The organism is Halorarum sp. SLYT50 (assembly GCF_059821265.1).
Genome location: NZ_CM187555.1, coordinates 1,659,317 through 1,716,216, shown reverse-complemented (window position 1 = coordinate 1,716,216; position 56,900 = coordinate 1,659,317). Strand labels below are relative to the sequence as shown.

Below are 56,900 nucleotides of genomic sequence, written 5' to 3'. Positions count from 1 at the left end.
CGGCGGGCCGCCGAGCGGGCCGTTCCTCGAGACCACCGACGAGGACTGGTACCACGCGTACGACCTGCTCGTGATGAGCGTGGTCCGCCTCGTGCGCGAGGCGGCCGACCACCTGCGCGCCGACGGCGGCGGCACCATCGTGAACATCACCTCCCGGAGCGTCAAGGAGGCCATCGACAGCCTCGTGCTCTCGAACTCCGTGCGGATGAGCGTCATCGGTCTCGAGAAGACGCTCTCGAAGGAACTCGCGCCGGAGGTCCGGACGAACGCCGTCCTCCCCGGGGCACACGAGACGTCCCGCATCGAGGAACTCGTCGAGCAGTCGGTCGAGCGCGGCGAGTACGACTCCTACGAGGAGGGGCTGGAGGCCCGCGGCAGCGGCATCCCGCTCGGGCGCATCGGCGACCCCATCGAGTTGGGTAACACCGTCGCGTTCCTCTCCTCGCCCGCATCCGGGTACATCAACGGCGTCGCCATCCCCATCGACGGCGGTTCTGGCTCGTCGAACCTGTAGACCGGCACCTCTCGCGGGCCCTCACGGCGACCCCCACGGACGACCGCGCGGCGGTACGAGGTACGAGGATTGATTACGCCGAGCGTGTTCGTACGCCCATGGAACCGGTCGAGTTCGACGAGGCCACGACGTACGAACCCGACGAGGGCTGGCGCCGGGTCAGCCTCGCGGGCAGCGAGCGGTTCAGCTTCGAGTGGTTCGAGAAGCCGCCGGGCCACTCCTCGCCGATGCACGACCACGGGAACGAGCAGGTGTGCCTCGTCCTCCGGGGAGAGCTCACGGTCCACACCGAGGACGACGCCGTCACCCTCGGCGAGTACGACTCGGTCCTGCTCGAGTCGGACGAACCGCACCGCGTCGAGAACACGGGCGACGAACTCGCCGTCGGACTCGACGCGTTCGCGCCCGGTCGGTCGTTCGACTTCTGGACCGACCGAGGGACGGACGAGTAGATGCGCTACCTCGCCCGGAGCGCCGCGGGCCGACCGCTCGTCGGCGACGAGGAGGGGTTCGTCCCGCTCTCGGCCGCCTATCCCGACGCCGCGAGCGTCCGGGACGTGCTCGCGCGCGCGCCCGGCGGCCTCCGCGACCCGGGCGACGCGCCCGCGGAGCGGACGCCACGCGAGGCGCTGTCGTTCGGCCCGTTCGTCGAGACGCCGGGAAAGCTGTTCGGCATCGGTCTGAACTACGCCGAACACGCCTCCGACCTCTCGGAGGAGGCGCCCGACGAGCCGGCGAGTTTCTTCAAACCCGCGAGCGCCGCGACCGGTCCCGGGGGGCCGATTCGCCTCCCTCCGGAGTCGGAGTCCGAGCGGGTGACCGCCGAGGCCGAACTCGCCGTCGTCGTGGGTCGGACGTGTCGGAACGTGGGCGTCGCGGAGGCCGACGAGGTCATCGCCGGGTTCGCGCCCGTCGTCGACGTGACCGCCGAGGACGTCCTCCAGCGGAACCCCCGCTTTCTCACGCGCGCGAAGAGCTACGACACGTTCCTCGTGCTCGGTCCCCACGTCGCGGTGCCCGGTCCCGGGATGTCGCTCGACGACGTCGAGGTGCGGACGGTCGTGAACGACGCCGTCGAGGCGCGCAACGTCGTCGCCAACATGCACTTCTCGCCGCGGGAACTGGTGGCGTTCCACTCGAACGTGATGACGCTCGAACCGGGCGACGTCATCTCGACCGGGACGCCCGGCGCGCACCCCGTCGAACCCGGCGACAGCGTCCGCGCGGAGGTCGACGAAGTGGGCAGCGTCTCGGCTACCGTCGTCCGCTGAGGGGGCGTCGTCGAGTCCGTGCGGGGAACCGACCGGGGACGGTCGCGCTCACTCGGCGGGTTCGAACGACGGCTCGCCGTCGGCGAACGTCAGCTCCTCCCACCCCTCGACGACGACGCCGTCGGGCGGGTCGCGCGCGAGCGCGGCCGAGACGCGGAACTCGGAGAGGTGGCCGGTGTCGCGTATCCACGCCACCCGGACTGTCTCCGGGTCGTACGTCCCGACGGTCGAGAGCGCCGCCGCGAGCGCCCGCTCGTCGTCCGGGAGCACGACCGGGAGCTTCGCCTTCGAGAGCGACCCGCTGGTGAGCGCGTTCGTGTACACCTGGTCGAGGTCCAGCCCCTCGACGGCCGACGCGGTGGTGACGTCCGCGAGGCCGATTCCCATCCCGTTCCCGTGCGTCGCCTCCGTCAGCCCGCGGACGACGACGCGTCTGATGTTCGGGAACTCGGGGTCCGCGGCGTTCAACACGCTGTAGCGCCCGACGACGTTCGTGTCCATGCCCGCCCCGGAGACGTCCTTGCCGATGCGGTCGACGACGAGCACGTCCAGTTCGTCGTACGGGAGCGTCGGCATGTACTCGTCCGCACACTCCAGCAACGGCGCCTCGGCGTCCGGCAGCGCCGCCGCGGGCACGCCCTCGACGTGGGCGGTGTGGTCGTGGAAGTTCTCGACGAGCGCGAGACCGCCGAGCAGCGGCGTCTCCGCCCGGACCACGTCGAGCGCCGCCTCCAGCACGGGGACGTACCCCTCGACCAGCGCGTGTTCGTGGGCGGCGTTCGCCCCCCGCTGTTTGCCCAGGCCGATGGTCGCCATCTTCGTCAGCCCGCTCTCGAACGGCCCGGTGAAGTTGGTGTGTGCCTTCACCCGGTTTACGACCAGCGCCCCGTCCGCCTCCAGCGCGGCCGTCGCGAACGGCACCGGCGCGCCGACGGTCGACTCGCCGAGGACGGTCGTGTCCATCCGGGCGTCGACGGGACAGCCGAGCGTCTCCTCCGTCAGCCCGATGCCCGCGAGCGTCTCGACCTGACCCGCCGCCGTGGCGCCGCCGTGGCTCCCCATCGCGGGGACGACGAACGGTTCGAAGCCGCGCTCGGCCAGTTCCGCGACCACCGCGCGCGCGACGGGGACGACGTCGTGGATGCCGCGGCTGCCGAGTCCGACGGCGACGCGCGCACCCGCCGAGAGGTCACCGAGCGGGAGCGCGTCGAGTTCCTCGCGCGCCGCGCCCGCGGGGTCGGCCAACTCCGGCGTCTCCGGCTCGTACCGCACCGCGGCGAACCGGGGGAGCACCGGCGTGTCGAGCACCGCGTCGACGGCACGCTCGTCCGGGAATCGCATACAGGGGGTCTATCGAGCGACGGGTAAACCGTGTCGGGCGCGCGGTGGGGCCGCGGTACACAACCATTTACCGTCCCGTCGTGAATCGGCCGTCCATGCAGGTCACGGAGGTAGAGAGCTTCGCGGTGTCAATCCCGCTGGAGGAGCCGGTGTCGTTCGCGACGCGAACCGTCGAAGAGCGCGACCACGCCATCACGTACGTCCGAACGGACGACGGACTCGAGGGGCTGGGCTACACGCTCGGCTACGGCGGGTCGGCGCTCATCGCCGACGCGGTCACCGACGTGCTCGCGCCGATGGTCGAGGGCGAGGACCCGCGCGACACCGAGCGGCTCTGGCGCGAGATGTTCGACGGGACGGTCCAGATCGGTCGCAAGGGGGCGCTGCTGCGCGCCATCGCCACCGTCGACATCGCGCTGTGGGACGTCGCCGCGCAGGCCGCGGACGCGCCGCTGTACAAGTACCTCGGCGCGTACACCGACACGGTGCCCGCGTACGCCAGCGGCGGCTACTACCGCGACGAGAAGGGACTGGAGGGGTTGCGCGAGGAGATGCGGCGGTACGTCGACCGGGGGCACGACGCCGTGAAGATGAAGGTGGGTCGCCTCTCGCCCGCCGAGGAGGAGGAACGCGTCCGCGCGGTCCGCGAGACCGTCGGCGACGAGTGTACGCTGATGGTGGACGCCAACGGCGCGTGGACGAGCAAGCCCGAGGCGCTCGAAACCTGCCGACGGCTGTCGGCGTACGACCCCTACTTCGTCGAGGAGCCGGTGATGCCCGACAGCGTCTCGCTCATGGCCGAGGTGAACGACGCGCTCGACTACGCCGTCGCCGCCGGGGAACTCGAGTTCTCGCGGTACGGCTTCGCCGAACTCCTGCGGGAGGGAGCCGTCGAGGTGGTCCAGCCCGACGCCACGGTCTGTGGCGGCATCACCGAGTGGCTCAAGGTGGCGCACACCGCCGCGAGCTACGACGTGCCCGTCGCGCCCCACTACAACTGGGACCTCCACTCGCACCTCGTCGCGGCCAGCGAGAACGGGACGTGGGTGGAGTACTTCCACCGCGACTCGGACGTGAAGGTGTTCGACGACGTCATCGAGCACCCGCTCACGCCAGAGGACGGCGAAATCACCCTGCCAGACCGGCCGGGCCACGGCATCGAACTCGACCGGGACGCACTCGAAGCGTTCGAGGTGTGAGGGCGGGTCGGAACCGCACGGTTGCTGCACGCTCGTCGGAGCAGTCCGACGGGACGGCTCTCGAGCGGGAGCGACGCCGTCGGCGCGGCGGGACCACCCCGGCGGCGCCGGAGGGTGCTCTAGCCGGTCACCCGGCGTCGCCCCGTCCCCGTCACCGCCTCACCGCTGAGAGTCCCGGAGGATGAGCGGGCCGATGGCGAGCGTCCGCTTCGCCACCGTCGCGATGCGGAGGATGTAGGAGACGAACGTCAGGAACGGGATGAGCGTAATCGTGAACGCGACACCGACCACCCACGTGACGACCGGTAGCCCGAGGAACGTCGCCGGGCCGAACGTCTCCGCGCCGACGAACGCGAGCATCCCCCCGGCGACGACGATACCCGGCACCGCCGCGTAGACGATGTACTGCGAGAGGTCGACCAGCGCCCACTCGAAGTAGAGCGTCTTGATGTGCTCGCGGGCGGGGCCGAACATCGTGAGCGCGGTCCGCAGGTCGTCGAACCCCGAACGCTGGTCCTCGTCGAGCGAATCGGAGAACTCCGCAGTCATCCGCTCGAGTTGGTACACCTTCCACGAGTAGTTGAAGTTGAGCGCCGCGAACAGCACGTCGAACGTGCCGAAACTCGCGCCGTCGAGTTCGTCCTGCACTTCCTGTGCGTTCCCGTGGACGCTGTCGACGAACTCGGTGACCTGTCGCCGTAGCTCCTCGTCGTCGCCCTCCGAGACGATGCGGTCGAGCGCCTCCGACCGGCGCTCCGTCTCCTCCACCAGGGCCTTGAGGAACGCCGACGGGTCGGCCGGCACGACGCCACCGAGCAGGTCCTTGGTGTACGTCCGGAAGTCCATCGCGTCGCTCATCCGCTGGCGCTGGTCACCGAGCGGGCCGTTCTCCTGTGAGAGGACGAGTTGGTTGATGGTGACGACGAGCGTCGCGCCCGTGACGAGCACGCTAATCATCGTCGAGAAGATGGTCTCGATAGTGTCCGTCGACTTGATCTCGGCCTGCAACGACGGGTCGAGGGCGGCGCTGAACAGGATGAACCCGCCGAAGACGAAGCCCGCGAGTGCGGCCGTCAGGAGGGCGCGGTTGAGTCCGAGGAGGAGCCATATCTTGAGACTGCTCTCGTCCGACCGCTCGCGCATCGTGTTGCCCGTCTTGACGTTGTCGGCGCTGTCGTCTTCACTCATCGGTCGCGTCGGGCGCGGCGTCTGCGGGTCGTTTCAAGACGAGGTACTTCGTCCCGCCGCCGACGTAGTCGACGGTGTCGGCGAGCTCCCAGCCCTCCTCTCCCAGTTCGTTGAGGTCCTCCGTCGGGTCGCTCGCCTCTTTCTTCGTCTCCTCGCGCGGCGGCCGAAGACTGCAGTACTCCCACCTAGTCGGGTTGCCAGTGGACACACCGGTAGTGACACCGCCCCCGTCTATAGGGGTGGTGGCACCCGGTGGTAAACGGGTGTTCCGTCTCGAAGTACGCTGCTGGCGCTCGTCAGGGGGCGACAGAAATCGAGAGAAGCCATCGAAGCCAAGGGCCGGATTTGAACCGGCGTAGAACGGCTCTGCAGGCCGTCGCGTCTGACCGGACTCTGCCACCTTGGCGCGTCTGCTAGGAGACGGGTCCACCGCTTAAGCCTAGCGGATGGGCCGTCTGCGCATGAAAAAAGCCCACCAGCACGTGCTGGTGGGCATCGAACTGCGTATGAGTGGTAGGCGGCGAACCGGGTTTCCCAGAGGCTCGCGCACTCCAGTACTCGTCGGAACGCTGGCGGGCTTAACTGCCGTGTTCGGGATGGGTACGGGTGTGACCCCGCCGCTGTGGCCGCCTTAAGGCCGACCATCGGGAACGATCCGATGTACGCCTGCGTCGGTCTATGGACCGTAATGTACGTGCAATCCAGTTAACGCCTGGACCCGTTCACACGGGCCAGTGCATGAGTGTGGCTCGGTCTGTTAGTGCTCGCGGGCTGAACGCCTCGTTGCCTCGGCGCGTACACCCCGAGTCTATCGAACTCGTCTTCTACGAGTGACCTCGGTGGTACCTCTTTTCCAGGTGGGTTTCGAGCTTAGATGCGTTCAGCTCTTACCCCGTGTCGCGTGGCTTCTCGGCATCTGCCCTCTCGGACAACCGATACACCAGTGGCGACCATTCGTAGTTCCTCTCGTACTATACGAACGTTCCCGTCAGGTACCGTAACACCCCCAATAGATAGCAGCCGACCTGTCTCACGACGGTCTAAACCCAGCTCACGACCTCCTTTAATAGGCGAACAACCTCACCCTTGCCCGCTTCTGCACGGGCAGGATGGAGGGAACCGACATCGAGGTAGCAAGCCACAGGGTCGATATGTGCTCTTGCCTGTGACGACTCTGTTATCCCTAAGGTAGCTTTTCTGTCGTAAACCGGCCTCATGGAGAGGCCTGGTCCGTTCGCTAGACCACGCTTTCGCGTCAGCGTCACTCGTTGGGAATGACACTGTCAGACTTCCTTTTGCTCTTGCGCTCTTCCGCGGGTTCCCGACCCGCGTGAGGAAATCTTGGGGCGCGCTCGATATCTTTTCGAGCGCGTACCGCCCCAGTCAAACTGCCCGGCTACCGGTGTCCTCCGCCAGGAGTGAGGGTCGCAGTCACTAACGGGTAGTATTTCACGGATGCCTCGGTGGCCCGCTAGCGCGGGTACCTGTGTAACGGCTCCTACCTATCCTGCACGTTAGCGACCACGTCCCAGCGACAGCCTGCAGTAAAGCTCTATAGGGTCTTCGCTTCCCCTTGGGGGTCTCCAGACTCCGCACTGGAACGTACAGTTCACCGGGCCCAACGTTGGGACAGTGGCGCTCTCGTTGATCCATTCATGCAAGCCGCTACTGAAGCGGCAAGGTACTACGCTACCTTAAGAGGGTCATAGTTACCCCCGCCGTTGACGGGTCCTTCGTCCTCTTGTACGAGGTGTTCAGATACCCGCACTGGGCAGGATTCAGTGACCGTACGAGTCCTTGCGGATTTGCGGTCACCTATGTTGTTACTAGACAGTCGGAGCGCCCGAGTCACTGCGACCTGCCCCGTGGAGGGCAGGCATCCCTTATTGCGAACGTACGGGACTAATTTGCCGAATTCCCTAACGTCGGTTGCTCCCGTTGGCCTTGGCTTGCTCTGCCAGAGTACCTGTGTCGGATCTCGGTACGAATACCACGCTCGTCTTTTCACGGGCTCTGGATTGAGCTGACTTGCGCTGTCTCGACGTTCGCCCGCTTCGTGCCGTTACGGCTTCCACGGGCTTGGACGATTCGACCGGACGAAGGTCCGGCTCAGCCGACTCCAAAGCGTCGACTTTCAGTGCGTGGTAGCACTGGAATATTAACCAGTTACCCTTTCGTCCCGTTCGAATTACGGCGGGACTTAGGATCGGCTAACCCTCGGCTGATTGACAGTGCCGAGGAACCCTTACTCTTCAGGCCTTCGGGGTTCACACCCGAATATCGCTGCTACTGTGACCAGGATTTTCGTTCCCGTTCGGTCCACGCGAGCTCTCGCCCGAGCTTCCACCCAAACGGAACGCCAACCTACGGGATCGCGGTGTCAGCCGCGCCGCCAGGTCTCGGAGGTGGACTTGAGTCCCGATCATTTTGGGCGCCTCAAACCTCGGCCGGTAAGCTGTTACGCTTTTCTTAGAGGGTAGCTGCTTCTAAGCTCACCTCCCGGCTGTCTAGGGCTCGAGACTACCTTCAAATCACACTTAGTCCACACTTTGGGTCCTTAACCAGGCTCTGGGTTGTTCCCCTCATGGTGCCCAAGCTTACCCCGGGACACCGGACTCCCTGCTTCCGTGGCGTCCGTACGTTCGGAGTTCGACAGGGAGGCCGACTCCTCTCGGAGTCGGGTCTCCCAATCGGTGGCTCTACCGCACGGACTACCTCAGCAGAGGTCATGCTTCGACATGTTTCGGTTGGAACCAGCTGTTGCCGAGTTCGATGGGCCTTTCACCCCTACGCGCAGGTCACGGGAGGGTATTGTAGGACACCAACCCTAACGGGCTTCCACGCACCTTTCGGTGCGCTTCACCCTGCCCCCGCGTAGATCACTCGGTTTCGGGTCGTGTCCGTTCGACTCCCCGCGCTTGAACACGGTGGCCCTCGCGCAAAGCGCTGCGGCCGTATCGGTTTCCCTATGCCTTCCTCGATAATCGAGTTAGACTCGCCGAACAGACACACTCCCTGGTTCGTTTTTCAAAACGTACGACGGAACACCGGCTTCCCACGAGTCCTACAGGAGGCTCGCGCCTCGGTCGTTCCACGTGGGACCTTTCGTGCCCCGTCGCTCCATCGCCAACTGATTTCAGGCCCTATTGCACCGCCCTTCTCGGGGTGCTTTTCAGCGTTCGCTCACGCTACTTGTTCGCTATCGGTCTCGAGGAGTGTTTAGCCTTCCCAGTCGATGCCTGGGACATTCACGAGGGATATCCAACCCCCGCTACTCTGGGAACTGGTCCGCAGGTCGTGTCTACGGTACGGGGCTGTCGCCCTGTATCGCGCTCCGTTCCAGGAGACTTCTCGCAGTCACGAACTGCTTGATACCAGCCCGAACACCACATTGCCCGTGAGGGCTTCAGTTTGGGCTGCGTCGCGTTCACTCGCGGTTACTGACGACATCGCGGTTTGCGTTCTTTTCCTGCTCCTACTGAGATGTTTCAATTCGGAGCGTTCCCTATTGCGCAAGGCAATTGCGTTGAGGATTCCTATTAGGAGATCTCCGGTTCTTACCCTCCATGCGGGTCCCCGGAGCTTATCGCAGCTTGGCACGTCCTTCGTCGGCTCTCGAGCCGAGCCATCCACCAGCTGGCACAGTAGCCAATTGACTGATGATCACTGGTCCCGATGAACGGGTCCAGTGGGCGTCTGGATTGCACGTACACACGGTCTCATCACACGTCCACAGCCGTCTACTGCGGTCCGTGTTCGACCCTTCCCAACCACGCTCTCGCGGGATGGTGCATCGGTCTTGCTTCGGGATTCGTCGTTTCGTCGTCTCCCACTTAAGGGGAGCGGTTCGAACCGACGAACCCCGAGGACATGGACCCGCTGGGATTCGAACCCAGGGCATCCTCCTTGCAAAGGAGGCACTCTACCACTGAGCTACGGGCCCACCCCCGTCGGGGGGCGGTAAGCCTCGATGGTTCGAAGGTGCCCGGTCGGCGTCACGAGCCGGACCACAAAGGTGGGCCAGGGCGTCGCCCTGGTCCCGGTCAGTAGGAGGTGATCCAGCCGCAGATTCCCCTACGGCTACCTTGTTACGACTTAAGCCCCCTTGCGAAGCCCAGATTCGACTCCCCAACGGGAGCCTCATCCGGACCTCACTCGGGTGCTTTGACGGGCGGTGTGTGCAAGGAGCAGGGACGTATTCACCGCGCGCTTCTGACACGCGATTACTACCGAATCCAGCTTCATGTGGGCGGGTTTCAGCCCACAATCCGAACTACGACCGAGTTTGTGAGATTACCGTCCCCTCTCGGGGTAGGAACCCATTGTCTCGACCATTGTAGCCCGCGTGTAGCCCAGCTCATTCGGGGCATACTGACCTACCGTTGCCCGTTCCTTCCTCCGCCTTAGCGGCGGCAGTCTCCCTAATGTACCCAGCTACCACAAGGGTACTGCTGGCAATTAGGGACGCGGGTCTCGCTCGTTGCCTGACTTAACAGGACGCCTCACGGTACGAGCTGACGGCGGCCATGCACCTCCTCTCAGTAGGTCGAGTAAGCTCATCACACTGACCTTCATTCCTACTGTCGGAGCTGGTGAGATGTCCGGCGTTGAGTCCAATTAAACCGCAGGCTCCTCCGGTTGTAGTGCTCCCCCGCCAATTCCTTTAAGTTTCATCCTTGCGGACGTACTTCCCAGGCGGTCTGCTTCACGGCTTCCCTACGGCACAGCACTGGCTCGTAGCCAGTGCCACACCTAGCAGACATCGTTTACGGCTGGGACTACCCGGGTATCTAATCCGGTTCGAGACCCCAGCTTTCGTCCCTCACCGTCGGATCAGTCCTCCCGAGGTGCTTTCGCCATCGGCGGTCCGTCCAGGATTACGGGATTTCACTCCTACCCCGGACGTACCCCTCGGGTCTTCCTGTCCCAAGCCGAGCAGTTTCCGCCGGACGCCCACCAGTTGAGCTGGTGGATTTCCCGACGGACTTGCTCGGCCGGCTACGGACGCTTTAGGCCCAATAAAATCGGTCATCACTCGAGCTGCCGGTATTACCGCGGCGGCTGGCACCGGTCTTGCCCAGCTCTTGTTCCTGAACGGCCTTACCGTTCAGAAAAGCGAGGACTGTATGCCCTCGCACTCGGGGTCCCCTTATCGCACTGTCGTGCAGTGTAAAGGTTTCGCGCCTGCTGCGCCCCGTAGGGCCCGGAATCTTGTCTCAGATTCCGTCTCCGGGTTCTTGCTCTCACAACCCGTACCGATTATCGGCACGGTGGGCCGTTACCCCACCGTCTACCTAATCGGCCGCAGCCACATCCTACGGCGCCGGAGCGTTTCTGGTTCTCGGCGTTCCAGCGTGAGAACCGTATCCGGAATTAGCCTCAGTTTCCCGAGGTTATTCCGGTCCGTAGGGTAGTTTGGCCACGTGTTACGGAGCTATTCGCTACGAGTCTAAACTCGTGCAACTAGCATGGCTAAATCGGACCCCGATAGCAATGACCTCCGGCAGGATCAACCGGAATGTCGCTCCACGATGGAGCGGGGTGGCGGGAATCACGTCAAAGACGTGGTTCACCATTGCGTGGTCCGAGCTCGGTGACACCAACCGGGTGTCACCGAACCATCGAGGCTAACATCAGATACCGTCTTGCGGCGGACCGCAGGGGCGGAATCCTCATTTCTTGCGGATATCAACGTACTCCGAGAAGGGACTTAAGCCCTTCGGAGTGCGTCGACGAGGCGAACCCGGCCGGGGTGAACCGGCCGGCGGTTCGCGTTGTGTCGTTCGCATCCAATCCGAATGCCCTGATACACTTAAGGACACCGGAACGCGTCCGACCCCACCCCGACGGGGTGTGTCGGTCGCACGTATCGTTCCAGTTGCCTCGTATACTTAAGGGCAGTGGATTCGATCTGCGACATCGCCCCGAAGGGGCGTGCCGTGCCGCACGGACGCGCCGTGCGACCTTCGCATTTCTTCGAATGGCAGGGTTACGTAAAAGCCCGTCGTTTCGGGTCGGCTCCGTCATGCGGTTTCATGGGGGGCGTACTCATGCACGACCGTGTACTACTGCCCAGTACGCACGGCCCCGGCTGCCCGAACGCTGGGCGGGCGCGACCCGGTCGAGTGCGTGGCGGTCGGGCAAGGGCGCGTGGTGCGAAAGAACGGTGACGACGACCGACGGTTCAGCTCTCGAGGTGTTCGATGCCTTGCTTCGAGACGTTCGCCTCGGTGATCTCGTCCGGCATCCAGTCGGGTTTGTTGTCGGGAGCGGTCTCGCGCCAGGCCCACCCCTCGTAGATGTGGACCTTGTCGCTCCCCTTCTCGCGGAGTCGGAGTTCGACTCGCTCGGCTTCCTCTTCGGATGTGCCCGGTTCGAGGCGGCGCGCCGCCTTCAGGGCGGCCTGCCGGGGAGTGTTTCCCGAGAACACGCTATCCTCTGCTCCGTTGGCGTTGCGCAACGCGAAGTTCCGCTTACCGTCCTCACGTACCATGGTTTTTCCTCCGTGTGAGGCCAACACACACTCTGTTATAATATATCGGGGAAACGAGGGCTATCTGAAGGAAGATTTTATACTATCGTCGTCGCGGCGGGCGGTTTTGGGGGGTCGACCGCGCGGAGACGCGGCTGTTTCGACCAGTATTCGGTCGCGCGCGCCGGGCGACACCGGGTAGCGTAAACAACACTTATGTATCTCGTGCGGCGAATCCCCGGGTAACGAACGCGATGGTCCGGAAAAAGACGCTCAGTCCGAGTGGCGCCAAAGACGAGAACGGCGAGTACCACAACGTCCACGTGAACCTCCACGAGGACGAACTCGCCGTCGCGGGCCTCGAGATCGGCGACGAGGTGTTCGTCCGCGTCCGCGACGGGAAGATCATCATCCAGAAGGCCGACCCGGACGAGGTCGAGCACGACTTCTGACCCCTTCTCACCCCGCGTTTTCATACCCCCGCGAGCCGTGCGTCCGGTCGATGCGGGCCTACGACCTCCTGAAGCCGGCGCTGTTCGCGCTCCCCCCCGAGACCGTTCACGAGGCGACCCAGCGGGCGATGCGTGCCGCACAGGGGACGCCGGTCGAGTCCGCCCTCCGGGACCGGTACGTCGTCGAGGACCCGCGACTCGCCACCGAAGCGTTCGGTCTCCCGCTCGCGAACCCCGTCGGCGTCGCCGCCGGATTCGACAAGAACGCGCGCGTCCCGCGTCTGCTCGCCGCGCTCGGGTTCGGGCACGTCGAGGTCGGCGGCGTCACGGCCGAACGGCAGCCGGGGAACCCCCGGCCGCGGCTGTTCCGCCTCCCCGAGGACCGGGCGCTGGTGAACCGCATGGGGTTCAACAACGACGGCGCGGACGCGGTCGGCGCGCGCATGGCCGCGGAGCCGCTTCCGGACGTTCCGGTCGGCCTCAACGTCGGCAAGTCGAAGTCCACGCCGCTGTCCGAGGCGGCCGACGACTACCGCTACACGTACGAGCGCGTGGGCGCGCACGCTGACTACGTGGTCGTGAACGTCTCCAGCCCGAACACGCCCGGCCTCCGGTCGCTCCAGAACCGCGACTCGCTCGAGGCTATCCTCGGCGCGCTCGGAGACGCCGGTGCGGCCCCGCTGTTGGTGAAGCTCTCCCCCGACCTCCCCGAACGGGCGGTGGAGGAGGCGCTCGCGGTCGTCGACGACCTGGGGCTCGACGGCGTCATCGCGACGAACACGACGACGGAGCGCCCCGCGAGCCTGCGGAGCCACAACCGGGCCGAGCGGGGCGGCCTCTCCGGCGCGCCCATCGAGGCGCACGCGACGTCGCTCGTCCGGTTCATCGCCGAGCGGACGGACGTGCCCGTCGTCGGCGTCGGCGGCGTCTCCGACGCGCGCGGCGCCTACCGGAAGCTCCGCGCGGGCGCGAGCGCGGTCCAACTGTACACCGGACTGATCTACGAGGGTCCGAGCCTCGCGCGCGACATCAACGAGGGACTGCTCGACCTGCTGGAGCGCGACGGGTTCGACTCCGTGACCGACGCGGTCGGCGCGGACCTCCGGTAACCCCGCCGAGGAGCGCGCTGACGACCTGGAGGGCGGAGACGAGCCCCGACGCGACGCCCGCGACGACGAACGGCGGCCGCCGCACGAGCCCGTTCACGTCGTCCCCGCGAGCGAGGAACGTCCCGAACACCGCGGCGAGCGGCGGTCCGCCGAGCGAGAGGGCGCGTCTATCCATCTCGACCGGCTCGGGGGAGCCGAACGAGAGAGCGCGGTCGACCGTCCGTCACTCGCGGTCGTCGTGAACGATGACGACGGCGTCCTCGGTCTCCAGCAGTTCGCCCGCGCCCGAGTACTGCCGCTCGCGTTCGACGTCGAACAGGTCGGGGCCGAGCGTCTCGCCGGCGACGTGGAGTTCCCCGTCGGCTATCTCGTACTCGCCCCGCGCGATACCGGCCTCGATGTCCCCCACCTTCGACCCGAACTCGGGGCCGACCTGCGCGTAGTCGAGGTCGATGCCGGTCACGACCGTCTCGACTTCCGGCTCCTCGTCGAGGACGTCGAGGTCCGCGACGTTCATCACGCCCCTGACGTCGGCCGCGAACGACGCGACGTCCCCCTCGCCGTACACCTCGACCGACGCGAGTTCGGCGTTGAGCGGGAGGCCCCGCTCGCTCTTGTACCGGCGGAGCGCACCGACGACGGCCATCGCAGTCCGGCCGGCCGTGCGGTCGGCCCCGACACCCAGCGGCTCCGGCCAGTCCGTCCGGTGGACCGACCCGCCGTCGGCGACCCCCGCCTCGGCGTAGAGGTCCTGCCAGAGCTCCTCGGTCTCGTGGGCGAGGAACGGGGCGAACAGTTTGAGGAACCGGCGGTGTGCGACCCGGAGCGTGTACTGCGCCGCGGGGTCGCCGTCGTCGGCCTCCCGAACTCTGGTCTTGGCGACTTCGAGGTAGTCGTCACAGAACGTGTGCCAGAAGAAGCTCCGCAGGCCGTCGCGGGCCTTCGAGAACGCCCGCTCCTCGAACCGCTCCGTGGCGCGGGTCACCTCGGCGTCGAGTTCCGCCAGCAGCCAGCGGTCGAGCGCGCGCAGGTCCCCGTGCGCGACGTCGGGGTCCGCCTCCGGCGTGAGCGAGTCGACGAGTTTGGAGGCGTTCCACAGCTTCTGCATCAGCTTCTCGCCCGCGCGCAGCCCCTTCTCCTGGTACGGCAGGTCGTCGCCGACGGCGCTCCCGGTCGCCCAGAAGCGGGCGGCGTCGACGGGGTACTCCGCGAGCACCTCGCCGGGGGTGACGACGTTCCCCTTCGACTTCGACATCTTCTCGCGGTTCTCGTCGAGTACCATCCCGTTGACCATCACGGAGTCGAACGGCGTCTCGCCGGTGTGCTCGTAGCACTTGACGACCGTGTGGAACAGCCAGAAGCTGATGATGTCGTGGCCCTGCGGGCGGACGTCCATCGGGTAGAGTTCCGGCCGCCCGATATCGAACGTCTCGCGCTCCTCGTCCCAGTCCCACCCGCTGTTGATGAGCGGCGTCAGACTGGAGGTGGCCCACGTGTCGAGCACGTCGTCCTCGGGGACGAACTCGTCGCCCCCGCACTCGGGGCAACTGTCGACCGGCGGGTCGTCCGACAGGGGGTCGACCGGCAGGGCCTCGCGCTCGGCGAACACCGGTTCGTCGCAGTCCCCGCAGTACCAGACGGGGAACGGGATGCCGGACGAGCGCTGCCGGGAGATGAGCCAGTCCCACTGGAGCCCCTCGATCCAGTGTTTGTACCGCGTGAACATCTTCTCCGGGTACCAGTCCATCTCCCGGCCGGCCGCGAGGTACTCCTCGGTCCGGTCGAGCAGTTTCACGTACCACTGCTCGGTGACGAGGAACTCGACGGGCGTCCCGCACCGCTCGTGGACGTTCACCGTGTGCGTGATGGCGCGGCGGTCCAGCAGCGCGCCCGCCTCCTCGAGGTCCGCGACGATGGCCTCGCGCGCCTCCGCGGAGTGGAGTCCCTCGTACTCGTCCGCGACGCCGGTCATGTGGCCGGACTCGTCGATGGCGATGCGGAGGTCCAGGTCGTGCGCCTGGTACCACTCGATGTCGGTCTGGTCGCCGAACGTACAGCACATCACGACGCCGGACCCCGTCTCCATGTCGACCCGGTCGTCGGCGATGACGGGGACGCGCTGGCCGAACAGCGGCACCTCGGCCTCCTCGCCGACGAGGTACTGGTTCGCCTCGTCGTCCGGGTGGACGAAGACGGCGACGCACGCCGGGAGCAGTTCGGGGCGGGTCGTCGAGATGGTGAACGTCTCGTCCTCCTCCTCGGCGCTCCCCGCGCCCTCCGACCGGCGGAGGGTGAACGCGATGTCGTGGAAGTGGCTGTCCCGCTCGTCGTCCTCGGTCTCGACCTGCGAGATGGCCGTCTCGCACTCGGGACACCAGATGGCCGGCGCCTTCTCCCGGTACTCGCGACCCTGCTCGTACAGGTCGAGGAAGGAGAGCTGCGAGATGCGCTGGACCCGCGGCTCGATGGTCCGGTACGTCTCGTTCCAGTCGATGGAGACGCCGAGTTCCTGCATCTCCTCGGTGAACTCCGCCTCGTACTCCCGGCAGACCTCGCGGCACTTCTGCTGGAACTCCCGGCGCTCGAAGTCCTGGTGACGGATGCCGAGTTCCTCCTCGGTCAGCCGCTCGGAGGCGATGCCGTTGTCGTCGTAGCCGAACGGGAAGAACACCTCCTCGCCGTGCATGCGGTTGAACCGGGCGACGGTGTCCTGGAGGATGGTACCGTACACGTGACCCCAGTGGAGACTCCCCGATACGGTCGGCGGCGGGGTGTCGATGGAGAAGACAGTGTTCGGGTCCGCCGCCGCGTCCTCGTCGTACGCGTAGGTGTCGGTCTCGACCCACCGCCGCTGCCACTTCGGCTCGACGGTGTCGGGGTCGTAGTCTCCACTGGGCATTCCGGTGGGTAGTTCCCCCGAGCGGCTGTTAAACGACTCGATTGTTCGGGAGCGCCTGCCACGCCGCGCTCGGGCCGTCCGCTCCCGTCGCTTCTCGTCTCCCGCCGCCCGGAGCGTTCGCCCGACCCTGCCAACCGTTATCACCGTACCGGCCGAGCGACGACGCGTATGCACACCGCAGTCGTCGCCGGCGTCGGTCCCGGCCTCGGGGAGTCTATCGCCCGCACGTTCGCGGCCGAGGGCTGTTCGCTCGGCCTGCTCGCGCGCAGCGAGTCGTACATCGACGGCCTCGCGGACGACCTGCCGACGGAGGCGGCGGCCGTCCCGACGGACCTCGCCGACCCGGCCGACATCGAGGCGGCGTTCGAGGCGGTCCGGGAGCGCCTGGGCCCGGTCGACGTGCTCGTGAACCACGCGAGCGCCGCCGGCTGGACGGGCCTGCTCGACACCGACCGCGAGGCGTTCGACCGGGCGTACGAGGTGGGGCCGCGGGCGGGCTTCCTCTGCTCGCGCGAGGCGGTCCGCGACATGCTCGACGGCGACGGGGGTACGGTAATCTTCACCGGCGCGACCACGTCCGTGCGCGGGCGCGAGAACGCCGTCGGCTTCTCGATGGCGAAGTTCGGCACGCGCGGCCTCGCCGAGTCGATGGCGCGCGAACTCGGCCCGGCGGGCGTCCACGTCGCGCACGTCGTCCTCGACGGCGGCATCCGCCCCCCGGGCGAGGAGGTGGAGACCCCCGAGGAGTACCTCGACCCGGACGCCGTCGCCGAGAGCTACTGGCACCTCGTCGAACAGGACCGGAGCGCGTGGACGCTGGAACTGGACCTCCGGCCGCACGTCGAGGAGTTCTGAGCGGTCCGCCGGTCCGGGACGGCGACGTGTGCGAGTGGGAACGCCGCTCCTGCGCCGCCCCACTCGCTCGCGGGAGTGAGCGGGGCGCGCGAACGACGGTCCCGGCCGTATGTTGCACGCAACCCAGTACTGATTAGTGAGTCGACACTACCGGTATCCTCGTTCGGGTTCCGGTGTCAACGCCCGTGTAAGACAGGTTTATGTTCGGCAGACGTCGGGGTTGAGGGAACTAGATGTCAACGTCAGACGCTCACGGCGGCTTCGAGAACATACGCGAAGAGGTCGAGGGGCACCCGATGCTGAACCTCTGGGAGTACGTCCGCCCGTACTGGCGGCGGCTCAGTGCGGGCGTCGTCGCGGCGGTGGTCATGCGGGTCGCGCGACTCGTTCCGGTCTTCGTCATCGCGGCGGCGATCGACCGCGTGATCACCCAGACCGGCAGGCCGGGTATCCTCGCCGACCTCGGACTGTTGACGAGCCGGTCCATCGCCGAGGCGTCGGCCGCCGGTCGCCTCGACCTGCTGTACCGGCTCTGCCTGCTGGCGGCCGGCGCGTACGTTCTCCAGTCGGTCGCGCAGTTCGCCACCCGCTACCTGTTCAAGACGGCCGCACAGGAGATTCAACACGACCTCAGACACGACACGTACGACCACATGCAGCGCCAGTCGCTCGGCTTCTTCAACGACCACCAGACGGGCGCGATGATGTCGGTCATCAACTCCGACATCAACCGGCTGGAGAACTTCTTCAACGGCGAGATCCGGATGATCGTCCGCGCCATCGTCATGTTCGTCGCCGTCGGCGCGTACATGGTCTACCTCGCTCCCGGGCTGGCGCCCATCGCGCTCGCCCCGATGCCGGTGCTGGCGCTCGTGACGGCGAAGTTCATCGTCTGGATCGAACCGAAGTACAAACACATCCGGGAACTCGTCGCACGACTCAACACGCGCCTCTCGAACAACCTCGGCGGCGCGGCGGTCATCAAGTCGTTCGACCGGTACGACATCGAGTCCGAGCGCGTGACCGACCAGAGCGGTGAGTACCGCGACGAGAAGATCGAGGCCATCACCGTCCGGCGCGTCTTCTTCTCCTCGCTCCGGCTGATAATCGGGACGACGTTCGTCCTCATCCTCCTCTTCGGGGGGCAGAGCGCCATCACGGGCGGGCTCTCGGCGGGGTCGTTCGCGGTGTTCTTCATGCTGTTGCGCAGGCTCGACGGCCCGATGACCCGGATCGGCAAGACCGCGAACAAGTACCAGAAGGCCCAGTCGAGCGCCGAACGGGTGTTCGGCATCCTCGGTCACGACCCGACGATCACCTCGCCGGACGACGCCTACGCCCCCGACGAGATAGAGGGGACCGTCGAGTTCGACGACGTGGTGTTCAGCTACGGGGACCACGACGAGGTCATCCTCGACGGCGTGAGCCTCGACGTCCCCGCGGGCGCGACGGTCGGACTGGCGGGAACGAGCGGGTCGGGCAAGTCCACCCTGCTCAAGCTCCTCTCGCGCTTCTACGACGTGGACGAGGGGTCGGTCAGCGTCGACGGCGTCGACGTCCGCGAGTTCGACCTCCAGCGACTCCGCGACGAGGTCAGCGTCGTCGAACAGGACCCGTACATGTTCTCCGGGACCATCTACGAGAACGTCGCGTACGGCGACCGGGCCATCTTCCGGGCGCTGTACGACTCCGAGGACGACACCGTCCCCGAGTGGGCCGACGCGCGCGTTCGCGAGGCCGCCGAGGCCGCGGGGGCCGCGGAGTTCATCGAGGGGCTTCCCGACGGCTTCGACACGCAGGTCGGCGAGCGCGGCGTGAAACTCTCGGGTGGACAGCGCCAGCGCGTCTCTATCGCGCGGGCGTTGCTCAACGACCCCGCGATCATCGTCCTCGACGAGGCGACGTCGGACGTCGACACGGAGACCGAGGAGATAATCCAGCGGAACCTGGAACGACTCGTCGAGGACCGAACCGCCTTCGTCATCGCCCACCGCCTCTCGACGATACGGGACGCCGACCGCATCGTCGTCATGGAGGACGGGGAGATCATCGAGACGGGGACGCACACCGCACTCGTCGGGAACGACGAGGGGACGTACGCGACGCTCTGGAACTCCCAGGCGAGCATGAGTACCCAACCGACGAGCGCGGACGACTAGCCCGCCACGGCCGCTCCCGACGGGTGAGGACGGCCGCCGCTCGCGCGGACGCGGTCGCTCCCGACCACCCGGTGGGCGTGCTCCCGCGTCGAACGACTACGCGCTCGCGTCGCCTGACATGACCCGGAAGGAAAGGTCTATCCGCGAAAGCGCCCCGACTACTACACAGCCACCGACGCGGTCCCCGGGCGCGAGCAGGACCCCCCGCCGGGGACCCGTCAGTCACACCGGGCACCCACTACTCACCAATGAAGGTCGCAGACGCAGTCCCCGAGTTCGCAGACGCCTTCGGCTTCGAGGAGTTCAACCGGATGCAGCGCGAGGCGCTCCCGGCCGTCGTCGAACGCGACGAGAACGTCGTCGCCGCCGCCCCCACCGCGTCCGGGAAGACCGCGCTCGCGGAACTCGCCATCTGCGAGACGCTCCGCGCGGGCGGCACCGCGCTGTTCGTCGCGCCGCTGCGCGCGCTGACGAACGAGAAGGAGGCCGAGTGGGAGCGGTTCGAGGACCTGGGCTACACCGTCTACGTCGTCACGGGCGAACGCGACCTCAACCCCCGCCGGGCCGAGCGGGCGGACATCCTCGTGATGACGCCCGAGAAGGCCGACTCGGCGACGCGGAAACACGAGTCGGCCCGCTACGGCTTCATCACGGACGTCTCCTGTTGCGTCATCGACGAGGTCCACCTGCTCGACTCCGAGCGGCGCGGCGCGGTGCTCGAGGTCACCGTCTCGCGGCTGCGCCGCATCTGTGACCCGCGGGTCGTCGCGCTCTCGGCGACGATGCCGAACGTGGGCGACGTGGCCGAGTGGCTCGACGCGCCGCCCGAGACCACGTTCCAGTTCGGCGACGAGTACCGCCCCGTCGACCTCGAGACCGGCGTCAAGACGTACACGCACGGCGAGAACTCCTTCGCCGACAAGTACCGGCGGCTCTACCGCGCGCTCGACCTGGCGGAACCGCACGTCCGCGACGGCGGGCAGTCGCTCGTGTTCGTCTCCTCCCGGCAGGACACCGTGATGGCCGCGAAGAAGGCGCGCGACGAACTCGCGGAGCGGGACGTCCCCATCGGCGCGCGCGGCGACTACGACTTCCACACCGAGGCCGCGGAGTTGAACAACGAGACGCTCCGCAAGTCCGTCCCGGACGGCGTCGCGTTCCACCACGCGGGACTCTCGAAGCACGACCGGGACAAGGTGGAAGAGTGGTTCAAGCGGGGGAAGGTGCAACTGCTCTTCTCCACCTCGACGCTCGCGTGGGGCGTCAACCTCCCCGCGCGCTGCGTCGTCATCCGCGACACGAAACACCACGACCCGCTGGAGGGCGAGGTGGACGTCTCCCCGCTCGACGTGCTCCAGATGCTCGGACGCGCCGGTCGCCCGGGGTACGACGACGTGGGGTACGGCTGGGTGGTCTGCGACCGTGCGGACGCCGACCGGTACCGCCGCCTGCTCCGGGAGGGCAAGGAGATCGAGTCGCGGCTGGCGGCCGAAATCGAGTCACACCTGAACGCCGAGATAGCGCTCGGCACCATCACCGGACTCGAGGACGTGATGGACTGGCTGGAGACCACCTTCTACTACGTCCGCGCCCGCTCGAAGCCCGAGGAGTACGACTTCGAGGGCGTGCGCGACCGGGTGCGCGCGACGCTCGACTCGCTCGTCTCGCGCGGGTTCGTCACCACGGACGCGGACCTCGCCGTCGCGGGCACGCCGCTCGGACGGCTCACCTCGAAGTACTACCTCAGGCTCGACACCGCCGAGCGGTTCCGGCGGCTGGCGGACCGCGAGACGGTCGACGAGGACGCGGTATTGCGCGCCGTCGCGGACGCGGCCGAGTTCGACTCCGTCTCCGCGCGCGCGTCCGAGGCGGACGCGGTCGACCGCGTGCTCTCGGGAACTTCGACGGACCTCGAAGGGGGCAACAGGAAGGTGTTCGCCATCCTCCGGGCCGCCGTCGGCGGGACGACGCCGTCGGACCTCCGCTCGGACGCGTGGGTCATCAGGCAGAACGCGCTCCGACTACTGGGCGCGCTCCGGGAATTCCTCGGCGAGTTCGCCGGGGGGCGGGCCGCGAACCTCGCGGCGCGGACCCGCGCCCGCGTCGAACACGGCGTGCCCGCAGACGCCGTCGGGCTGACCGCCATCGAGGGCGTCGGGTCGGGCCGCGCGGAGAGTCTCGCCGCGGGCGGCGTGACCGCCCCCGGCGACGTCGTCGCGGCCGGCACCTCCGAACTCGTCCGCGCGGGCCTCTCGGAGGGCGTCGCCGAACGCGTCGTGCGTCAGGCGCGCGGTCTCCCGCGCACGACGGTCGAGTGGGGGACGTTCCCGGACAGCATCGGGACCGCAGAGAACGACGTGCGCGAGGTGACGGTGCGCAACCGCGGCGGCGGCGCGCGCGCCGGCGTCCGCGTGACGGCGAACGGCGTCGAGATGCACGCGAAGACGCTGTACCTGAGCGGCGAGACGACGGTCCCCGTCGGCGTGTTCGGCCCGCCCGGGGAGAGCGAGGTGGAGTACGCCGTCGAGGTGGTCTACCCGGAACTCCCGCTGCTCCCGGAGCGCGACTCGCGCATCGTCCGGGTGGCCTGACGCACCGCCGCGAACAGGTCCTCGGGCGACTCGGCCACCTCGTCGGCCGCCGAGAGGTCCGTGTCGGCGTTGTGGTCGTCGCGGTAGGCGACCACGTACGCGCCGGCGGCGCTGCCCGCGCGTACGCCGTTCTCGGAGTCCTCGACGACGACGGCGCTCGCCGGGTCGCCCCCCAGGTCGGCGATGGCCGCCTCGTAGACGCCCGGGTCGGGCTTGCCCGGCCCGTCGAACTCCTCGGCCGAGCGGACGAGGTCGAACGAGAGGTCGAACCGGTCGAGTACCGTCTCGATCCACTCGCGCGGCGAGGAGGAGACGAGCGCGACCGGCACCCCCTCCTCGCGGAGGCCGGCGACGAAGTCGCGCGCGCCCGGGAGCAACTGGACCTCCTCGCCGTAGATGGTCTCGGCCGTCTCGTCGTAGACGTCGACGAACTCCGCCTCGCTCACGGTCACGTCGTACTCCGCGTCGAGGTACGCGTGTATCTCCCGGTAGTTCATCCCCGTCACCTCGTCGAGGTCCGGGTGCTCGCCGTCGAGCACCGCGGGGAAGATGCGCTCGCGCTCGGCCGGGTGCCAGTAGTCCTCGGAGTCCACCAGCACGCCGTCCATGTCGAAACAGACCACCGGTCGGGCGTCGGTCGCGGCGTCGGAGTCGAAATCGGAGTCGGAGTCGGGCACACCGGCCCTGCACGGCCACGCCGCATAACTCCGGAGGGTCGAGTGCGCTCGCGCGGCCGGTCCGAAACCCTGCCGAAGGGCGCTACTCACTGGTACTATCAGTTCAGGACGGTCGGCGGCGTACGTACGGTCGAGATGTCGGCACGTGTCACCGAGCAGTCGGCGAGCGGCGAGACGCGAATGAAGGCGGTCGTGGCCGCGAGGTACGGGTCACCCGACGTCCTGCGTGTCGAGGAGGTGGCGAAACCGACGCCCGCGGACGACGAGGTGCTGGTCCGCGTCCGCGCGACGACGGTCGGGCCGCCGGACTCGGCCTTCCGGGAGGGGAAGCCGTTCCTCGTGCGGTTCTTCGGCGGTCTCAGGCGACCCGAATCCGTCCTCGGAGACGTGTTCGCCGGAGACGTCGCGGCGGTCGGCGCGGCCGTCACGCGGTTCGCCGCGGGCGACGCGGTGTTCGGGACGACCGCCCCCGAGAGCGGCGCACACGCCGAGTACGTCTGCGTCCCCGAGACCGGGGCGCTGGCACCGAAACCCCCCGCCGCGACGTACGAGGAGGCCGCCGCCGTCTGCGAGGGGGGGCTCACCGCGATGGGATTCCTCCGGGACGTCGCGGCCGTCCGGCCCGGTCAGTCGGTCCTCGTCAACGGCGCGTCGGGTGCGGTCGGGACGCTCGCCGTCCAACTCGCCAAGCGGTTCGGGGCGGAGGTCACTGGCGTCTGCGGCCCCGCGAACGTGGACCTGGTGAGGTCGCTCGGCGCGGACAGTGTCGTCGACTACACGACCACCGACTTCACCGAGACCGGACGGACGTACGACGTGATATTCGACGTGGTGGCCAAGAGTTCCTACGCCCGGTGCAGGGACTCGCTCGCGCCGGGCGGGGTCTACCTGACGACCGCCCCGTCGGCCGGAGTCCTCCTCCGGATGGGGTGGACGAAGCTGTTCGGGGGCAAACGGGCGGTCTTCGCGGCCACCGGACTGCGGTCGCCGAGCCAGAAGCGGGACCACCTCGCGTTCCTCGGTGACCTCGTCGAAGCGGGAGAACTGCGCGCGGTCATCGGCAGGCGCTACCCGCTCGACGCCATCGCGGAGGCGCACCGCTACGTCGACACCGGCCACAAGCGCGGCAGCGCCGTCGTCACGGTGGCGTGAGGAGAGAGTAGAAGGAGGTCGCGCGTCGTCGCGCAGGCGACGAGGAGTGTGCTCAGATTCAAACCGGATGCCGGGACCACACGCCCTGTGCCGCAGACCCTCCGCGTCTTCGCCGGCGACTGCACCACCGAGTTCGACGCCCCCCGCGGGGAGCGGACCCAGCGCGGGCGGGTGGTCGCACTCGCGAAACCCGACCGGACCCTGCTCGTCCACGACCGGGCGGGCTACCAGCCCGTCGCGTGGCTCACGCGCCCGGAGAGCCTGACCGTCGAGGCGGACGACGAGGGGTTCGCGCTCACGGCGCGCGACGGCGAGCGGGCGCTCCGCGTCCGCTCGCACGGCCCCGGCCGGCGCGCCACGTTCCCCGTCACCGACGCGGGCGTTCCCGTGGGCGACTGTCCGGACTGCGGTGCGCCGCTCGTGCGCGCGAGCGGCGACGTGGTCTGTACGGGCTGTGAGGACCGTTACGGGCTCCCGGCGGGCGCGAGCGTTCTGGACGGCCGAGCGTGCGGCGACTGCGGCCTGCCGCTGATGCGGGTCGCGCGCGGCGAGGTGTTCGAACTGTGTATCGACTACGCCTGCGAGTCGCTGACCGACGCCGTGGAGACGGCGCTCGACCGCCGGTTCGACTGCCCCGACTGCGGACGCGACCTGCGCGTCCGCGAGCACCGAGGACGGACGTTCCTCGGCTGCGACGGCTACCCCGACTGCGAGACGGCGTTCTCGATTCCCGCGGGCGAACTCGCCGGCACGTGCACCTGCGGGCTCCCGCTGTTCGAGACGGGGAGCGACGTCCGCTGTCTCGACGGCACCTGCGACCGCGGACACGACGCCACCGCCGGACCGTGAGCGGGCCGAGGGTGGACCGGACGGAGACCGGGCGTCGGCCGCCACCGACGGACCGTGCGAGCGTCGACGCTTCGAGCCGGGACCGGTGCGCATAAACGCGGACCGACCTCGATACGGCGTATGGACGGAACGCTCCGCGACGGCGTGGTCGTCGTCTCCGGCGACGCCCGCCAGCGGTTCCACGACGCACGAGGGTACGGCCGCGCCCGCGGGAGCGAGGTGGACCTCGCGCGCGTCGAGGCGGCCCACCTGCTGTATCGGGGCGACCTGACGACCGTCGACGGGGCGGGCTTCCGCTCGTTCCTCGCCGACTCGGTCGCGACGAGCGGCCGCTTCGCCGCCCGGTTCCTCGTCTACGCCGACCTGCGCGAGCGGGGGTTCTACGTCTCGCCCGCTCGCGACGGCTGGCCGGGCGCGGACGCCGACCCGCTGGTCGACCTGGTGGCGTTCGCGCGCGGCGAGAAGCCGGGCGGCGAGGTGGGCCACCGCGTCCGTGTGGCCGGCGAGCGGCAGGAACTCCTGGCGGCCGACCTCCCGGGTCCGGTCCTCGCCGTCGTCGACGAGGAGAGCGAGGTGACGTACTTCGAGTGCGAGACCGGGGGCGGGTTCGCGGGCGCGACGGCGTACGACCTGTCCGGGCCGGCGGAGGCGGACCTGATGGACGACCGGGTGGTGTGCTGGGACCCGCCGGCCGGGCTGTACGAGTCGGCGTTCTACGGCCAGCCGGTCGCTGGACGCGACGCGGCGGCCGTCGACGCGCTCCAGCTCTCGCTCGTCGAGGCAGCCGACCTCGCGGCCCGGGACGCGCTCGCACTCGACCCCGACGCCGTGGTCGACCGGGGGCGCGAGGTCGAGGGCGAGCGGTTCGACCGTCGGCTCTCCGTCTACCGCGACCTGCGCGACCAGGGCGTCGTCCCGAAGACCGGGTACAAGTTCGGCGCCGACTTCCGCACGTACGACGCCGTGGAGTCGGTGTCGGAGCTGCCCCACTCGGAGGCGCTGGTGCGGGTGGTGCGGCCGGACCACAGCGTCCACCCCCGCGACCTGGCTGAGGACGTGCGCCTCGCCGGCGGCGTGCGGAAGCGAATGGTTTTTGCGCTGGCCGGCGACGACTCGCCCGCGTACCTGACGGTCGCGCGGCTCACTCCATGACGAGCGACGATTCCGCCCCGGACCGGGGCACGGCGGACGGCGAACCGAGCGCGGAGACGGACGGCGACGGCGTCGCGCTCGACCCGTGGGGGTCGGCGACCGTCGACGACTACCGGAAGCTGTTCGAGGAGTTCGGCATCGAGGAGTTCGAGACGGTCATCGACGAGGTGCCGAACCCGCACTACCTGATGCGCCGGGGCGTCATCTTCGGTCACCGCGACTACCGTCCGGTCGCCGAGGCCCTCCGGAACGACGAGGACGCCGCCGCGCTGTCGGGGTTCATGCCCACCGGCGACCCCCACATCGGACACAAGCTGGTGTTCGACGAACTCGTCTACCACCAGGAGGAGGGCGCGGACACGTACGGCCTCATCGCGGACCTCGAAGCCCACTCCGCGCGGGGGATGACGTGGAAGGAGATCGACGAACACGCCCGCGACTACCTGCTGTCGCTCGTCGCGCTCGGGTTCGACCCCGAGGAGGGCGAGCTGTACCGCCAGTCGACGAACCGCCGGCTCCAGGACCTCGCGTTCGAACTCGGCGGGAAGGCCCGGTTCGCGGAGTTCGAGGGCATCTACGGCTTCGGCGGGAGCACGTCCGTCTCGCACATGCAGTCGGTGGTCACCCAGATGGCGGACATCCTCTACCCCCAGCTCGACGGTCCCAGACCGACGGTCATCCCGGTCGGCCCCGACCAGGACCCGCACGTCCGGTTCGCGCGCGACCTGGCGGCGAAGATGCGCTACTTCAGGGTGACCGAGGCGTTCGCCAGCTTCGAGGCCGACGACGACGAGCGCCTCCTCATCCGCACCGCGTACGACAACCGCGAGGCGTACGCCGAGAACGCCGACCGGCCGCGCTGTGAGGAGGCGGCCGCGTGGCTCCGCGAGGCGACGACGGACTCGCTCGACGGCGAGGCGTCGACGCCGACGGTCGCGACGGCGCGCGAGTCCGCCGTCGAGAAACTGGAGAACGCCGGGATGGAGCCGCTTCGGCCCCGGGTCCGGTTCCTCGACCGCAACGCGACCGACGAGGCGTTCGACGCGCTCGTCGAGGCCATCGAGGGGGAGAAGCGGCGCTACGAGGCGCACGTCGACTCCTTCGAGTTGGACCGCGCCGCCGCCGAGGAACTCGCCCGCGAGGTGGAGGTCGACCACGGCGGTTACGGGTTCGTCGCGCCCTCCTCCATCTACCACCGGTTCATGACCGGGCTGACGGGCGGGAAGATGTCCTCGTCGGTGCCCGCGAGCCACATCTCGCTGCTCGACGACCCCGAGGAGGGGTACGACAAGGTGAAGGCGGCGACGACCGGCGGGCGCGAGACGGCCGAACTCCAGCGGGAACTCGGCGGCGAGGCCGACGAGTGCCCGGTGTACGAACTGTACGCGTACCTGCTCGCGGGCGACGACGACGAGTTCGCCGAGCGGGTGTACGACGAGTGCGTCGGGGGCGAGCGGCTCTGCGGCGACTGCAAGGAGCAGGCGGCGGAGCTGATGCGCGAGTTCCTCGCCGACCACCAGGAGAAGCGCGCGGAGGCCGAGGACCTCCTCTCGGACCTCGACATCGACCTGGACGTTGACGCCTCCCGGCGCGGGGTCGCGCCGAGCGAGGAGGAGTGACACCGGCAGGGTCGAGCCGCCGGACCCTCGGTGCTCGAATCAGTCCCCTCCGAGGACGCGAACCTCAGAGCCGCGCGTCGCCCCCGACGTCCGCCTCGACGGCGGCGTCGTACAGGTGGACGCCGGCGGCCGCGTCCAGCACCGCCGACCCGACGCTCTCCACCACGAGTATCTCGTCGTCCCGTTCGCGCCCCGCTTCGCCCTCGAACACCGCCGAGAGCGGGAGCAGTCGGCCGGGGTCGACGCCGTTCTCCACGACGTCGCCGATGTCGGCCACCTCCTCTGGCACGTCCGCGAAGACGCGGGCGGCGCGCTCGAACGTCCGCCGGTCGAGTTCGCGCGCCGCCGCGGTGTACGCGCCGACGGCGACGACGAGCGTCCCGGGCGCGAGCGCGTCGCCGTCGAACACTGGGTCGTCGCTGGTGGTCGCGGTCACGACCACGTCCGCGTCGGCCACGGCGTCCGCGGGCGAGTCGACCGCTTCCGCGTCGATACCCTCATCCCCGAGGTCGGCCGCACACGCCGCCCGCGAGTCGGGTGTTGGCGAGTAGACGCGGGCGGTCTCGACACCGCGGGCCACGTCGATGGCACGGGTCTGCCAGCGCGCCTGTGCACCCGCGCCGAGCACCCCGACCGTCACCGGACCGTCGCCGACCGCCAACTCGCGAGCGGCCAGCCCGCCGATACAGCCCGTCCGGGCGTTCGTGAGCCGCTCGGCGGCGAACAGCGCGAGCGGGTCGCCCGTCGCGGCGTCGGTGAGCACGAGTTGGGCGTGGAGCGTCGGCAGCCCCCGCTCGGGGTTGTCGGGGTGGACCGACGCGAGTTTCGTCGCGTACGCGTGCGCGCCGTGGACGTACGCGGGCATCGCCAGCCCCGTCCCCGCCGGGTCCTCACGCCCGTCGAGTCCCTCCCCGACCGGGAAGTGGGGGCGGTCGGGTCGTTCCACCTCGCCGCGTCCCTGCTTCAGGAACGCCGTCTCCACGACCGGCAGCAGGTCGGGCAGCGAGAGCAGACCGGCCACGTCGTCGTCCGAGAGGGTGTGCATACGACGGGGTAGCCCGCGCGCCGTGTTGGCAGTTTCCCCCCTCGGGGGCGAAGCCGGGCCGTCGGCACGCCGCGAGGCCGACCCGGAGCGTCGGACGACGCGGGACAAGCTCTTTGGTATCCGTTGGCGAGGAACGCGCATGGACGTGGTGGTCGCGGGCGGCGGCATCGTCGGGGTCGCGAGCGCGTACGAACTCGCGTCCCGGGGCGCGGACGTGACGCTCTGCGAGCGCGCGAGTCTCGGGAGCGGGAGCACCGACCGCGCGGTGGGCGGCATCCGCTCGCAGTACTCGACGCCCGTGAACGTCGACCTCTCGCAGGCCAGCCTCGACACGTGGGACGCGTTCGAGGAGCGGTTCGGGACCGACATCGAGCGCCGGCGGACGGGCTACCTCTTTCTCACGCGCGAGGCGGACACCGCGGCCGCGTTCGAAGAGCAGGTGGCGATGCAGAACGAGCGGGGCGTCCCGAGTCGCGTGGTGACGCCCGCGGAGGCCGCCGAACACTGCGAGGGGCTCCGCCCCGAGGCGTTCCGCGCGGGGACGTACTCGCCGGCGGACAGCTTCGCCGACCCCCACCTCGCGCTCCAGGGGTACGCGGCCGCGGCCCGCGAGGCCGGCGTCGAGGTACTGACGAACACGCCCGTCGTCGGCGTGGAGACGAGCGGCGGGACGGTCGGAGTGGAGACGCCCGACGAGCGGTTCGACGCGGAGTTCCTCGTGAACGCGACGGGCGCGTGGGCGCCGCAACTGGCCGCGATGGCCGGCTACGACCTCCCCATCGAGGCCCACCGCCGGCAGGTGGCCGTCGTGGAACCCGAACGGCCGGTCCCGGCGGACGACCCGCTCGTCATCGACATCGACACGACGGCGCACTTCCGACCCGAGCGGGACGGCCGCGCGCTCGTCGGCGGGGAGTTCGACTCGCCCGAACGGGTGGCCGACCCCGCCCGGTTCTCCGAGCGGCCGGACCTCGACTGGAGCGTCGAGGCGGTCGAACGGGTCGGCGAACTCGCGGACTACTTCGGTCCGGAGTCGGGGCTGGCCGGCGGCTGGGCCGGGCTGTACGCGGTCACGCCCGACCACCACCCCGTCGTCGAGGAGTCGGTGCCGGGCGTGGTCACGGCGGCGGGGTTCTCGGGGCACGGCTTCCAGCACGCGCCCGCGACGGGACGGGTCGTCGCCGAGTTGGTCCTCGACGGCGAGGCGTCGCTCGTGGACGTGTCGGGGCTCGACCGCGGCCGCTTCCACCGCGGGGACGCGCTCGTCGAACGGAACGTCGCGTAGACACGACACTGTGCGTCGGGGAGTCAAGAGATGTCAGTCTACGTGTGTGATTTCTGCCACCAAAACCACCACTAAGGAAGCAGTCACCTTTCTCGGAAGAGGATGGTGCTGACACCCATGGGTTCAGCGGGCTCGGATTTCCGTCGAGTTCGGAACGCGCGAGTGCCGCGACGAGACGCCACACTGCTATCGTCACACGCGACTCCCCGCACCGGGCCGTCGCACCGTAATGACGCGGATTTATATCGTTATGGCATCCATATCGAACCTGCCGAGCATGGTATCGAGTGTAGGCGGTGAGATGTGGCGATGACCGAGGATGGCGACCCCCGACCCGTGGACCGCGCGCTGGACGCACTCGGACACCCGTACCGGCGTCGGGTTCTCCTCCGTGTCGGTGTAGGTACGGCCGACGGCGGAGAGTGGTTCTCCGTGGCGGACCTCGCGCGCGAGGACGAAGACATCGAGCCCCTCACAATCGAACTGTACCACAGGCACCTCCCGAAACTCGGCGAGGCGGGGTACGTCGAGTGGAACCGGGATGCGCTCACCTTCCGACGCGGACCGAACTTCGGCGAGGTCGGTTCGCTCCTCCGTCTCGTCGACGACCACCGAGACGAACTCCCCGACGGCTGGGTGTAATCGCTCGTCAGCGGTGTGTCCGAACGCCCGGGACGGGTGACGCGGGCCCCCCGGGGCCCGCGCGGGTCGAAGCGGCCGCGGTGTGCCACACGAGCGACGGCGAGGATTCGACCGACTCCTTCCGAGAAGCAACCCCGTTCGAACGGACCGCCGGTCGTCGCCCGTTCGCGACCGGCGGGGTCGAACGCGACGAGTCCGCGCACACGTCGACCGACGCGGGCGGCACGGCTCGAGCAGCCGCGGTGAGTACGTCAACTGCCTCGACATCGAACCACTCTTATATAATCAGCCCCCATGATTGTCGATGGTACTTTAGTATAGAGCGCGTACGTCCCCACGGAGAACCGGATGAGCGTCATTGCCACACTGGATGTCGCGGCCGCCGACTTCACGCTGGGGGGAGCGCTCTCCACGAACCCCGGCATCGAGGTCAGACTCGAACGCGTCATCCCGCTGGGGTCGACGTTCGTTCCCTACTTCTGGGCGGAGAACGGCTCCGTCGAGAAGATCGAAGCCGCGCTGCGCGCGGAGGCCGACATCGAGTCGTTCCGGGTCGTGGACACGGTGGACGGGGAGGCGCTCATCCGGGTGGAGTGGGAGGAGGACCTCGACGGTCTCCTCGACGCGATGGCCGCGACGGACGCCGTCATCCTCGAAGCGACCGGGAGTGCCGCCGGCTGGACGTTTCAACTCCGGTTCGTCAGTCACGACTCGCTCACCGCCTTCTATCGCCAGTGTGCCCGAGAGGGCATCACGCTCGACTTCACGAGGGTCTACAATCCCGGAGCGGCGACGGAAGTCGACATCGGACTCGACATCACCGACACGCAACGCGAGACGCTCCGGACCGCCCTCGAACGGGGGTACTTCGACGTCCCCCGTCGAACCAACCTCACCGACCTGGCGGCGGAACTCGGCGTCTCGGACACCGCGGCGTCACAGCGCATCCGGCGCGGCGTCGCGACGCTCCTCACAGCGACCCTCCCCGGGACGGACGACGAGGCCGACTGAGCGGCTCATCCCGCCGGTTCGGGATTACCGTTCGCCAACGACGCTGTAATAATAGAGGGGGAGTTGGCAGTGGTATCGAAACTACATTTATACTCGTAGAGCGGTACCGGGTACCACGGAGCACTCTCATGCGACGACATCAGCTTCCGGTCAGTCTGCGCATCGCGGAAGCGGTGGGGCGTTCGAAGGGGGTCGACGCGACCGACCTCCCACCCCTGTACCAGACCATCGACCCGGACGTGTTCGAGACGCTGCTCCGGTCGAACCGACGCGGGACGGAGCGCGGCGGGGAGAGCTACGTCAGGTTCGTCTACGCCGGGCACGAGGTGACCGTTCACTCGAACGAGGCGGTCGACGTTCGGCGGTTGCCCGACGAGAACGGCGACTCGGAGTGAGCCGCTCCCCGTTCAGCCGTCGCGCTCGGGGTCGGTCGGGGCGGTGGACTCGTGGGCCCGGAGTGTCCCGGCGAGGAACTTCCTGAGCCCGCGGCGGAGCCGTTCCGACACCGCCTGGTCGGAGACGCCCAACTGGTCGGCCAGTTGCGCGATGGTCGTCCGCCTCGGGACGTCGAAGTAGCCGGCCTCGAGCGCGGCCACGACCGTCTCCCGCTGTACCGGCGTCAACTCGTACCCGTCGTCGTGGGTGCCGAAGCCCGCCTCGTTGATACTCCGGAGCTTGAGTGCGATACCGCGCCGGCGACACGCCCCGTAGAACGCCGAGAGCACGCTCTGGTTCGGGAACCGGAGCGTGAACGACCAGCCCTCACCCGTGCCCGTCGCCTCGGTGAGGATGGCCCCGTGTTCGTCGATGAGTTCGAGGATGGGAATCACGTCCGTCCAGTGGATTCGTACCAGTGCCCGGTCGTCGAGTTCGTCGAGCACCGTCACCGACTCGACGGACGGGTCGGTCCGGAGGTCCTCGACGAGTCGGTCGTACTCGTCGTCGATGACCCAGAAGTAGTGGGTGACGCCCCCCGTGGGGACGACCTCCTCCAGTTCGACGACGGCGTCGGCGTGTGCCCTGAGCCGACCGGCCGGCGGAAGGGCGGTCACCGGGAGCGAAAACTCGGCGAAGATGCTCATCGGTGGGGACGTGGGGAGGGGACGGTACCGTCCGATGGCGAAACCGACTCTCCCCACGCGTCCGCCATCGAACCCTCGGCTCGCGATGCCATTCGTCGGACTGTTTGCTATAGAAGCCAACTTCGTATAAATCGTCGGGTTCGAGAAGGGAATCTGTCAGAACGACGCCAATACGACCGAATCGAGCGGAGTCACCGCTCGTGCTCCTCGTCGTCCACTCGCTCCCGTGTCGACTGCTGGAGCATGGCCGAAGAGAGGAGCGAGGCCAGCCCGCGTCGAAGCCGCTGGGAGAACGCCGTGTCGGAGATGCCGAGGTCCGCGGCGAGTTCTTCGAGCGTTATCTCTCGCGGGACGGCGAAGTACCCCTTCTCGAACGCCGCCGTGAGCGCCTCGCGCTGGGGTTCCGTGATGCCGAACTCGCTGCGCCGCGGCGAGTCGAACGGGTTGTTGACTTCGACGAGTTCGAGGGAGAGTCCGCGGTCGACGGAGCGTCGGTAGAACGCCGAAAGGTCCTGGTGGTCCGGGAACCGGATGCGAAACGACCACTGGTCCCCGAGCCCATCCGCCTCCAGAAGCACTCCTTCCGACTCCCTGATGATGTCGACGAACCCGTCGACTTCGGCCGACCACTCGACCCGGAACAGCGTCTCCGCCTCCGCCCGGTCGACGGGTTCGACGTCCGTGACGAGCGGCGACCCGCGAAGCGTCTCCTCGACGATGTCGGCGTCTCGGGTCGGGACCCAGAAGTAGGGAACCAGCGCGTCGCCGGTCGGAATCATCGACTCGAGGTGGACCTCGATTCCCCGCCTCACCTCCAGTACCTCCCCGAGAGCGAACTCTTCAGCCGGGATCAGAAATTGGGCGACGACGCTCATAGTGACTCGCGATTGGACCGTCCGTTCGCATTCCGAAATCCAGCATCCGGCGAGAACCGACAGCTCAGCATTCGTAGAGACGTACTAATCGTTCTGGTAAGTAAGGAATGCAGTGATATCGATGTGGTTTAAGTACTGAAGACGGTCGACCCGTGGTCCAGTCCCCATCGTCGGTCCGCGTCGTGGGGAGGCGCGAACGGCGACCGACGGGGCGTGCAGGGAGGGGTTACCCGGTTCCGGCTCCGAGCCTGGCGCTCGTGCCGCCGGCCGGCCGGCGGCACGAGAACCGGCGGGACTGCCTCGCGTCTCTCACTCCCCGAACCGGCGGTCGTCGTCGGAGCGGTCACCCCGTCGCGTCTCGTGGGAGGCGTCGTCGTCCTCCCCCCAGTCCTCGGGTCCGGCGTCCCCGGACCACTCGTCCTGTTCTTCCTCCCGTTCGCGCGCGACGCTCCGGTCGCCCGCGTCCGCGCGCACCCCGTCGGCGTCGCTGCGGTCCGCGAGGTGGGCCTCGCTCGCTCCGCCCGTCTCCCGCGCGACGTACGCGCCGACGAACCCGCCGACGGCCCCGAGCGCGACGCCGTACAGTCCCGCGACCAACAGCGCGAGGAGGAACAGGCCGAGGACGGCGACCAGACCGGTCGGCTGGTCGGGACCAACGACGACGAAGAGGCTCACGATGAGCGTCCCGAGCACCGCGCCGGGAATCGCCGCGATGAGTCCGGAGAGCGCGCCGACCTTCGCCCCCTCCGCGCCGTCCCCGCGCTGGAGGTAGCCCGCCGTCGCGCCGCCGAGCGTCGGCGAGAACGGGAGGAAGAACAGGACGAGCGAGACGACTGCGCCGATGAGGGCGTTCTTCAGGGTCTCTCCTTCTGCCATGGTGGGATAGTGTCTGCGAGAGGGGATAAGCCGTGCGTCGGTCGCGGTGCAGACTCGGCGGGCGTCGCCCGCCGGCGGGCGCGCACGGCGAGCCGGCGCGGCGGGAGGGAGAAACGCTTTTCCCGCGCGCGCGGAGAGGGCGAGTATGGCGCTCGAACCCGCCACGGCGACGCCAGCGCGCGAACCGGCGACCGACGGGTTCGACCCGTTTCCCTTTTTCGTCCGCGCCTGAGGGCGGCGGAGCGCGGCCGGGCGCGGGAGCGCCCGACCGCGCGGAAACCGCCCACGCCGGCGCGACGCCCCGTCCGGGACGGTAACGGAACGACTAACCGAGGACCACCCACAACGACACCAAAATGCGACTCCCACACGCCCAGGTCGCGCTGCTACGGGCCGCCAGCGCGACCGACGCGAAGACCGTCGAACAGCTCGCCGAGGAGACCGACCTGAAACCCGAGACCGCCACCCGCGCCGCGTTCGACCTCCGCGACGCGGGGCTCGTCGCCGTCGACGAGCGCGTCGCGTCGTCCGCGACGCTCACCGACGAGGGGCGCGCGTACGCCGCCGACGGACTCCCCGAGGCACGCCTCTACCGCGCCGCCCTCGACGCCGGCGCGGCCGACGCGCCCGTCCCGATGGGGGAGGTGGTCGGCGCGTCCGGTCTCGACGGCCCCGCGGTGGACATCGCGCTCTCGAACTACGCCCGCAAGGGGTACGGGACCATCGACTCGGGCGACCTGTCGGCCGACCCGGACGCCGACCCCGACGACGACCCGGAGGCCGCCGCGCTCGCCGCGCTCGCGGCCGAGGCAGACGGCGAGGAGAGCGAGGACGACCACGACGCGACCGCCGACGGCGACGACGACACCCTCTCGCAACTCGACCGCCGGGGACTCGTCGAGCGCGACGAGCGGACCCTGCGGTCGATTACGCTCACCGACGAGGGCGTGACCGCCCTGATGGAGGGCGTCGAGGCGGCGGAGACGGTCGACCGCCTCACGCCCGACCTGCTGACCTCCGGCGAGTGGGAGGACGTCGAGTTCGCGGAGTACAACGTCGAGGCCGACGCGCCCGAGGTGGAGGGCGGGCGGGTCCACGTCCTGCGGCAGGCCGCAGAGCGCGTGAAGGACGTGCTCGTCGGCATGGGCTTCCAGGAGATGGAGGGTCCCCACGCGGACGCGGACTTCTGGATAAACGACTGCCTGTTCATGCCCCAGGACCACCCGGCGCGGACCCACTGGGACCGCTTCGCGCTCGACGTCCCGCCCGTCGAGGACCTGCCCGAGGACCTCGTGGAACGGGTCGAGCGCGCCCACCGCGAGGGCGTCGGCGAGGACGGCGACGGCTACCACTCGCCGTGGAGCGAGGAGTTCGCCCGGGCGGTGGCGCTGCGCGGGCACACCACGTCGGTGTCGATGCGCTACCTCTCGGGGGCCGCCGGCGTCGACCTGGAGCCCCCCCAGCGCTACTTCTCCGTCGAGAAGTCGTACCGCAACGACACGCTCGACGCGACCCACCTGTTAGAGTTCTTCCAGATAGAGGGGTGGGTGATGGCCGAGGACCTCTCGGTCCGGGACCTGATGGGCACGTTCGAGGAGTTCTACCGCCAGTTCGGCATCACGGACGTCGAGTTCAAGCCCCACTACAACCCGTACACGGAGCCGTCGTTCGAGTTGTTCGGCCGCCACCCCGAGACGGACGAACTGATCGAGATCGGCAACTCGGGGCTGTTCCGCGAGGAGGTGCTGGACCCGCTCGGCGTCGACTGCGACGTGATGGCGTGGGGGCTGGCGCTCGAACGGCTGGCGATGCTCACCACGGGGACCGAGGACATCCGCGACCTGCACGGAACGCTCGCGGACGTGGAGTTCCTGCGGAACGCAGAGGTGACGTACTGATGCCCGTCGTCGACGTCGACACGGACGAACTCCGGCGGCTGACCGGCCACGAGGAGAAGACCGACGAGGAGTTCGAGGCGGACCTGTTCGCGCTCGGACTGGAGTACGAGGGCGACACCGAGGAGGGGTTGAAGCAGTTCGAGTTCGCCCCGGACCGGCTGGACCGCCTCTCGGTCGAGGGCGTGGCGCGCTCGCTGCGCTACCAGTACGGCGACGCGCGCGGCGTCGCCGTCCCCGACGCGAACGACGCCGACTGGACCATCGAGGTCGACCCCTCCGTGCCCGAGGAGCGGCCGTTCGTCACCGGCGCGGTCGTCCGGGGACTCGACCTCGACGAGGCGGCGCTCGACTCGCTCATCCAGTTGCAGGAGAAGCTCCACGCCACGATGGGACGCGGCCGGGCGAAGGGCGCCATCGGCATCCACGACATGACGATGCTGAAAGGCGAGGTCCTCCGCGAGGAGACCGAACCGTCGGGCGACCTCGACGACGCCTCCTCGCGACTGAGCGGGACGCCCAACACCGTCACGTACCGCGGGGTCGACCCGGAGGGCGACCGGTTCGTCCCGCTCGACTCCGACGCCGAGATGACGCCCGGGGACGTGCTCTCGGAGCACCCCACCGGCGAGACGTACGCCGACCTCGTCGAGGGGCTGGAGCGCTACCCGGCCATCTACGACGAACTCGGGCTGTTCTCGTTCCCGCCGGTCATCAACGGCCGGCGCACGGAGGTGTCGACCGACTCGCGGGACCTGTTCATCGAACTCACCGGGACCGACCAGTGGACCATCGACAAGATGTGCGTCATCCTCTGTTACGCCCTCGCCGCCCGCGGCGGCACCGTCGAGGAGGTCGAGGTGGCGTACGAGGGCGAGACGTACCCCGACGAGTACGGTCCGGAACTCGTCCGGCCGGACCTCGACACCGACCGGAAGACCGTGACGCACGAACGCATCGAGACGGTCATCGGCGTCGAGTTGGAGAGCGAGGACGTCGTCGACCTGTTCGAGCGCTCGGGACTCGACGCCAGCTACACGCTCGGGGAGGAGGCGACCGAGTACGAGGTCCGGATTCCGCCGTACCGCGTCGACGTGCTCCACCCGCTGGACCTGGTCGACGACGCCGGCCGGGCGTACGGCTTCAACGACCTCGACCCGCGCTACCCCGACGTCGGCACCGTCGGCGGGAGACACGAGCGCTCGCGGCTGGAGCGAGCGGTCAGAACGTCGCTCGTCGGCCTCGGCTTCGAGGACACGCTCAACTTCCACATGACCTCGGCCGCCGAGAACTACGACCGGATGGGACTCGAGGAGGGGAGCGGCGCGTTCGGCGCGGACGAACCGGCCGAAATCACCAGCCCGTACAGCGAGGACTACACCCAGCTTCGAACCTGGCTGCTCCCCTCGCTGGTGCAGGTGCTGGAGAACAACACCCACCGCTCGTACCCGCAGGACCTCGCGGAAGTCGGCTTCGTCGCCCACGAGGACGACGCCGCGAACACGCGCGTCGCGGAGGCGCACCACGTCGCGGGCGTCCTCGCGCGGACGGACGCGAGCTACGAGGACGCGAAGGCGCGCCTGCAGGCGGTGTGTGACGACTTCGACGCGGCCCTCGAGACGCCCGAGCTCGACCACCCGAGCTTCATCCCCGGCCGGGCCGCCGCGGTCGAACTCGACGGGGAGCGCGTCGGCGTCGTCGGCGAACTCCACCCGGCAGTGCTGGTCGACCACGACATGGAGGTGCCCGTGGCGGCGTTCGAGTTCGACCTCTCGGCGCTGGCGTAGCCGACGTCACCGGCCGAGCCCGCGGACCTCCCTCGACGACGTTCCACCGGAAGTGAAGGGGTCGAGCGGTGAGAACTCGGCCGGCGAGCGGTTCGGGCGCGCTCCGACTCGGCCCGTTCCCGACAGGTTAAACCGCGAAACCGAACTATCCCCGTTCGATGAAGCCGTCCGCCGTCACGACCCTCCCGCCGGGCGTCGCAGACCGGCTGGAAGCGGAGGGTATCGCGGAGTTCTACCCCCCGCAGGAGGCCGCCGTCGAGGCCGGCGTCGCCGACGGGGAGTCGGTCGTCGCCGCCGTCCCCACCGCGTCGGGGAAGACGCTGATCGCCGAACTCGCCATGCTCTCGGCCGTCCAGCGCGGCGGGAAGGCGCTGTACATCGTCCCGCTGCGCGCGCTCGCCACCGAGAAGAAGACCGAGTTCGAGCGCTGGGAGGAGTTCGGCGTCGACGTGGGCGTCTCGACGGGCAACTACCAGTCCGACGGCGAGTGGCTCGCTTCTCGAGACATCATCGTCGCCACGAGCGAGAAGGTGGACTCGCTCGTGCGCAACGGCGCGCCGTGGGTGGAGGACCTCACCTGCGTCGTCGCCGACGAGGTCCACCTCGTCGACGACGGTCATCGAGGACCGACGCTGGAGGTGACGCTGGCGAAACTCCGGCGCATCAGCCCGGACCTGCAGACCGTCGCGCTCTCGGCGACGGTCGGCAACGCCGGCGAGGTGGCCGACTGGCTGGACGCGGAACTCGTCGAGTCGGACTGGCGACCCATCGAACTGAAGACGGGCGTCCACTACGGCAACGCCATCAACTTCGACGACGGGAGCCAGCGTGAGGTGCCGGTCGAGCGGGGGGAGAAGCCGACGGCGGCGCTCGTCGCCGACGCGCTCGACGAACGCGACGACGACGGCAACGCCGGGTCGTCGCTCGTGTTCGTCAACTCCCGGCGGAACGCCGAGGGGGCCGCCAAGCGGATGGCCGACGTGACCGGCGCGCGCGTCGAGCGGGGCGAGCGAAACGACCTCGAGGAACTCGCGGCCGAGATACGCGAGGTGTCGGACACCGACACGAGCGAGACGCTGGCGAACTGCGTCGCCGAGGGCGCCGCGTTCCACCACGCCGGCCTCACGGCCGAACACCGCTCGCTCGTCGAGGACGCGTTCCGCGACCGGCTCGTCAAGTGCATCTGTGCGACGCCGACGCTCGCGGCGGGCGTGAACACCCCCGCCCGGCGGGTCGTCGTCCGCGACTGGAAGCGCTACGACGGCGAGTTCGGCGGGATGCAGCCGCTCGACGCGCTGGAGGTCCACCAGATGATGGGTCGGGCCGGCCGGCCGGGCCTCGACCCGTACGGCGAGGCGGTCCTGCTCGCCGAGGACAGCGACACGATGGAGGAACTGTTCGAGCGCTACGTCTGGGCGGAGGCCGAGCCGGTCCGGTCGAAACTCGCGGCCGAACCCGCGCTCCGGACACACATCCTCGCCACCGTCGCCACGGGGTTCGCCAACTCCCGGGAGGGACTGCTCGACTTCCTCGACCGGACGCTGTACGCGAGCCAGACCGACGACGACGCCCGCCTCGCGGACGTGACCGACCGCGTGCTGGCGTACCTCGACCGGAACGACTTCCTGGAGGAGTCGACCGGCACGCTCACCGCGACGGGCGTCGGCCACACCGTCTCGCGGCTCTACCTCGACCCCATGTCGGCCGCGGAAATCGTCGACGGCCTGCGCGAGTGGACCGAGACGCACGGCGCGGACGAGCGGCCGACGCCGCTGGGGCTGTACCACCTCGTCGCGCGCACCCCCGACATGTACCAGCTCTACCTGAAGTCGGGGGACAGGGAGACGTTCACCGAACTCTGCTACGAGCGCGAGGACGAGTTCCTCGGCCCGACGCCCTCCGAGTTCGAGGACGTCGCGTTCGAGGACTGGCTGGCCGCGCTCAAGACCGCGAAACTGCTCGAGGACTGGGCGAGCGAACTCGACGAGGGGCGCATCACCGACCGCTACGGCGTCGGCCCGGGCGACATCCGCGGGAAAGTCGAGACGGCCCAGTGGCTGCTCGGCGCGGCCGAGCAGTTGGCGGGCGAACTCGATTTGGGCGTGAACGTGGCCGTCCGCGAGGCGAAGAAGCGCGTCGAGTACGGCGTCCGCGAGGAACTGCTCGACCTCGCGGGCGTCCGCGGCGTCGGCCGGGTGCGCGCGCGCCGACTGTTCGAGGCCGGCGTCGAGTCTCGCGCCGACCTGCGCGCGGCGGACAAGTCGGTCGTGCTCGGCGCGCTCCGGGGACGCGAGAAGACCGCCGAGAACGTCCTCGAGGCCGTGGGGCGACAGGACCCCTCGATGGAGGGCGTCCGGTCGGACGCGGAGGCGTCCGCGGCCGCCGTCGGGGCGGACGGCGACGAGGACGGCGGACAGGCGACGTTCGGTGACTTCTCGTGAGACTCGTCGAGGGCCGCGCGACGGTCGAGGACGTGGACGGCTTCCTCGCCGACCTGGACGCCGTCGCGGCGGAGACCGACTGCACCGTTCAGGCGTTCGACGCGCGCTACGTCGTCGACCGGACGCACCTCGTCCGCGCGGTCGGACTCGCCGACCGCGCCATCGACCGCGGGGAGAACGTCGCGCGCGACCGAGGGATCGAACTCCTGCTGTACGCCGCCGGCCGGCGACAGATCGACCGGGCGCTGGAGATGGGCGTCTCGGAGGGGGACGTCCCGCTCGTGGTCGTCTGTGACGCCAGCGGGGCGGACAGCGACGAGGCCGCCGCGGCCGACCGGGTGGGGACGCTCCTCGCTCTGGCGGACACCCTCGGCGCGTACGACGAGGCGCGGGTCCGGGAGTTCTTCGGCGTGACCGACGCGGAACTCGACGCGACGGCGGGGACGCTCGCGGACCTCGTCCACGAACGGGTGGCGCTCCTCGACGTTGAGAAGTGAGCGGGTCGCCTCCGTCCGACGCGCGGCGTACAGACCCCCTCGTTTCGACTGGAGACCGGCGGACAGCAGGAGGATTCGGTTCGAGACGAAACGGGAGAAGTAGTCCCACCAGGATTCGAACCTGGGTCGTTGCCCCCAGAAGGCAACAGGATTGGCCACTACCCCATGGGACTGATACGTCGTCCGTCGGGTCGGGTCGACGGCTCCAGATTCAGGAAGGCAAGCGGAGCATTTGAGTGTTGCGGAGTCCCCCGGGTCGGAGCCGTCGGGTCCCCTGCGGTAGAACGCCCCCGCTGCGTCAGCCCGACCGGTCCCGGAGCGTTCACGGCGCGGGTATCGCTCGAGCGCTGGCCGTTTTCCTTCGGGCGAACGCCGCGACATCGAACGGGAAGATGGATTGAGGAGACTACCGTCCAATCATAATTGTAGTAAATCGTACGAACGTTGATTATGTTTATTTGCATAATTTAATTGGAGGTACTAGATGCCGTATATCTTCAGAGGCCGACTGTGTGGGTACGAGTGCGCCGACGTCGAGATACCGCTGTCGAACGTCCGCGTCCGGTTGTACGAGCCGCCGGCCGAACGACTCGTTCGACGGGTGGCAGCGAGTCCGAAGGAGACGTTCGCCATCCTCGACGACGACGCGGTCGCGGCGAAAGAGTCGCGTCTACTCGCGGAGACGGCGGCGAACGAAGAGGGGGAGTTCGAACTCGAACTCGACGAGGAGGAACACGGCTACGACGGGGAGGCGTTCGAGGTCGACGCGGTCGTGAGGGAGGTGGCGGGACTCGACGACCGCCTCGACGAGTCGGTGCAGTTCTCCGTCACGACGCTCCAGCCCGAGTGGCGACAGCGCGAGGAGGGACTGAGTTTCACCTGGGAGTACTGTCTCCCCCGACGGAACTGGTGTGCCGTCCTCGAACGACTCGGTGTGTGGGTGATCTGCGGGCGGGTCACCATCTGTGAGAACGGCGACGACACCGACGAACCGGTCGCGAACGTGAGCGTGAGCGCGTTCGACGCCGACTTCATCGAGGACGACCCGCTCGGGAGCGCGACGACCGACACGAACGGGCGGTACCGGATCTACTACCGGACCGCCGACTTCCGCCGGACGCCGTTCTCCCCGTTCATCAACGTGGAGTTCCAGCCCGGACCCGACGTCTACTGCCGGGTCGAGACGAGCGGCGGCGACGTCCTCCTGGACGAGAACCGCTCGCGCGGCCGCGAGCCCGACCGGGAGAACGTCGAGACCTGTCAGCGGGTCGACCTCTGCGTCCCCGGCATCCCTAATGGAGACGGAGAAGCCATCCCCACGGCGTGGACCGGCATCGGGACCGCGTTCACCATCCCGGACAGCACGAGCCTGAACGACTTCGACGCCGACGGCTACGCGGGGAGCGGGAAGTACGCCCTGACGGGGACGATTCGGACGACGGGGAGCGTCCCGCTCCGGAGCGCGAGCGGGAACGAGGTGGAGTACCGGTTCCTCGTCGCCGACTCGGCCGACGCGAACACCACCGGTCCGAAGACGCCCGCCTCGCACTTCACCCGCCCCGTCGGCGCGAACGGCAACGCGGAGGGACTGTTCGTCCCGACGGAAGTCGGTCAGATGTGGCGGTACGACTCCGTGAGCAACGAGTTCACCATCGTCGACGTCACCGCGGCGGTCGAGGACCTCGACAGCGAGGGGTGGCTCAACGTCAACCGGTCGGTCGAGCGCACCTTCCAGAACCACCCCGGGCTGACGCTCGCGGACATCCCCGACTTCGACTGGGTCGACCGTGACGGGATGATGGCGATCGACACGACCGCGCTGACGGACGAGCCGGACGTACCGGACGGGGCCGCAGACGCCGGCGAGGAGGTGCCCACTGGAAACCGAATCGACGTCGAGACCGCCGCTATCCGGTTCGAGGTCCGCGAACTCGTCGACCCGGCGACGAACACCTACCAGGACCTGCCCGGGAACGGGATGACGCTCAACCGCATCGTGGTCAACAACAACGCCACGTTCGCGAAACTGGCGATGGCCCAGCACGGGACCGACCCCTGCGCGCCGCTCTCGGGCGGCGACGTGGACGTCTCGTACACCGTCTACCACCCGCACCTCCGGAACGTCCAACTGTTCGTGAAGAAGAACGACGAGTCGGCCGCGAGCGTCGGGAGCACCGTGAACGACCCGACGAACGCCGTCTCGGTCACGGGGAACACCAGCCCGAGCGTGGACCACCTGCGCAACCCCGCACTGGACATCGTCCCCCAACTGAGCGGGCCGTGCACGTACATCGTCACGCTGCGCGTGCAGCCCCGCCTCCACACCGGTGACGGTGGCATCGGGTCGAAGGACTGGCAGACCTCGTTCTACTACGAGGGCTGAGCGCCGACTTCCCGGCGACGGTCGCTCGGATGGCGGGTCACCCGCTCGCACCGATGCCACTGAGTCGCGCGTAGTACCCGCTCGGGTCTAAACCACACGTGACCGGCGCCGACGCGGGGGATATGCGCGTGCAGGCCGTGTAACGTTCTCGCGACGTCTCGGCGTCGACCCGACCGGGGTCAGAGCCGGGAGCGCGGCCGTCGCCGTCGACCGGGAGCTACTCGCGGCGGCGCGCGCCGTCGCCGTCGGGTCGGCTGACCGCGCGACCCGTCGAACCGACACCTACATTTCTCCGACGGACGCAGTGACGCGCATGTACGTCGGTCGCTTCCTCGTCGCCGGCCCCGGCATCGGCGCGTACCGCGTCTCCTCGCGCTCGTTCCCGAACCGCAAGGTCGTCCGCCGCGACGACGAGACGCTCACCGTCGTTCCCACGGACGAGGCGGAACCAACCGACAACCCGTACGTCTCGTACAACTGCGCCCGGACCGTCGCCGACGGCGCGGTCGTCGGCAACGGCTCGCACGTCGACCCCGTGACCGAGAAGTACGAGTTGGGCTACCCGGCACGGGACGCGCTGGCGTCGGCGCTGCTGGCGATGGACTACGAGAAGGACGACTACGACACGCCGCGCATCGCGGCCGTCGTCACCGACGACGCGGCCCACGTCGCCACCGTCCGTCGGGACGCGCTGCTCGTCCGCGAGGTGTCCGAACCCCACCTCGTCGCCACCTACGAGGAGGCGGACCCGCGCCCGTTCGAGTTCGCCCCGACCACCGCGAGCGCCGCCGCGAAGAGCGTCCTCGCCCACGAGTTCGAACACCCCGTCTGCGCGGCGGGCGTCCGCGTCGGCGACGAGAGCGTCGGGCTCGCCGTGGAGAACGGCCGAGACGAGTAGGTGAGCGCGACCGGTTGTAGGAAGTTTCCGATTGGTTCCGAATCGAGGACGGATAGCGACTGATAAACTACCGACCCGATCGAACGACGACCGGACGGAGTCTTGCGATTGTCCCACACTCGCCCGCCGGTCGGCAGACGCTCGTGCGACGCCCGTCAGACACGTACCAATCGTGAGTTTCGGAGCGATCTGGTCAGAGATTCGCCGGACTGCGCCGACCCAACCCCTTCGTTTCAACTGGAACTCCGGAGGGGTCGATAGCGGTATCGACCGCTTCGGAGCGAAAAACAAGGGAGGCCGGGCGTCGGACAGGGGTGCGCGGGCGGCGCTACTCCAACAGGAGGAGGCGCGGGTCTGTCAGGTACTCTATCACCCGGTTGGTGAACCGCGCGGCGACGGCGCCGTCGACGACGCGGTGGTCGATGGACAGCGACAGCGGGAGCGTGTGGGCCGCCCGCACCTCGCCACTCGCGGCTCCGTCGCTCGTCTCCGAGGTGGATTGCGCCTCGCTCTCCTCGACGACCGGCCGTTCCTCGATCGCGCCCAGTCCGAGGATGGCCGTCTCGGGGTAGTTGATGATGGGCGTTGCGTACTCGCCGCCGATGGCGCCGAAGTTGGTGACGGTGAACGTCCCTCCCTGCATCTCCTCGCGCGAGAGGCTCCGGTCGCGGGCCCGCGCCGCGAGGTCGGCCACCTCCGCCGCGAGGTCGAGCATCGACTTCTCGTCGACGTTCCGGACGACCGGGACCATCAGCCCCGCGTCCGTGGCGACGGCGATGCCGACGTTGTAGTACTGCTTGAGCGCGATCTCCTCCTCGTCCTCGCGGAGTTCGGCGTTGAGGTAGGGGAACTCCTTGAGCGCCGCCACGACCGCCTTCAGCACGAACGGCACGTAGGTGAGGTTCACGCCCCGGTCGGCCGCGCGCGGTTTCAGGTCCGCGCGGGTCGCAACCAGGTCGTCGACGACGGCGGTGTCGTGGTGGGTGACGTGCGGGGCGGTGTACTTTGAGCGGGCCATCTGGGCGCCGATGGTCCGCCGGACGCCGCGGTACGGAACCGTCTCCTCGTCGGGTTCCGCGGCCGCCGTGGCCTCGGTTCGCGTGCGCTCGGCCGTCTCGGTCTCCCTCGCCGCGCGGACCTCCTCGGCGTACTGCTGGACCTGTTCGGTCGTCACGTACGCCTCGCCGTCGCGCGTCTCCTCCGTCGGTACGTCGTTCAACTCGACGCCCGCCTCCTCGGCCGCCCGGCGCGTCGCGGGCGCGGCCAGCGTACGCTCGCGGCCCGCGGCCGCCACGCCGCCGGCCGGTTCCGCGCCGGCGGTCTCGCCGTCGTCGGAACGCTTCCGGACGACCTGCTCGCCCTCGCCGGCGTTGACCTGCCGCGGGCCGTCGTCCGACTCACTCGATTCGGCGGGGTCGCTCGCCGCCGCCCCGGGGTCGGCCGCGTCGGGCGACTCGCCCGACTCGGCGTGGCTACGCACGTCGGCGTCGGTGACGCGGCCACCGGGACCGCTCCCCTCGACGGCGGAGACGTCCACGCCGAGTTCGCGCGCGAGGCGCCGGGCCGAGGGCGGGGCGAACACGCGGCCCGACGACCGCTCGTCCGTCTCGGCGGTGGCCGTCGTCTCCCCGTCGCCCTCGCTCGTCGCGGCGTCCGCGCTCGCCTCGTCCGTCTCGCCGACCGTCTCCGAGGTCCCCGACTCGTCCCCGGTCGCTCCGTCGTCGGCCGCCTCGTCGGGCGTCTCGCCGTCGTCCACCTCGAACGTGATGAGGACGTCGCCGACGGGGACCATCTGCCCCTCCTCGGCGAGCAGTTCCTTCACGGTCCCGTCGTACGGCGACGGCACCTCGACGAGCGCCTTGTCCGTCTCCACCTCGGCGACCGGTTGGTCCTCGCTGACGGTGTCGCCCGGCGAGACGAGCCACGTGACCAGTTCCCCTTCGGCGACGCCCTCGCCGACGTCGGGGAGTTTGAACTCTTTCGTCGTCATCTCAGAACTCCACGGCCTCCCTGATACCGTCGGCGACGCGAGCGGCGTTCGGCACGTAGTAGTCCTCCAGCGCGTACAGCGGGTACGGCACGTCGTACCCCGTCACCCGCTGGACCGGCGCCTCCTGGTAGAGCAGCGCCTCCTCCTGGAGGATGGCGGTTATCTCTCCCGCCAGCCCGCCGGTCTTGGGCGCCTCGTGGACGACGCAGGCGCGGCCGGTCTTCTTGAACGACTCGACGACGGCCTCCCGGTCGAGCGGCGACACCGTGCGGAGGTCGACCACCTCGGCGTCGACGCCGTCGTCGGCGAGGTCCTCGGCCGCCTCCATCGCCGGCCGGGTCATCGCGCCGTAGGCGAACACGGAGACGTCCGACCCCTCGCGGCGGACCGCCGCCTCGCCCAGCGGCACCTCGTACGCCTCCTCGGGCACGTCGCCGCGGAACGCGCGGTAGATGAGCTTCGGTTCGAGGAAGACGACCGGGTCCGGGTCGCGGATGGCCGAGATGAGCAGCCCCTTCGTGTCGTACGGCGTCGAGGGGATGACGACCTTGAGGCCGGCCTCGTGGGCGTAGAACGCCTCCTTCGACTCCGAGTGGTGTTCGGGCGCGCGGATGCCGCCGCCGTACGGCGCGCGCAGCACCATCGGGAGCGTGAACCGGCTCCGCGAGCGCGTGCGGAGCCGGGCCATGTGGCTGACGATCTGATCGAACCCGGGGTAGATGAATCCCGAGAACTGTATCTCCGGCACCGGCTTCAGCCCCATCGCCGCCATCCCGACGGCGGTGCCGATGATGCCCGACTCCGCGAGCGGAGTGTCGACGACGCGGTTCTCGCCGAACTCGTCGTACAGCCCCTCCGTGGCGCGGAACACCCCGCCGTTCTTGCCGACGTCCTCGCCCATGACGAGGACGTCGTCGTCCTCGCGCATCTCGGTCGCGAGCGCGTCGCGCACCGACTGTACGAGCGTGAGATTCTGGGTCGCGTCCGCGTCGTGGTCGTGCGTGCTCATTAGTCCTCGAGGAACGCGTCGTCGCCGTACTGTTCGCGGAGTTGGGCGAAGCGGTCGGCCTGCGCGCGCAACTCCGGAGTCATCTCCTCGTACACGTGCTCGAACATCGACGAGGGGTCGGGACGGGTGGCCGACTCGGCCGCCTCGATGGCCGCCGCCACCTCCTCTTCGACCGACTCCTCGACGGCCGCAACCCGATCGTCGTCGAGGACGCCCTGCCCCCGCAGGAACCGTTCGAGCCGCGGGATGGGGTCCTTCGCCTTCCAGCGCTCCACCTCGTCGTCCTCGCGGTACACCGACGGGTCGTCGGCGGTCGTGTGCGCGCCGAACCGGTACTGGACCGCCTCGACGAGCGTCGGCCGGTGCTCCCCCTCGTCGGGGTCCTTCGCCTTTCCGAGCGCCTCCGTCGTCACCTTGTAGACGGCGAGCGGGTCCATCCCGTCCACCTGGACGCCCTCGAAGCCGTACGCGACCGCCTTCTGTGCGAGCGTCTCGGCGGCCGTCTGTTTCTCGCGCGGCACGGAGATGGCCCACTGGTTGTTGTTACAGAAGAAGACGTTCGGGGTGTCGAACACGCCGGCGAAGTTCAACCCCTCGTGGAAGTCCCCCTCGGAGGTGGCGCCGTCGCCGAAGTAACACAGGACGGCGTTCGGCGTCTCCCCCTCGTGGGTGAGTTTGTCCGCCCACGCCATCCCGGTCGCGTGGGGAATCTGAGAGGCGATGGGCACCGCGACGGGGAAGACGTTCACGTCCTCGGGAATCCGGTTCCCCCGCTCGTCGCCCATCCAGTAGCGGAGCGTGTTCTCCAGGCTCAGCCCGCGCACGACGGCCACGGCGTGCTCCCGGTAGGAGGGGACCACCCAGTCGTCCTCGGCGAGCGCCATCGCGGAGCCGACCTGCGCGCCCTCCTGCCCGGACATCGGAGGGTACGTCCCCATCCGCCCCTGCCGCTGGAGGGAGACGGCGCGGGTGTCGAAGTGGCGCGCCAGCTTCATGTTCCGGTACATCCCGACGAGGTCGTCCTCCGAGAGGTCCGGCACGTCCCCGACGACGCTGCCGTCCTCGTCGAGGACCTGCACCATGCCCTCGCGGGGGTCGCGCTCGAGCGTACTCACCGTACCCACCTTCGCATACGCCAACCGTGACGGCCCCGACGCATAGTGTTTTCGTAAATAGTTTACTGTGAGCAGAAATACTGCCTGCGCTCGGGTATCCGTCCACCATTTCGGGAGTTTTCGTCCGGGTTCTGTATTCAATCCCGGGTTTTAGCCTGCCATCCGAGAAAGAATCGAGAATCGGCCGCGATTCTTGATAAACGATACTGCTGAATCGGGAGACGTCGAAAGCTCGGCCGGCCGAACCGACCGGCTCAGTCCCCGCTCGCGGCCCGCGCCGCGTCGCGAGCCTCCTCGACGGACGACCCCTCGCGGACGAGCGCTTCGACGAAGAACTCTCCAGCCTTGTACGACGAGCGGACCATCGGGCCGGCGGCGCAGTAGAGGAAGCCGAGTTCCTCCTCGGCGACCCGTCGCCACGTCTCGAAGACGTCCGGGTGGACGTACTCGAACACGTCGAGGTGCGAGCGGGACGGCTGGAGGTACTGGCCGAGCGTCACGATGTCCACGTCCGCCTCCCGGAGGTCCCGCAGGGTCCGGTACACCTCGTGGTCGTACTCGCCGAGGCCGAGCATGACGCTCGTCTTGGTGTGGACGTCCGTCTCGCGCGCCGCCCGTTCGAGCACGTCCAGCGTCTGGTCGTACGTCGCCCGGCGGTCCCGGACGGGCCACTGGAGGCGTTCGACCGTCTCGACGTTGTGCGCGACGACGTCCGGCCCGGCGTCGACGACGCGCCGGAGGGCCGCCTCGTCGCCCCCGAAGTCGGGGACGAGCACCTCGACCAGCACGCCCGGGTCGCGCCGTTTTATCTCGCGGATGGTCTCGGCGAAGTGCGCGCTGCCGCCGTCCGCCAGGTCGTCGCGGTCGACCGACGTGAGCACGACGTACTCCAAGCCGATCTCGGCCACCGCCTCCGCGACGTTCGCCGGTTCGTCGGGGTCGAGCGGGTCCATCCCGCCGGTCGCCACGTCACAGAAGTTACAGCCGCGCGAACAGCGGTCGCCCATCAGCATGAACGTGGCCGTCCCGTGTCCGCTCCCCTCTCCGGGCGCGGAACTCCCGCCGCTCCAGCACTCCCCGAGGTTGGGGCAGTTCGCCTCCTCGCACACCGTGTGCAGGTCGTGCTCGCGGAGGACGGACTTTATCTCGGTGAAGCGCTGCCCGGCGGGCGGGCGGGTCTTCAGCCAGTCCGGCTTGCGCCGCCGACTGCTCATACGTACGCCTGCGCGCCGGGAGGCAAAAACGTGCGGTCCGCCGCCGGGTCGGCCGAGGGGAAAGTGTGAGCCCGACATAATATGAGACGCATCGACAGTCATTTATTGTCGTGTGAGAATTTCGGAATGATTCGGATGTTCGACGTCTCGTCGGAGGATATCACCGAGGGCTCGCTCGGGCGAGCGCTCGCGTACCTCTCCGTCCCCATCGTGGCCCAGCAACTCGCGCTGGTCGCCCAGCAGATAATCGACGTGTTCTGGCTGGGACGGCTGAGCGGCGAGGCGGTGGCCGCGGTGGGCCTCATCGCGCCGCTCATCGGCCTGCTGGTCGTGCCCGCACAGGCGGTGTACATCGGGTCGCAGGTGCTCGTCTCACAGCGGGTGGGCGACGACGACCGACCCGCCGCGCGCCGGGCGGCGTTCCACGGCCTCGTCGGCGCGACGGCGCTGATGTCCCTGCTGGCGCTGGCGGTGAACGCGTTCGCGCTCGACCTCACCAGCCTGTTCGACCCCGGCGCGCGCGTCGCGGAACTGGCCGCGACGTACCTCGGCGCGCTGGCGTTCGCGTACGTCGTCAGCACCGCCAGCGACTCCGTCGAGGCGGCGTTCACCGGAGCGGGCGACTCCCGGACGCCGCTCGCGGCCAACCTCCTCGCCATCGGGACCAACATCGTGCTCGACCCGCTGCTCATCTTCGGCTGGTACGGCTTCCCCGAACTCGGCATCGCGGGGGCCGCCTACGCCACGCTCGTCGGCTACGTGTTCGGGGGGCTGGTCATGCTCGCGGCGACGCTCTCGGACCGGGGCGGGTTCTCGTTCGACCGCGAGTCGCTGGGACTCCGGGCCGCGGAGTTCCGCGCGCTCGTCGCCGTCGGCGCGCCGAAGGCGGGCCAGAGCATCGGCCGGCAGGTGGCGCGGGTCGTGATGGTCGCCATCATCTCGTTCACCGGGGGCGCGGCCGCGCTCACGGCGTACACGGTAGGCGCGCGGGTCTCGACCATCGCGTTCGTCCCGGCCATCGGCATCGGCTCCGCGAGCACGACGCTCGTCGGACAGAACCTCGGCGCGGCCCGGCCCGACCGCGCGACCCGCGCGACGTGGCTGGGCGTCGCCGTCGGCTCGGTCGGCATCGGCGTGCTCGGCGTCGTCCAGTGGGTGTTCCCGACGACCCTCTCGACGCTGTTCGTCCCCGACATCGGGGCCGAGGCGCTGGCGTACACGGTCGCGTACCTCCAGATTCTGGCGTACGGCTACTGGGCGCTCGGCGCCATCTGGACCGTCGAGGCGGGGTTCAACGGCGCCGGAGAGACCCGGGTCAGCATGTACTCCACGCTCCTGCAGTACTGGGGCGTCCGCGTGCCGGTCGCCGCGGTCGGCGCGTTCGCGCTCGGGTACGGCGCGCTCGGGCCGTTCTGGGCGGTGACCATCTCGAACGTGGTCGCGGCGCTCGGCCTGTGCGCGTACTTCCGGTACTCTGCGGCGGACGGGATGCTCGAGCGGGCGGCCAGCGACGCGTCGAACCCCGACGCCGCCGACTGAGACCGGGTTCGAAACCAGAACTCCTAGAACCCCTAGAACTCCGCGTCGGCCTCCGGCGGCGCGACGCCCTCCTCCTCGCGCTCCAGTTCGAACTCCTGCCTGAGGTCGCGGATGCGGTCGCGGATGTCCGCCGCGAGTTCGAACTCCAGGTTGCCCGCGGCGGCCTCCATCCGCTCCTCGAGCGCCTGTATCTGTGCGGCCGCCTCCTCCTCGTCGGCGACGTCCGCGCCGGCGACGCCCGACGTGTCCGTCTCCGACCCGGGGAGGTTGGTCTCGCCCACCTCCTTCTCGATGGTTCGGGGTTCGTAGCCGTGCTCCTCGTTGAACTCCCGCTGAATCTCGCGGCGGCGCCGGGTCTCCTCGACGGCCGCCTCCATCGCGTCGGTCGTGTCGTCGGCGTACAGGACGACTTCGCCGTTCACGTTGCGCGCCGCCCGGCCCATCGTCTGGACGAGCGTGGTCTCCGACCGGAGGAACCCCTCCTGGTCGGCGTCGAGGATGGCCACCAGCGACACCTCGGGGATGTCCAGCCCCTCGCGCAGGAGGTTGATGCCGACGAGCACGTCGATGTCGCCAAGGCGGAGCGAGCGCACCAGTTCGTGGCGTTCGAGCGTGTCCGTCTCGTCGTGCATGTACGCCACGTCGACGCCCGCCTCCTCCAGGTACTCGGTGAGGTCCTCGGCCATCCGCTTCGTCAGCGTCGTGACGAGCGTGCGCTCGTCCCGCTCGATTCGTTCGTCGATGCGGTCCATGAGGTCGTCGACCTGCCCGGTCGCGGACGCGAGTTCCACCTCGGGGTCGACGAGGTGGGTCGGGCGGACGATCTGCTCGGCGACCCGCTCGGAGTGCTCCCGCTCGTAGTCGCCGGGGGTCGCGCTCACGTACAGCGTCCGGTCGGTCTTCTCCTCGAACTCCTCGAACGTGAGCGGGCGGTTGTCGTACGCGGTCGGCAGGCGGAAGCCGTTCTCGACCAGCGAGTCCTTCCGGGACTTGTCGCCCGCGAACTGGCCCTTTATCTGGGGGAGGGTCTGGTGTGACTCGTCGACGACGGTGAGGAAGTCGTCGGGGAAGTAGTCGAGCAGGGTGTACGGCGGCTCACCCGGCTCCCGGTCCGAGAGGTGGACGGAGTAGTTCTCGATGCCCGAACAGTAGCCCGTCTCCTGGAGCATCTCGACGTCGAACGTCGTCCGTTCCTCGATACGCTGGGCGGCGACGAGGTCCCCGTTCCGCTCGAAGTGGCGGACGCGCTGGTGCATCAGTTCCTCTATCTCCTCGACGGCGTTCTCCAGACGCTCCCCCGGGATGGAGTAGTGCTCGGCCGGGTGGACCATCACCGCCGGCTCCTCGCTCTTGGTCTCCCCCTCGAGGGGGTCGACCTTCGTCATCCGGTCGATCTCGTCTCCCCAGAACTCGACGCGGACGGCGTACCGGCCGTACATCGGGAACACCTCGACCGTGTCGCCGCGCACGCGGAACGTCCCCTGCTGGAAGTCGACGTCGTTGCGCTCGTAGTTCAGGTCGACCAGTCGCGCGAGCAGGTCGTCGCGCCCCACCTCCTCGCCGACCTCGAGTTCGAGCGCCATCTCCCGGTAGTCGGTCGGGTCGCCCAGCCCGTAGATGGCCGAGACGGACGCGACGACGACGACGTCGTCGCGCGTCAGGAGCGACCGCGTGGCCGAGTGGCGCAGGCGGTCGATCTCGTCGTTGATGGACATCTCCTTGTCGATGAACGTGTCCGTCTGCTCGACGTACGCCTCGGGCTGGTAGTAGTCGTAGTAGGAGACGAAGTACTCGACGGCGTTGTCCGGGAACAGCGACTTGAACTCCTCGTACAGTTGCGCGGCGAGCGTCTTGTTGTGCGCGATGACGAGCGTCGGCGTGTCGAGTTCCTCGGCGACCCACGAGACGGTGTTCGTCTTGCCCGACCCGGTCACCCCGAGGAGCGTCTGTTTCTCCATCCCCGACTCGAACCCCTCGACCAGTTGCTCGATGGCCTCTGGCTGGTCGCCCGCGGGGTCGAACGGCGCGTCGACGCGGAGCGAGCGCTCCGCTCCGGGCCGGTCCGGCGAGAGCGGCCCCTCGGATTCGCTCATTGTCGGAGTCACGGGCCGGACGCACTTGACGGGCGCGGTCACCGACGTGGTGGCCGGCGGACGACGCCGACTGTCGCTCCACGGACGGCGCGTCGCGCGGGCGACGAGCGAACGGTCCGGTGCAGTTTTGCCCCGGCCCGTGCGTGTGGGACCTATGAGCGGAGAACAACCGGATGGACCCGACCCCGCGGAACTGCGCGAGGCGAGCGACCACCTCCGGCGGGCCTCGGAGGCGGCGAGCGGCGACGTGCGCGACCGACTGAGCCGGCAGGCCGACCGACTGGCGGACGACGCGGACCGCGAGCGCGGACCCGACCACGGGACGCTCGCCCGGCGGACGAACGTCGTCCGCGAACTCGGCGAGGAGGGCGGCGACGCCGTCCGCGAGCACACGGACGCCGCCGTCGAACGCATCAACGCCTACCGCGAGAACCTGCCCGGCGTGTGAGGGGGAGCGGGCAAGAAGAGGGACGGCGGGCGCGACGACCGGCGACTAGCAGACGTTCTTCGGCTTGACGCCCATCCCCTCCAGCGTCTCGACGTAGTCGTCGTAGGCGGCCTCCAGCACCGCGTCGGCCGCCTCGCGGGCGGCGTCCCACTCCCCGTCCGACTCGCAGACGTCGTCGAGCAGGTCCAGCGCGTCGTCGCGGCGCGCCGCCAGGCCGTCGCGGTACGAGCGGAACTCGTTCGCGGCCTGCGGGTCGGCGTCGCCCACGAAGAAGCCGACGGCCTGCTCGGCGCGGGTGTGCGCGAGGACGAGACGGGCGAGCAGGCCGCCCGCCCGGGCCGCGGTGTCGGCGAGGCCGTCGAGCACCTCGTACTCCGGGAACGCCCGCGTGTCGTCGGGGTCGAACGCGGCGGGCGCGAGCGCCTCCCGGTGGTCGCGCGCCTCGTCGGCGACGGAGCCGAACAGGCCGGCCGCGTCGCCGCTCCCCTCGTCGACGCTCCACGACTCGAACGTCCCCCGGGCGGCCGCCGACTCGGCGGCCACGGCGGCGCGGACGGCGTCCGCGTCCATCTCGCCGCCGGTGAGCGCGTACAGCGACTTCGAGGAGCCGAGCCGCGAGAGCGGGGTCTCGTGGTCGGCGCGGAGTTCGTCGAGAAGGATGTCTGCGTCCATGCTCCCCGGTAGGGCGGTCGCTCGCTTGAAACCCTCGGCAGCGGTCGAACGTGCGGCGAGGTGCGAGGACGGGCGGGGAGGTGCGGGGGCGCGACGGCGGGACGAGCGCGACCGACGGCGTGGCGGTAGGGTTAGGTGGCGGGCGGCGACATCCCAACCCATGTCCGCCGACCGGTCCCGGTCCGTCTCCGGCGCGCTCACCGCCGCCGGACGGGTGCTCGTTCGCTCTCCAACCGTCGTCCTCCCCGCGTACCTCCTCGCGCTCGGTGCGCTCCCGGCCGCGCGCACGCCGCTGCTCGTCGCGTCGCGCTCGTCGTCGGCCTGCTGGTCGCCGAGGGTCGCGTCGAGGCGGTCGTCCGCGCGTTCTCCGACGTGGAGCGCGACGCCGCGACGCCCGGCGGCGGGCTCTTCGAGACGCCGCCGGACGTGACGCTCACGCCCGAACAGGAGGCCGCGCTCGCCGGTCTCGCCACCCCCGAGGCCGGCGCGCTCCTGCTCGTCGGACTGCTCGCGACGCTCGTCACCGCGCTCCTCCTCCAGTCCGTCGCGCTCGCCGTCACCCGCGAGACGGTGTGGGCGGCGCTCGACGGACGCGACCCGCTCGTCGCCGGCGTCCGGGGGAGCCGGCGGTGGCCGGCGTTCCTCGGCCTGACGCTCCTGCGGGCGGCGGTCGTGGTCGTCCTCGTCGGGGTTCCGGTCGTCGTCACGGCCGTCCTCGCGACCGCGCTCAGCGTCGGCGCGCTCCTCGGGCTCCCGCTGGTCGGCATCGGCGTCCTGCTCGCGCTGCTCGTCCTGTTGCTGCTCGCGTTCGCCGACGCGGCCGTCGTCGTCGACGGCCTCGGGACGCTCGCGGCGGCCCGCCGGAGCCTCGGGTTCGTCCGCCACAACCTCGGCGCGACGCTCGGGTACGCGCTGGTCGCCGCCGGCGTCTCGGTCGGGGTCGGCGTCGTCGTCGCGCTGTCGAGCCTCGCCGGCGTCGCCCGCCTCGGCGCACTGCTCGTCCCGCTGCTCGTGACGCCGCTGCTCGACGGGTTCGCCACCGCGCTGTACGCGGGCGAGGCGAGGCCGGGCGACGCAGGTGCGACGGACGAGACGGCGGCGGCCACCGAGCGTCCCGGCGCGGCGACGCGCGCCCGCCGGGCGGTGGGACGCGGGTGGCGCGAACTGGTCGGGTTCACGGTCGGTCACCCGGCCGCCGTCGCGGCCGCGCACGGCCTCCTGTTCGGCGCTATCGCCGCGGGCTACGCCGTGACCGCCCGGTACGGCGTCGCGCTCGACCCGCCGGGCGACGTGGCGAACGTCTTCGGCGCGTTCCCCGTCGGCACGTTCCTGAACATCGGGGCGAACAACTGGCTCGTCGCCGCCGGGAGCGCCTACGGCGGCCTCGCGTTCGGCCTGCCCGCGGCGGCCAGCCTCGGGTTCAACGGCGCGCTCGTCGGTGCACTCGCCGGCGTGTTCGACCGGACCGCCTTCCTCGCGCTCGTCGCCCCCCACGGCGTGGTGGAACTCCCGGCGCTCGCGCTCGCAGGGGCGCTCGGCCTCCACCTCGGCGTCGTCGGCTGGCGGGGCGTGCGCGGCCGGACGGACGCGGCGACGGTCGCGGACGAACTCCAGCGGACCGCCTACGCGCTCGTCGGTCTCGCGCTCCTGCTCGTGGTCGCTGCGTTCGTCGAGGCGTTCCTCACGCCGCGCATCGCGGCGTGGGTGCTCGCGTAGGGTCGGCGACGTAGGCTTCGCGGACGAGCGGAGCGGCGAAGGGCGGAGGTACCGTTCGACGGGACGGGTCGCCGACGCGAAGCCGGCCTACTGGTGGACCGGGAACGCGACTTCGACGGTCGCCTTGTACCGCGTTATCTCGCCGTCCTCGACGGCGGCGGTCCACCCCTCGACCTCCAGTCCGCTGATGTCGTCGACCGTTCTGTTCGCTTGACGGAACGCCTCCTCGGCCGCGTCCTCCCACGAGGAGTCGGACGTTCCCATCACCTTGATGACCTTGACGGCGGGCATAGCGGCGGCTACTACTCCCGGACGGAGCATGTGAGTTGTTCCCAATACGTGAAAGTATCGTGAAGGTAATACTACATCGTTACTCACGCCGGCCGATACGCGTCCACCGTCGGCCGAGGGAGCTCTCGTGGTCTGCCCGAGTCGGTCCCTGGGCGGGGTGACCGGGGGCCGTCCCGCCGGACGCCCGACTAGCGCTCGGCGTCGCCCGTCTCCACGGGTGCGCCGACGAGGTTCCCCCACTCGGTCCAGGAGCCGTCGTAGTTGACCGTCTGGTCCTGCCCGAGCAGTTCGTGGAGCGCGAACCACGCGATGGAGGAGCGCTCGCCGATGCGGCAGTAGGCGACGATCTCGTCCTCACCGGAGTCGATGACCTCCTCGTACAGTTCCTGGAGTTCGTCGGCGCTCTTGAACGTCCCGTCCGCGTTGACCGTGTCGGCCCACGAGATGTTTCGCGCGCCGGGGATGTGGCCGCCGCGCTGGGCGGTCTCCTGGAGGCCCGGCGGAGCGAGAATCTCGCCGCGGAACTCCTCGGGCGAGCGCACGTCGACGAGCGGGACGCCCGCGTCGATGGCCTCGTCGACCTGCGAGCGGTACGCG

The 56,900-nt window shown here is 69.3% G+C and carries 45 protein-coding genes, 3 tRNA genes and 3 rRNA genes (2 of these 51 running past the window's edge); 26 read left to right on the top strand and 25 right to left on the bottom strand.

All coding sequences use genetic code 11. The annotated features are described in order from the left end of the window. The 3 genes from AC6RUA_RS08980 to AC6RUA_RS08970 form a co-directional block, all read left to right on the top strand. A protein-coding gene (locus AC6RUA_RS08980) for an SDR family oxidoreductase (protein ID WP_499812680.1) crosses the window boundary here: on the top strand, positions 1-514 show its 3' portion. 284 nt of this gene lie to the left of the window's left edge; only the last 514 of its 798 coding nucleotides appear in the window; its start codon lies beyond the left edge, outside the window; the stop codon is at positions 512-514. Positions 515-612: 98 nt separating this feature from the next. Continuing rightward, positions 613-966 carry a cupin domain-containing protein gene (locus AC6RUA_RS08975; protein ID WP_499812679.1) on the top strand — a complete coding sequence of 118 codons (354 nt, stop codon included), beginning with the start codon at positions 613-615 and terminating at the stop codon, positions 964-966. Then, positions 967-1,785 carry a fumarylacetoacetate hydrolase family protein gene (locus tag AC6RUA_RS08970; RefSeq protein WP_499812678.1) on the top strand — a complete coding sequence of 273 codons (819 nt, stop codon included), beginning with the start codon at positions 967-969 and terminating at the stop codon, positions 1,783-1,785. A 48-nt stretch (positions 1,786-1,833) separates the two neighbouring features. On the opposite strand, the gene AC6RUA_RS08965 is transcribed toward AC6RUA_RS08970, so the two are convergent. Continuing rightward, positions 1,834-3,126, bottom strand: a complete 1,293-nt coding sequence (locus AC6RUA_RS08965; protein WP_499812677.1) for a nickel pincer cofactor-dependent isomerase, group 22 — start codon at positions 3,124-3,126, stop codon at positions 1,834-1,836. Positions 3,127-3,221: 95 nt separating this feature from the next. Between AC6RUA_RS08965 and AC6RUA_RS08960 the strand changes: the two genes are divergently transcribed. Next, positions 3,222-4,325 (top strand): mandelate racemase/muconate lactonizing enzyme family protein, encoded by a 1,104-nt coding sequence (locus AC6RUA_RS08960; protein WP_499812676.1) that lies wholly within the window; start codon positions 3,222-3,224, stop codon positions 4,323-4,325. A gap of 159 nt (positions 4,326-4,484) precedes the next feature. On the opposite strand, the gene AC6RUA_RS08955 is transcribed toward AC6RUA_RS08960, so the two are convergent. The 8 genes from AC6RUA_RS08955 to AC6RUA_RS08920 form a co-directional block, all read right to left on the bottom strand. Beyond that, positions 4,485-5,513 (bottom strand): DUF7972 family membrane protein, encoded by a 1,029-nt coding sequence (locus AC6RUA_RS08955; protein WP_499812675.1) that lies wholly within the window; start codon positions 5,511-5,513, stop codon positions 4,485-4,487. Continuing rightward, positions 5,506-5,721, bottom strand: coding sequence for a Sp36 family protein (sp36, locus tag AC6RUA_RS08950; RefSeq protein ID WP_499812674.1), 216 nt, complete (start codon positions 5,719-5,721; stop codon positions 5,506-5,508). Before sp36 ends, AC6RUA_RS08955 begins: the two co-directional genes overlap by 8 nt. A gap of 122 nt (positions 5,722-5,843) precedes the next feature. Then, positions 5,844-5,919: transfer RNA gene (locus AC6RUA_RS08945), tRNA-Cys, on the bottom strand. A gap of 106 nt (positions 5,920-6,025) precedes the next feature. Next, a 5S ribosomal RNA gene (gene rrf, locus AC6RUA_RS08940) occupies positions 6,026-6,147 on the bottom strand. A gap of 105 nt (positions 6,148-6,252) precedes the next feature. Then, positions 6,253-9,170 (bottom strand): 23S ribosomal RNA (locus tag AC6RUA_RS08935). Positions 9,171-9,384: 214 nt separating this feature from the next. After that, positions 9,385-9,456 (bottom strand) — tRNA-Ala (locus tag AC6RUA_RS08930). A gap of 105 nt (positions 9,457-9,561) precedes the next feature. Further along, a 16S ribosomal RNA gene (locus tag AC6RUA_RS08925) occupies positions 9,562-11,033 on the bottom strand. Together the 16S, 23S and 5S rRNA genes with 2 tRNA genes alongside form the textbook arrangement of a ribosomal RNA operon. Positions 11,034-11,697: 664 nt before the next feature. Further along, positions 11,698-12,006, bottom strand: a complete 309-nt coding sequence (locus AC6RUA_RS08920; RefSeq protein WP_499812673.1) for a non-histone chromosomal MC1 family protein — start codon at positions 12,004-12,006, stop codon at positions 11,698-11,700. 233 nt (positions 12,007-12,239) lie between these two features. Between AC6RUA_RS08920 and AC6RUA_RS08915 the strand changes: the two genes are divergently transcribed. Together AC6RUA_RS08915 and AC6RUA_RS08910 are read left to right on the top strand one after the other, a co-directional pair. Next, a complete protein-coding gene (locus tag AC6RUA_RS08915; protein WP_277555721.1) occupies positions 12,240-12,437 on the top strand; it encodes an AbrB/MazE/SpoVT family DNA-binding domain-containing protein in 198 nt (65 codons plus the stop codon). A 50-nt stretch (positions 12,438-12,487) separates the two neighbouring features. Beyond that, a complete protein-coding gene (locus tag AC6RUA_RS08910; protein ID WP_499812672.1) occupies positions 12,488-13,546 on the top strand; it encodes a quinone-dependent dihydroorotate dehydrogenase in 1,059 nt (352 codons plus the stop codon). Between the two features lie 223 nt (positions 13,547-13,769). Here AC6RUA_RS08910 and AC6RUA_RS08905 read toward each other — a convergent pair whose 3' ends face one another. Then, the gene (locus AC6RUA_RS08905) at positions 13,770-16,445 is read right to left on the bottom strand and encodes a valine--tRNA ligase (RefSeq protein ID WP_499812671.1); all 2,676 of its coding nucleotides are present in this window, start codon (positions 16,443-16,445) and stop codon (positions 13,770-13,772) included. Positions 16,446-16,613: 168 nt separating this feature from the next. Here AC6RUA_RS08905 and AC6RUA_RS08900 point away from each other — a divergent pair, with 168 nt between their 5' ends. The 3 genes from AC6RUA_RS08900 to AC6RUA_RS08890 all read left to right on the top strand — a co-directional run bounded on the left by AC6RUA_RS08900 (position 16,614) and on the right by AC6RUA_RS08890 (position 22,050). Then, positions 16,614-17,300 (top strand): SDR family NAD(P)-dependent oxidoreductase, encoded by a 687-nt coding sequence (locus AC6RUA_RS08900; protein WP_499812670.1) that lies wholly within the window; start codon positions 16,614-16,616, stop codon positions 17,298-17,300. 233 nt (positions 17,301-17,533) lie between these two features. Further along, a complete protein-coding gene (locus AC6RUA_RS08895; protein ID WP_499812669.1) occupies positions 17,534-19,459 on the top strand; it encodes an ABC transporter ATP-binding protein in 1,926 nt (641 codons plus the stop codon). 248 nt (positions 19,460-19,707) lie between these two features. Next, positions 19,708-22,050, top strand: a complete 2,343-nt coding sequence (locus tag AC6RUA_RS08890; protein ID WP_499812668.1) for a DEAD/DEAH box helicase — start codon at positions 19,708-19,710, stop codon at positions 22,048-22,050. Here AC6RUA_RS08890 and AC6RUA_RS08885 read toward each other — a convergent pair. After that, a complete protein-coding gene (locus AC6RUA_RS08885; protein ID WP_499815428.1) occupies positions 21,993-22,658 on the bottom strand; it encodes an HAD family hydrolase in 666 nt (221 codons plus the stop codon). The two genes, AC6RUA_RS08890 and AC6RUA_RS08885, sit on opposite strands and share 58 nt — an antisense overlap. A 204-nt stretch (positions 22,659-22,862) precedes the next feature. On the opposite strand from AC6RUA_RS08885, the gene AC6RUA_RS08880 reads away from it, so the two are divergent. The 4 genes from AC6RUA_RS08880 (at position 22,863) to AC6RUA_RS08865 (ending at position 27,499) form a co-directional block, all read left to right on the top strand. Beyond that, complete coding sequence (locus AC6RUA_RS08880; RefSeq protein WP_499812667.1) at positions 22,863-23,879, top strand: NAD(P)-dependent alcohol dehydrogenase; 1,017 nt, start codon at positions 22,863-22,865, stop codon at positions 23,877-23,879. A gap of 87 nt (positions 23,880-23,966) precedes the next feature. After that, positions 23,967-24,728: a topoisomerase DNA-binding C4 zinc finger domain-containing protein gene (locus AC6RUA_RS08875; RefSeq protein ID WP_499812666.1), complete on the top strand. Its 762-nt coding sequence runs from the start codon at positions 23,967-23,969 to the stop codon at positions 24,726-24,728. A 120-nt stretch (positions 24,729-24,848) separates the two neighbouring features. Continuing rightward, positions 24,849-25,880 carry a tRNA-intron lyase gene (gene endA / locus AC6RUA_RS08870; protein WP_499812665.1) on the top strand — a complete coding sequence of 344 codons (1,032 nt, stop codon included), beginning with the start codon at positions 24,849-24,851 and terminating at the stop codon, positions 25,878-25,880. Further along, positions 25,877-27,499, top strand: a complete 1,623-nt coding sequence (locus tag AC6RUA_RS08865; RefSeq protein WP_499812664.1) for a tryptophan--tRNA ligase — start codon at positions 25,877-25,879, stop codon at positions 27,497-27,499. Before endA ends, AC6RUA_RS08865 begins: the two co-directional genes overlap by 4 nt. Before the next feature lie 64 nt (positions 27,500-27,563). On the opposite strand, the gene AC6RUA_RS08860 is transcribed toward AC6RUA_RS08865, so the two are convergent. After that, positions 27,564-28,544, bottom strand: a complete 981-nt coding sequence (locus tag AC6RUA_RS08860; protein WP_499812663.1) for an ornithine cyclodeaminase family protein — start codon at positions 28,542-28,544, stop codon at positions 27,564-27,566. Between the two features lie 139 nt (positions 28,545-28,683). Between AC6RUA_RS08860 and AC6RUA_RS08855 the strand changes: the two genes are divergently transcribed. Further along, entirely contained in the window at positions 28,684-29,829 is a 1,146-nt protein-coding gene (locus AC6RUA_RS08855; protein ID WP_499812662.1) for an NAD(P)/FAD-dependent oxidoreductase, read from the top strand. 240 nt (positions 29,830-30,069) lie between these two features. Here AC6RUA_RS08855 and AC6RUA_RS08850 read toward each other — a convergent pair whose 3' ends face one another. Then, on the bottom strand, positions 30,070-30,441 hold the full coding sequence (locus AC6RUA_RS08850; RefSeq protein ID WP_499812661.1) for a hypothetical protein: 372 nt from the start codon (positions 30,439-30,441) through the stop codon (positions 30,070-30,072). 378 nt (positions 30,442-30,819) lie between these two features. Between AC6RUA_RS08850 and AC6RUA_RS08845 the strand changes: the two genes are divergently transcribed. Both AC6RUA_RS08845 and AC6RUA_RS08840 read left to right on the top strand, forming a co-directional pair. Beyond that, entirely contained in the window at positions 30,820-31,482 is a 663-nt protein-coding gene (locus AC6RUA_RS08845) for a helix-turn-helix domain-containing protein (RefSeq protein WP_499812660.1), read from the top strand. A 128-nt stretch (positions 31,483-31,610) separates the two neighbouring features. Then, the gene (locus AC6RUA_RS08840) at positions 31,611-31,877 is read left to right on the top strand and encodes a HalOD1 output domain-containing protein (protein ID WP_499812659.1); all 267 of its coding nucleotides are present in this window, start codon (positions 31,611-31,613) and stop codon (positions 31,875-31,877) included. A 12-nt stretch (positions 31,878-31,889) separates the two neighbouring features. On the opposite strand, the gene AC6RUA_RS08835 is transcribed toward AC6RUA_RS08840, so the two are convergent. The 3 genes from AC6RUA_RS08835 to AC6RUA_RS08825 all read right to left on the bottom strand — a co-directional run bounded on the left by AC6RUA_RS08835 (position 31,890) and on the right by AC6RUA_RS08825 (position 34,315). Then, positions 31,890-32,564 carry a helix-turn-helix domain-containing protein gene (locus tag AC6RUA_RS08835; RefSeq protein ID WP_499812658.1) on the bottom strand — a complete coding sequence of 225 codons (675 nt, stop codon included), beginning with the start codon at positions 32,562-32,564 and terminating at the stop codon, positions 31,890-31,892. Between the two features lie 191 nt (positions 32,565-32,755). After that, positions 32,756-33,439 (bottom strand): helix-turn-helix domain-containing protein, encoded by a 684-nt coding sequence (locus AC6RUA_RS08830; protein WP_499812657.1) that lies wholly within the window; start codon positions 33,437-33,439, stop codon positions 32,756-32,758. A gap of 309 nt (positions 33,440-33,748) precedes the next feature. Continuing rightward, a complete protein-coding gene (locus AC6RUA_RS08825) occupies positions 33,749-34,315 on the bottom strand; it encodes a DUF5518 domain-containing protein (RefSeq protein WP_499812656.1) in 567 nt (188 codons plus the stop codon). Positions 34,316-34,671: 356 nt separating this feature from the next. On the opposite strand from AC6RUA_RS08825, the gene pheS reads away from it, so the two are divergent. From pheS to cgi121, 4 genes are all read left to right on the top strand, one after another. Then, positions 34,672-36,213, top strand: a complete 1,542-nt coding sequence (gene pheS, locus AC6RUA_RS08820) for a phenylalanine--tRNA ligase subunit alpha (RefSeq protein WP_499812655.1) — start codon at positions 34,672-34,674, stop codon at positions 36,211-36,213. Beyond that, entirely contained in the window at positions 36,213-37,997 is a 1,785-nt protein-coding gene (gene pheT, locus AC6RUA_RS08815; protein ID WP_499812654.1) for a phenylalanine--tRNA ligase subunit beta, read from the top strand. The genes pheS and pheT overlap by 1 nt, the downstream gene beginning before the upstream one ends. A 158-nt stretch (positions 37,998-38,155) precedes the next feature. Continuing rightward, complete coding sequence (locus AC6RUA_RS08810) at positions 38,156-40,438, top strand: ATP-dependent DNA helicase (RefSeq protein ID WP_499812653.1); 2,283 nt, start codon at positions 38,156-38,158, stop codon at positions 40,436-40,438. After that, positions 40,435-40,935 carry a KEOPS complex subunit Cgi121 gene (gene cgi121, locus AC6RUA_RS08805; RefSeq protein WP_499812652.1) on the top strand — a complete coding sequence of 167 codons (501 nt, stop codon included), beginning with the start codon at positions 40,435-40,437 and terminating at the stop codon, positions 40,933-40,935. The genes AC6RUA_RS08810 and cgi121 overlap by 4 nt, the downstream gene beginning before the upstream one ends. A 100-nt stretch (positions 40,936-41,035) precedes the next feature. Here the strand turns inward: cgi121 and AC6RUA_RS08800 are convergent. Continuing rightward, positions 41,036-41,108: transfer RNA gene (locus tag AC6RUA_RS08800), tRNA-Gln, on the bottom strand. A gap of 311 nt (positions 41,109-41,419) precedes the next feature. On the opposite strand from AC6RUA_RS08800, the gene AC6RUA_RS08795 reads away from it, so the two are divergent. Both AC6RUA_RS08795 and AC6RUA_RS08790 read left to right on the top strand, forming a co-directional pair. Beyond that, entirely contained in the window at positions 41,420-43,318 is a 1,899-nt protein-coding gene (locus tag AC6RUA_RS08795) for a transthyretin-like family protein (RefSeq protein WP_499812651.1), read from the top strand. A gap of 313 nt (positions 43,319-43,631) precedes the next feature. Then, complete coding sequence (locus AC6RUA_RS08790) at positions 43,632-44,216, top strand: IMP cyclohydrolase (protein WP_499812650.1); 585 nt, start codon at positions 43,632-43,634, stop codon at positions 44,214-44,216. Positions 44,217-44,544: 328 nt separating this feature from the next. On the opposite strand, the gene AC6RUA_RS08785 is transcribed toward AC6RUA_RS08790, so the two are convergent. The 4 genes from AC6RUA_RS08785 to lipA form a co-directional block, all read right to left on the bottom strand. Further along, complete coding sequence (locus AC6RUA_RS08785; RefSeq protein ID WP_499812649.1) at positions 44,545-46,206, bottom strand: dihydrolipoamide acetyltransferase family protein; 1,662 nt, start codon at positions 46,204-46,206, stop codon at positions 44,545-44,547. Between the two features lies 1 nt (position 46,207). Then, the gene (locus tag AC6RUA_RS08780; RefSeq protein WP_499812648.1) at positions 46,208-47,215 is read right to left on the bottom strand and encodes an alpha-ketoacid dehydrogenase subunit beta; all 1,008 of its coding nucleotides are present in this window, start codon (positions 47,213-47,215) and stop codon (positions 46,208-46,210) included. Next, the gene (gene pdhA / locus AC6RUA_RS08775) at positions 47,215-48,330 is read right to left on the bottom strand and encodes a pyruvate dehydrogenase (acetyl-transferring) E1 component subunit alpha (protein WP_499812647.1); all 1,116 of its coding nucleotides are present in this window, start codon (positions 48,328-48,330) and stop codon (positions 47,215-47,217) included. The genes AC6RUA_RS08780 and pdhA overlap by 1 nt, the downstream gene beginning before the upstream one ends. A 254-nt stretch (positions 48,331-48,584) precedes the next feature. Continuing rightward, on the bottom strand, positions 48,585-49,544 hold the full coding sequence (gene lipA / locus AC6RUA_RS08770; RefSeq protein ID WP_499812646.1) for a lipoyl synthase: 960 nt from the start codon (positions 49,542-49,544) through the stop codon (positions 48,585-48,587). Between the two features lie 126 nt (positions 49,545-49,670). Here lipA and AC6RUA_RS08765 point away from each other — a divergent pair, with 126 nt between their 5' ends. Beyond that, positions 49,671-51,083, top strand: coding sequence for an MATE family efflux transporter (locus AC6RUA_RS08765; protein ID WP_499812645.1), 1,413 nt, complete (start codon positions 49,671-49,673; stop codon positions 51,081-51,083). A 32-nt stretch (positions 51,084-51,115) separates the two neighbouring features. Here AC6RUA_RS08765 and uvrB read toward each other — a convergent pair whose 3' ends face one another. After that, entirely contained in the window at positions 51,116-53,176 is a 2,061-nt protein-coding gene (gene uvrB, locus AC6RUA_RS08760) for an excinuclease ABC subunit UvrB (RefSeq protein ID WP_499812644.1), read from the bottom strand. A 154-nt stretch (positions 53,177-53,330) separates the two neighbouring features. Between uvrB and AC6RUA_RS08755 the strand changes: the two genes are divergently transcribed. Further along, positions 53,331-53,624, top strand: a complete 294-nt coding sequence (locus AC6RUA_RS08755; protein ID WP_499812643.1) for a DUF7553 family protein — start codon at positions 53,331-53,333, stop codon at positions 53,622-53,624. Positions 53,625-53,669: 45 nt separating this feature from the next. On the opposite strand, the gene AC6RUA_RS08750 is transcribed toward AC6RUA_RS08755, so the two are convergent. Beyond that, positions 53,670-54,296: a transcription antitermination protein gene (locus AC6RUA_RS08750; RefSeq protein WP_499812642.1), complete on the bottom strand. Its 627-nt coding sequence runs from the start codon at positions 54,294-54,296 to the stop codon at positions 53,670-53,672. Positions 54,297-54,456: 160 nt separating this feature from the next. Here AC6RUA_RS08750 and AC6RUA_RS08745 point away from each other — a divergent pair, with 160 nt between their 5' ends. Both AC6RUA_RS08745 and AC6RUA_RS08740 read left to right on the top strand, forming a co-directional pair. Further along, positions 54,457-54,726, top strand: coding sequence for a hypothetical protein (locus AC6RUA_RS08745; RefSeq protein ID WP_499812641.1), 270 nt, complete (start codon positions 54,457-54,459; stop codon positions 54,724-54,726). Beyond that, complete coding sequence (locus AC6RUA_RS08740) at positions 54,669-56,012, top strand: stage II sporulation protein M (RefSeq protein WP_499812640.1); 1,344 nt, start codon at positions 54,669-54,671, stop codon at positions 56,010-56,012. The genes AC6RUA_RS08745 and AC6RUA_RS08740 overlap by 58 nt, the downstream gene beginning before the upstream one ends. Positions 56,013-56,099: 87 nt before the next feature. On the opposite strand, the gene AC6RUA_RS08735 is transcribed toward AC6RUA_RS08740, so the two are convergent. Beyond that, complete coding sequence (locus AC6RUA_RS08735; RefSeq protein ID WP_499812639.1) at positions 56,100-56,303, bottom strand: dodecin family protein; 204 nt, start codon at positions 56,301-56,303, stop codon at positions 56,100-56,102. A gap of 188 nt (positions 56,304-56,491) precedes the next feature. After that, positions 56,492-56,900: the 3' end of a sulfurtransferase gene (locus AC6RUA_RS08730; RefSeq protein WP_499812638.1), read on the bottom strand. 455 nt of this gene lie beyond the right edge of the window; only the last 409 of its 864 coding nucleotides appear in the window; its start codon lies beyond the right edge, outside the window; its stop codon occupies positions 56,492-56,494.

What these genes read in the sequence shown, in the direction of transcription:
- AC6RUA_RS08745 (WP_499812641.1), top strand. Translation starts at nt 54,457, where the DNA reads ATGTCCGCCGACCGGTCCCGGTCCGTCTCCGGCGCGCTCACCGCCGCC.
- AC6RUA_RS08845 (WP_499812660.1), top strand. Translation starts at nt 30,820, where the DNA reads ATGAGCGTCATTGCCACACTGGATGTCGCGGCCGCCGACTTCACGCTG.
- AC6RUA_RS08865 (WP_499812664.1), top strand. Translation starts at nt 25,877, where the DNA reads ATGACGAGCGACGATTCCGCCCCGGACCGGGGCACGGCGGACGGCGAA.
- AC6RUA_RS08910 (WP_499812672.1), top strand. Translation starts at nt 12,488, where the DNA reads ATGCGGGCCTACGACCTCCTGAAGCCGGCGCTGTTCGCGCTCCCCCCC.
- AC6RUA_RS08955 (WP_499812675.1), bottom strand. Translation starts at nt 5,513, where the DNA reads ATGAGTGAAGACGACAGCGCCGACAACGTCAAGACGGGCAACACGATG.
- AC6RUA_RS08755 (WP_499812643.1), top strand. Translation starts at nt 53,331, where the DNA reads ATGAGCGGAGAACAACCGGATGGACCCGACCCCGCGGAACTGCGCGAG.
- lipA (WP_499812646.1), bottom strand. Translation starts at nt 49,544, where the DNA reads ATGAGCAGTCGGCGGCGCAAGCCGGACTGGCTGAAGACCCGCCCGCCC.
- AC6RUA_RS08835 (WP_499812658.1), bottom strand. Translation starts at nt 32,564, where the DNA reads ATGAGCATCTTCGCCGAGTTTTCGCTCCCGGTGACCGCCCTTCCGCCG.
- AC6RUA_RS08795 (WP_499812651.1), top strand. Translation starts at nt 41,420, where the DNA reads ATGCCGTATATCTTCAGAGGCCGACTGTGTGGGTACGAGTGCGCCGAC.
- AC6RUA_RS08975 (WP_499812679.1), top strand. Translation starts at nt 613, where the DNA reads ATGGAACCGGTCGAGTTCGACGAGGCCACGACGTACGAACCCGACGAG.
- AC6RUA_RS08790 (WP_499812650.1), top strand. Translation starts at nt 43,632, where the DNA reads ATGTACGTCGGTCGCTTCCTCGTCGCCGGCCCCGGCATCGGCGCGTAC.
- AC6RUA_RS08840 (WP_499812659.1), top strand. Translation starts at nt 31,611, where the DNA reads ATGCGACGACATCAGCTTCCGGTCAGTCTGCGCATCGCGGAAGCGGTG.
- pheS (WP_499812655.1), top strand. Translation starts at nt 34,672, where the DNA reads ATGCGACTCCCACACGCCCAGGTCGCGCTGCTACGGGCCGCCAGCGCG.
- AC6RUA_RS08765 (WP_499812645.1), top strand. Translation starts at nt 49,671, where the DNA reads ATGATTCGGATGTTCGACGTCTCGTCGGAGGATATCACCGAGGGCTCG.
- AC6RUA_RS08860 (WP_499812663.1), bottom strand. Translation starts at nt 28,544, where the DNA reads ATGCACACCCTCTCGGACGACGACGTGGCCGGTCTGCTCTCGCTGCCC.
- uvrB (WP_499812644.1), bottom strand. Translation starts at nt 53,176, where the DNA reads ATGAGCGAATCCGAGGGGCCGCTCTCGCCGGACCGGCCCGGAGCGGAG.
- AC6RUA_RS08780 (WP_499812648.1), bottom strand. Translation starts at nt 47,215, where the DNA reads ATGAGCACGCACGACCACGACGCGGACGCGACCCAGAATCTCACGCTC.
- AC6RUA_RS08885 (WP_499815428.1), bottom strand. Translation starts at nt 22,658, where the DNA reads ATGGACGGCGTGCTGGTGGACTCCGAGGACTACTGGCACCCGGCCGAG.
- AC6RUA_RS08920 (WP_499812673.1), bottom strand. Translation starts at nt 12,006, where the DNA reads ATGGTACGTGAGGACGGTAAGCGGAACTTCGCGTTGCGCAACGCCAAC.
- AC6RUA_RS08735 (WP_499812639.1), bottom strand. Translation starts at nt 56,303, where the DNA reads ATGCCCGCCGTCAAGGTCATCAAGGTGATGGGAACGTCCGACTCCTCG.
- AC6RUA_RS08810 (WP_499812653.1), top strand. Translation starts at nt 38,156, where the DNA reads ATGAAGCCGTCCGCCGTCACGACCCTCCCGCCGGGCGTCGCAGACCGG.
- pheT (WP_499812654.1), top strand. Translation starts at nt 36,213, where the DNA reads ATGCCCGTCGTCGACGTCGACACGGACGAACTCCGGCGGCTGACCGGC.
- AC6RUA_RS08970 (WP_499812678.1), top strand. Translation starts at nt 967, where the DNA reads ATGCGCTACCTCGCCCGGAGCGCCGCGGGCCGACCGCTCGTCGGCGAC.
- AC6RUA_RS08880 (WP_499812667.1), top strand. Translation starts at nt 22,863, where the DNA reads ATGTCGGCACGTGTCACCGAGCAGTCGGCGAGCGGCGAGACGCGAATG.
- AC6RUA_RS08915 (WP_277555721.1), top strand. Translation starts at nt 12,240, where the DNA reads ATGGTCCGGAAAAAGACGCTCAGTCCGAGTGGCGCCAAAGACGAGAAC.
- AC6RUA_RS08785 (WP_499812649.1), bottom strand. Translation starts at nt 46,206, where the DNA reads ATGACGACGAAAGAGTTCAAACTCCCCGACGTCGGCGAGGGCGTCGCC.
- AC6RUA_RS08965 (WP_499812677.1), bottom strand. Translation starts at nt 3,126, where the DNA reads ATGCGATTCCCGGACGAGCGTGCCGTCGACGCGGTGCTCGACACGCCG.
- AC6RUA_RS08960 (WP_499812676.1), top strand. Translation starts at nt 3,222, where the DNA reads ATGCAGGTCACGGAGGTAGAGAGCTTCGCGGTGTCAATCCCGCTGGAG.
- AC6RUA_RS08905 (WP_499812671.1), bottom strand. Translation starts at nt 16,445, where the DNA reads ATGCCCAGTGGAGACTACGACCCCGACACCGTCGAGCCGAAGTGGCAG.
- AC6RUA_RS08825 (WP_499812656.1), bottom strand. Translation starts at nt 34,315, where the DNA reads ATGGCAGAAGGAGAGACCCTGAAGAACGCCCTCATCGGCGCAGTCGTC.
- AC6RUA_RS08830 (WP_499812657.1), bottom strand. Translation starts at nt 33,439, where the DNA reads ATGAGCGTCGTCGCCCAATTTCTGATCCCGGCTGAAGAGTTCGCTCTC.
- AC6RUA_RS08855 (WP_499812662.1), top strand. Translation starts at nt 28,684, where the DNA reads ATGGACGTGGTGGTCGCGGGCGGCGGCATCGTCGGGGTCGCGAGCGCG.
- AC6RUA_RS08895 (WP_499812669.1), top strand. Translation starts at nt 17,534, where the DNA reads ATGTCAACGTCAGACGCTCACGGCGGCTTCGAGAACATACGCGAAGAG.
- AC6RUA_RS08890 (WP_499812668.1), top strand. Translation starts at nt 19,708, where the DNA reads ATGAAGGTCGCAGACGCAGTCCCCGAGTTCGCAGACGCCTTCGGCTTC.
- AC6RUA_RS08750 (WP_499812642.1), bottom strand. Translation starts at nt 54,296, where the DNA reads ATGGACGCAGACATCCTTCTCGACGAACTCCGCGCCGACCACGAGACC.
- endA (WP_499812665.1), top strand. Translation starts at nt 24,849, where the DNA reads ATGGACGGAACGCTCCGCGACGGCGTGGTCGTCGTCTCCGGCGACGCC.
- AC6RUA_RS08900 (WP_499812670.1), top strand. Translation starts at nt 16,614, where the DNA reads ATGCACACCGCAGTCGTCGCCGGCGTCGGTCCCGGCCTCGGGGAGTCT.